The sequence below is a fragment of the Brevibacillus sp. 1238 genome (assembly GCF_029892995.1).
GTDB lineage: Bacteria > Bacillota > Bacilli > Brevibacillales > Brevibacillaceae > Brevibacillus > Brevibacillus parabrevis.
The window spans coordinates 112,456-160,576 of record NZ_JARXWC010000011.1; the positions used below are offsets into that span (position 1 = coordinate 112,456).

The following is a 48,121-nucleotide window of genomic DNA, read 5'->3' on the forward strand; positions in this document are numbered from 1 at the left end:
ATCTACGTTCTCCACCACTTCGTACAAAAATTTACTAGGTTTTCCGGAATCTTTCCCTGGATGCTTTTCGCGGAAAATAAGGTATAATGGGAACATTGACAGATAGGAGGTTACAAACCGATGAATCGTTATCAAATGGTAACACTGGCTTTGGCATTTTGCGTAACCGCCTGTCTCATCGGAGTTGGCATTTCCATCGGGGAAAAAAGCCCCCTCGGTATCCTTGGTTGTATCGTTGTTGCCTTCTCATTGATGGGATTTGGCTTTTCGTACAAGCGCAAGCATATGCGCTAACCTCTTCTCCGTTATCGCCGTACAAGCAGGCTGTTCACGTAAAACAGGACAGAAGGCAACCCTTTTGCCTGTTTCAGCAGCTGTCTAGCGATGGTATATATGTGTGGCTGGCTGCGGTTTACTTTGCGATCTGCCAGATAAAATGCGACCAACCCGTCCACGATCATACGGTGAAATGCAGGATTTGGCAAGCGTTTAACGCTTGCCTTTGCTTGTTTTATGAAAAACTGCAAGCGCTCCGTCGCTACCCGCTCGGATTCGTAATAGCTGACAAAATTCAAATCTCCGCCCAGTCTGTCTTCTTCCAGATCGATCAAGTAATCAAGCAAAATATGTAATCCGCAGAGCCAAGGAAAATACGCTTCGCTGACTGCCTCGATTGTTTCCTCGTTTACCTTTTCATCTGTCGCCAGGCAAAACAAAGCGAAAATCCCGATCGTCGAGCCAGTGACCGCCGCAAATTCTTGCCATTGCAAATAACTGAAGCGTTCCTTGTGATCGTCCCACCAATCGAGCAACGCCTTCTCACGCAAATGCTGCGCGATATGTTTGTGCACCTGCAAATCGCTGTACAGACAGGAGAAGGTCAGTACCTTGGATTGAATTTTGCTGTAAGCAGGCAGTTTGGCCGCATAACGTTGACAGGTTTGTACCAAGTCCGCCAAAAAGCCGCCATCATTCTTGTCTTCCCGATATAAATAGTAGTCCCGCAGAGGCGCGCCAGGCGTCAATGCATCCTGCATGGAATAATGCAGCTGACGAAAGTCCTCGGGGTCTAGTGACGTGCTTCGATCACACAAATTGTCCAAGTAGTCGCTGATCGTCTGATAAGCTACGATCAACGGCACAATCGTCTCCACGTAAGGAATGACCTGTGCGGCGTACACACATCCACCCTGACAGTGAAACTTTTTGGAGTTCATGCTGTCTTGCGCCTGTTTTCCCAGCTCAGGATTCGGAATGGCCTGCGCTTTTCGGTACCAAGCCGCAAACTCCCGCTCCAGAACAGGTTGAACGTGACGATAGACCCGGTATAGTAACTGCCATGGATTGCGTAGTTCGCTCACATGCTTCCCTCCCCAAACAACAATAGAAATATCTTACCACATTTGCATCCTCACTCCAAAAGTCACCCTTGCCATATCCTCGTCTTCTTTTTGCTTTTCTATGAAGGGAATGGATGAACTTTTTTTGTCTGAAAGCAAACGGAGGAAGCATGACAGCGCGAACTGACAATGCAGCAGCTTAACGCACAAAAGCACAGCGCTTTGAGCGACCCTCTTTTTCTAAATAGATAGACAATTGCGTCAGGCAATCCGCCTGCCTACTCTTCCACTCGCTTACGTTGCCTTTCCTATTTTACTATATTTTTCAATGGGAATTTGCAGTTTTTTTAGTCAAGTGTTACAATTCTTTCCATTCTCTCGCCACAATAACAAAAAACCCTCTCTGGCGCTTGGCTTCGGCTTGAAGCAGTGTGCGCACCTGAGAGGGTTTGCTTTATTAATCTTCCTCGTGACGAACGATTTTCGTCCACCCGTCTACTTGTTCCACCCGGCGCTCTTTCATGAGCTTGCCAAGCGCACGTTTGAAGCTGGATTTGCTCATCTGGAACTTTTCGCGGATGATATCCGGTTCGGTACTGTCTGTATAAGGCATGGCTCCGTCCCGATTGATCAAATAGCGCAGCAGCTTGTCGGCATCTTCGCCGTACTGCACTTCTTTGCGTTCCTTCATGGAACCGTTCAGCCTGCCGTCTTCGCGCACATAACTGATGCGGCTGGTCACAGTCTGGCCCAAACGGAGTCGGCCAACCATCTCATCGCGGTGAATGAACAAAATATGCTCGTCCTCCGTCAGCAAAAACGCGCCTGCCGCTATGACTTTGTAGACCGTGCCTTCCACCTGCTTGTTCAGCATCTCTGCTCCTGCCATGGCGGCAATTTTGGTTACTTCATTTTCTGTCACAGGCTTGGCAAGCAGACGTCCGAGCTTGTCCTGTTTCAACGTAACGAGAATCTGATCCCGCGGGCGCGGCCACTCATCGCTCAGCTTGGGCAGGTCGTCGACGAACAGAAGCAAATCTTTTTTGATCCCGTTATCGAGGAAAACTCCCATGCGCGGGGAAATGTCCACAACTTCCAGCCAGCCATACTCGCCCATGCCGACATACGGCATATCCATCGTCGCGGCCAATCGATTCTCGTGGTCGTGGTACAAAAACACTTCCACCTCATCGTCCAAATGCAACCGTTCGTGCGCTTCCTTTTCGTGCAGGAAAACTTCGTCGTCGCCCGCGCGAAGGAAATAGCCGATCTCGGTCTTTCGCGCCACCTTCATTTCCAGTGTCATGCCCGCCTGCAAATTGCCAGTAGCAGCAGCAGCAACCTTCTGCGGCTCGCGTTTTGTCTTTTTGTACATGCTTCTTTCTTCCTCACTCTCTTCCTATATGCACACTAACTATACCCATCCCGGCCAGGAAAATACCACTACTTTTTTCTCGCGAGAACAAAGCTTCCGCCTAAAAAAAGGCAAGTCTCGTCTTCGCGAACATACATATGACAGTAAGACCCGGCTTGTACCCCGGTTTCATTTTGCCAACAGACAGGAGTGACCGCTATCCATGCTCGTACTTCTTGAACATATTTTTCTCGGGATTGTTCAAGGCTTGACTGAATTTTTGCCGATCTCCAGCACAGGCCACCTCGTCTTGTTCCGAAAGCTGTTTGGCATGCAGGAGGTCGGGCTGCTTTTTGACACGATGCTCCATTTCGGCACGCTGATCGCTGTCGTCATCGTGTTTTGGCCGCAAATCCGCTATATCGTCTTGAACCCGTTGTCCAAGCTGACCAAGCTGCTCGTGGTCGGAACGATCCCGACTGCGGCGATTGGCCTGTTGTTCGAGGACTATTTTGAAGAAATTTCCCGCAGCGGAATCACCATCGGCTGGGAGTTTCTCGCGACAGGGGCGATTCTTTGGGCTGTAGAGTCCATGCGGCGCGGCCAGCGAAAGTTCGACGACATCAGCTATGCGGATGCCCTGATCATCGGCACTTTGCAAGGAGCGGCGATTCTTCCCGCCATCTCCCGTTCCGGACTGACGATAGCCGGAGCGCTCATGCGCGGGATTGATCGGGCTGACGCTGCCCGCTTTTCCTTTTTGATTTCCTTGCCAGCCATCCTCGGGGCATGTGTGCTGCAAACAGCCAAGCTGGCGGCGGCGCCACTCCATACCGCCCTCCTGATCCCGATGCTCGTCGGAACAATCTGCGCCGGACTAGCCGGGTACGTCGCCATTCGCTGGATGCTGAAAATCATCAGCACAGGCTCGATGAAAGGCTTTGCCGTTTACGTCTGGGTACTGGGAGCACTGATTTTGGCGATGCAATATCTCGGCTGGTGAAGCCAAAAGGAAAAAAGCCGGCTGCGCCATAGCCGGCTTTTTATCTGCTCTCTTCCTTGTCAGGATAACGACTGGCGATCAGTTTGCCTACCAAAAGAATAATCCCGTAAAAAGCGGTCGCCAAAAGGGAAGTTGCCAGCCACGTAGCTGTTCCCAAGGCGAGATAAAGCAGCGCATGAGCGATAAAAATACCCACAAGCCATACCAGGATGTTCATCCTGTTCAAAAACGTCATCAAGCCGCGCAAGTGTCTTTGCACCTCCACCAATCCATTTACTACTGTTATAGCCGATGGAGGGAGGTTTTATCCCCTGATCTCTGTACCAGATCAAGGAGCCGGCACGATCACGGCAAATCCGGCCCGTTCCAATATTTCCGCCAGAACAGGAAGTGGCGTGTCTGCCACTTCCCGGTACATTTTCGGAGTGTGCAGATGTCCGGCGTGCGGGAAGTCTTCGGATAAGCTCGCCCGCAATTTTTTTCCGCTGTCATCTTCATCTGTAAACAAATACACTTCTTCCGCCGATTCTGCCTGGGCCAGAAGCTGTTCGCCTTTCTCCTGACTGTAGGAGCCAAACGTGCAAAAGATGGTCACAGGCTCGGCCAGTACGCGAAGCAATCGCTCCTTGTCTGTCTTCCCCTCCACGATGATGACACACTTCCCCATGCCATCCCCTCCTTTATCACTCAAGCATTTTCTTTCTATAGTATACCTTGCGCCTTTAGGAAAGACAGTCGCCCTGCGGGAAAATGTGGGGCGAGTAGTTATGCCGCAAGCTAGACATCGTAAATAAAGAAGCCACGTTATAAAGGGGGAACACGCGATGTCCAAATTCAAAAGCGCGAAAAACTTGAACCAAAAAGGATTGGCTGTCAGCGGACTGACCAGCAGCACGGTGGCGGATGATACGCATACCGAAAGCAACCAAGGCTCTTCCCAGCAACACAATCAGCACAATCGCGAAGACAACACCACACAAGGGTAACGGTGTAACGGCTTCTTCCACAGAAGCCGTTTTTCCATGCGTCCACGTTTGCCAAAAAAAGCACACCCGCTGGCTCCTTTACTTTCCTGCTCCGCCTTGCTACGCTAAGATCAAAACTTTCTGATTACGGAGCGATTACTTGTGGACCCATCGGCATCATTATGGAAGAATCCGTCTTTTTTGAAGCTGTGGCTGGCGCAATTGACTGCGAACATCGGCGACCAATGCTACAGTTTTGCTTTGCTCTGGTACTTGCTGCAAGCGACCAAGTCAGGGACGGCGCTCAGCTTGCTGGCCATACCGGAAATGGTGGCCGGACTGCTTTTTTACCTGATCGGCGGCGTGCTGGCTGATCGGTACAATCCGCGCCTGCTGATGGTCGGGGCCGACGTCGCCCGTATTTTTGTGGCGATCGGAGTTGGCATCATGGCCGCCATGGGCATCGAGCAGTTTTCCTTTTTTCTGGTCGCGCAATTTTTACTCGGCTTGTTCTCCAGCCTGTTTCAACCAGCCCGCACTGTCGCGCTGAAAACCGTCGTGTCACTCGAACAGCTTGGACGCGCGAATGCCATCCTGGACACGACTTTTCGCACCGTTCGGATCGCAGCGCCGATGACAATCGGACTTATCGCTTCCATCGTTCCGCTTTCCGCTCTGTTTTTTGTCAACGCTACGAGCTACTTGCTGTCTGTCGTTTTCTTGTATGCGATTCGCGTCTCTTTGACCGATACGCGGAACGGTCCGGCTGCCAAAATGACTCCCGGACAGTATGTGCGCGATATTGCCACAGGCGTGCGAGAGTTGAAAAAAAGCCGGATGTTGTTCCTGATTTTGCTGTTTAGCAACATGGGCTTTCTCGTCTGGCAAGTTTGCTACAGCGTCGGCTTTCCTTTTCTGGCCGAGCGCATGCAACAAGGCAACGGCAGTACGCTCGCGATGCTGATGGGCTTTTACGGGGTGGGCAATCTGCTCGGCAGCCTCTACATGTCCCGTGCGTACTACACGAAGTACCTGCTTGTCATCATGATCGGCTGGACGTTGCAAGCTGGCGGGTTCATGCTGCTCGCCGCTGGCGGGGCGATGCACTGGGTCGCTTTTCTCGGAGCCGCAGTAGCCGGGGTCGGCGGACCGTTTATCGGCATCCCGACCGTCACGGCCATTCAGGTCAAGGCCGGAGCGAGTACAGGGAAAATTTTCTCGATCAACATGCTTTTCTTTACCTTTTTCTCCATGCTGTCCAGCAGTCTTGGGGCCATATGGCTTGGCAGCTGGCCCGTTGAGCAACTGTTTTTCGCGAGCAGCCTGTTCCTCGTCGTCATGTCTGCTGCAGGCTTTGCCATCATCAAACGAACATCCCGTGAGCAACACCAATCCGCTTCGCTATGAATGCGCGATTGGTGTTTTTCTTTGTGAAAAAACAATTGCATTTCCAATTTTCACGTCATATAATCTGACATAAATAAAAATGATGTTAGATTATCTAACACAAAAAAGGAGTGGAATGAATGGAACCGACTCTCACTGAACTCTCGTCCGCCATTGATGCCACATGGGTCATGATCTCAGCCATCCTCGTCATTCTCATGCAGGTAGGTTTCGCCCTGCTTGAGGCTGGCTCGACCCGGATGAAAAACGCAGGCCATGTGGCAGGCAAAACCGTCCTCACCTTCGGCATTTGCTCCCTTGCTTTTTGGGCATTCGGCTTTGGCCTGACTTTTGGAGACGGCAATTCTTTTATCGGTCTAACGGGCTTCTTCTTCGACGGCTTGCAAAAAGACGCCTTCTCCGCTTTTTCCGCCGCTTCGGTTCCCATTTCCATTCTCTTTCTGTTTCAACTAGCCTTCGCCGCGGTTTCGCTGGCAATCGCCTGGGGCGGTTTCGCCGAACGAGCCAAGCTGTCCGTTTACTTTATTTTCAGCGTCTTGTTTACCGTCCTCATCTATCCGGTCGTCGGTCACTGGGTATGGGGCGGAGGCTGGCTCGCACAGCTCGGGATGCAAGACTTCGCTGGCTCGACGGTTGTCCATCTGCAAGGAGCCATCGTCGCGCTCGTCGCTACCGTGCTGTTGAAGCCGCGCATCGGCAAGTACAATCGCGACGGCAGCTCCAATCTGATCCCCGGCCATAACCAGGTTTACTCCGTGCTCGGCGTCCTGTTTCTGTGGATCGGCTGGTTCGGCTTCAATGCCGGCTCCACGCTGGGCAGCACTTCCGGATTTTTCGGTTACATCGCCGTCACTACCAATCTCGCTACCGCCGCAGGTGCAGTAGCCGCGCTCGCCATCTCGTGGATCGTCATGGGCAAAGCCGACATCCCGAGCATGCTGAACGGCGTGCTGGCTGCTCTCGTCGCCATTACGGCTTCTTGCGCCTTCGTCGATCCTTGGGCTGCTGTTGTCATCGGAGCTGTGTCAGGTATTCTCACATTTTATACATCCATCTGGTTTGATCGCCTGGGCGTTGACGATCCGGTCTTTGCCTTCTCCGTTCACGGTGTGGCAGGGATTTGGGGAACTTTGTCCACTGGGTTGTTCGCGACGCCGGAGCTTGCAGAAAAAGTCGGCGTCGGCGGTGCCGGACTGTTTTACGGCGGAGGCTTGCACCAATTGGGCGTACAGGCGCTCGGCCTCGCCGGTTCCATGGCTTACGTCTTTGTGGTAGCTTATGTGATTTTGTCTGTTTTGAAAGCGACAATCGGGCTTCGAGTCACAGAAGAAGAAGAGGTGGTTGGTCTTGACCTTAGCGAACACGGGGGATACGGTTATCCCGAACTACTGCAACCTGAGCGCATGCGCCCGGCAGCATCCCACCAAAGCAGCACCTCTCACACTCTCACCTGAGCAAATCGAGCGGATTAGACAGGTCAATTCATTTGCTGAGCTTGCGCTGATTCGGCATGAATTGTTGGACCCGTCTCCTATGCGCGACTTGAACCGGGCTGGCGAGATGGCTCCCTTTTCCATTGTCGTCAATTTGATTCACGACAACCTGATTCGCCAAGGCGTTCTGCTCGCTGTCGATTCCTTGGCGAAAAGGGGGCTTGGCACCCCGCCTGTGCCGTTTGCCTTTTTGCAATTCGGCAGCGGCGGGCGGTTCGAGCAAGCCATCATCAGCGATCAGGACAACGGGCTTGTCTACGATCTTCCCGATCACCTCGACGAACAAGAGATTGAGGCCGTTCACGGCTATTTTCAACTGCTGGCAGCCGCTGTCGTCTCCGGTTTGGAGGAAGCGGGCTATCCGCCTTGCCAGGGCAACGTAACATGCCTTTCCCCCAGATGGCGCGGCAGTGTCGCTCAATGGGTCGACCAGCTGGACCGCTGGATCTCGCATCCCGTCTGGGAAAATGCCCGCTATCTGCTACTGGCAAGCGACGTGCGCGTGCTGTACGGGGAATCCGCTATTTTCACCCCGGTATTGGACCGATTCAGGCAGCTTTTGGCTGGCAATACGTTTTTGTTGGATCGGCTGGTCAGCAACACGTTGCACTACCGGGTGCCGCTTGGTCTGTTCGGGCGCGTCCTGCCTGAAGTCACTGGCCGTTTTCGCGGAGCCGTCAACATCAAATACGGCATCTATTTGCCGATCGTCAACTGCGTGCGGCATTTCGCCCTGGCGCACGGCATCTTCGCCAGCTCGACGCTGGAGAGGCTGGGCCAACTGGCGGAAAAAGGCGTGTGGAGCAAAAGCTTTTGCGACGAAGTAGCGGCACATTTTCGGCTGATCCAGGGACTGCGCCTGATCGCCTTTCTCCATTGGGAGGACGGTCTGTATACGAGCAACAGCTACATCAAGCTGAGCAAGCTTTCCCCCGATTCAGCCGTATCGATGCGCGAGGCGATGAAGCTGGCTATCCGCCTGCAAAAAATGACGGCCAAACTCCCGTCCAGCTTCAAAGGATAGGGGGGAGACGCGCTTGGCAAAATGGGATTTCATCGGCCGCCTGTGGAACATGAATCGCGGCATGACAGGCGTACCGGGCGACTGGAAGTGGGGGCTTGGCGAGGACGACAAGCAGCATCAAGCGTACTTGCGCTCCATCTCCAAGGAAGCCAGGCGTGTCGATTCCAGCGAAAACATACCGCTTGCCGATTTGGAGGTAGTGGTGGTCGATCTGGAAACGACGGGCTTTTACCCGGACCACGGAGACGCGATCATCTCGATTGGCGCGGTCGCCATGCGCGGCGAGAAGCTGCTGCTTGGAGATTCGTTTTACACGCTCGTCAATCCCGGGCGGACGATCCCGCCACACGTCAGCTCGCTGACCGGAATCTCCGACGAAATGACCGCAGACGCCCCGGAGCTTCTGGAGGCGTTGTCGCGGTTTTTCCGCTTCGTCGGAGATCGTCCGCTCGTCGCCCATCACTCCCGCCACGAACGCGAATTTTTCCGGTCGGCCCTGTGGAAAACGAGTCGGCGTCCGTTGACACACCGGATGCTGGACACGATGCTGCTCATTCGCCTGTTGAGCAACCCGATCGGCAACGGATCGCTGGATGCCCTCTGCGCCCTGCACGACATCCCGATCTCCCGCAGGCACCATGCCTATTGTGACGCCGTAGCTTGCGGGACGCTCTGGGCGACGTATTTGACAAAAGCACAAAAAGCCGGATACACGAGTCTCCGGGAGGTATATGAAGCTTTGCGCTAGAATGTGACTTTTATCGTTTGGATCTCAAAGGAGACGGTTCCCATGTTGCACATCAGAGACGCTGTTTTGGGCGATTTGCCTTCCATGCTACGCATCTACAATCATGCGATCACTCACCTGGTCGCGACATTCGACTTGGAGCCACAGACCATTGCCCAGCGCGAAGTCTGGTTTCACAAGCACAACAAAAACCATCCTTTGATCGTCGCCGAATGGGAGCAAGAAGTCGTCGGCTACTGCTGCCTTTCCACTTTTCGCGAAAAACCCGCTTACAACAAAACGGTCGAGCTGTCCGTCTACATCGATGCAGAACAGCGAGGACGCGGCATCGGAACGGCCCTGCTGAGTGAAATCTTGCAGCGGGCAGAACAACTGGGCTACCATACCGTCATTAGCGGAATTGTCGGCGGCAATGAAGCGAGCGTCAAACTGCATGAAAAATTCGGCTTCACGCTTGCCGGAAGGTTTCAAGAAGTAGGCTTCAAATTCGGCGAGTGGCACGATGTTTATTTTTACCAGCTGCTGCTTGGGCAAGAACATTCCTCGCTCAGTCGTTAACAGGCTCGAAACAAGAAAAAGGAAGCTTGCGAGAGCTTCCTTTTTTCACGCTTATCTACGCTACGGCTACGGAGCTTGCGGGGCCTGCGCCACATCTGCTTCGACGGCATTGGTCATCGCCAGCAACGCCTCATACGTGACTGGCAAAAGCGACTCGGCGATGCCAGCGGCGGTATAGACGACAGGGAAGCGCCGCAGCGAAGTGTCCACGATTACAGGCACTTCTTGCTCCAACGCAAAGGGACAGACAGCCCCGACACGATAGCCCGTCACCTTTTCGACTTCCTCCATGGAAGCCATTTTCGCTTTTCCCGAACCGAGCGCAGCTTTCACCTGCTTCGGGTGTATCTTGACATCGCCTGCCGCAACAAAAAGCGCAAACTGGTCGCCGGAGCGAAACAGGATCGACTTGGCGATTTGTCCTACCTCGCTGCCCAACGCTGCTGCGGCCGCTTCCGATGTAGGAAGAGGCTGTTCATACACAATCGGCTCCAGTTGCGGATCGTACCGTTTGACAAATGCGCGAACTCTCTCCAAGGGGCTTGTCTCTTGCATGCCTGCTCTCCTCCTTGCACACTACTCTTCCAGCACGTACACATCGTCACCGCAGGATACCGTGCCTGTCTCCACCACGGAAGCGTATACTCCGAAGTGATTGTCGTGGCGCTTCACGCATGCCTTCAATACTTCCGGGGTCCTCTGCAGCGTATCCGGGTCAATGTTTACGTACACACAACGCACGCAATGCATCGTTACTTGCAGCGTAACATCGTTGATTTTCAATTTTTTTCCTATCCATTTATCTTCTGCAAACGGCTCGTCGTCATCCAGCACAACGATCAGATTGCCGCGAAAGCGTCTCGGGTCAACCCATTCGCTGCCGATCTGGCGGGCAATCTCGCGCAAGGAAGCGTCTGTCACCAGCAAAATATGTTCTTCCCAGTCCTGCTTGCCCTCCGAAGGAATGCTGCGCAAAGGCGTAACGGGCCGTTTGGCGGTGTCCGCTACATGGGAAAAAAGCGATTCCCCCCACTCGTGAACGCTGCCGTCGCTCGCTACGACTCGCACCTGCGGATACTCTTCCTCGCTCTGTTTTGCCTCCATGGTTGCAGAATAGCCAATAAGAGCTGGAACTTTGTCTGCGCCCAAAAATTTTCCGGGCCGTGTATCATCCCAAAAGCGATACACGCGATCCCCGTACAGCCCAAAAGCATCGATCTCGGTTGATGTAAGTAGTTCCCCGCGCATTGCCTTCACAGGATGGCGATAGATGCTTTGCAATGCTCCTACCTTTTTCATGCAACCCTCTCCCTCTCTATCTAGCCTTTGATAAACGAGTTGCGTACCCTGCCCCAAAAGGTCAGGCGCTTGTAGCGCGCGAATTTCACTTTGCCCTGGCCCACGCGGCAAGTAATGGAACGAACGCCTGTCCACACGCCTTGTTCGCGATCCAGCCCGATCATGATCTCCGGGTTCATGACAATCAGCTCTACTTCATGATGCTTGGGCAAAACAAGCGAGCTGTTGATCGTCCGGTATGCCTGGTTGTTGATCGAGGCGATCTCCGAAAGCTGAATGGCCTCAATCGACGGATGCACAATCGCCCCGTCTACAGCCTTGTTGTATGCCGTGCTGCCTGACGGCGAAGAGACGATCAAGCCGTCTCCGCGAAACGTCTCCAGCTCATCGCCGTTAATGTAGACGCAAGCAACCAGCGTCGACAAAGACGCATTGCGCAAGACAACCTCATTCAGCGCCCATTTGTCGTATTGCTTGCCATCAGCGGTTTCAATCCGGCATTGGACGGTCGGATACTCCGAAATCGCCGGCTGGGCGTGCAGCAACCTGTCGACAAATTCGTCCAGCTCCTCCGGCCGCCAGTCTGCATAAAATCCGAGGTGGCCTGTATGAATCCCGACGTAAGCCGGCTCCATCCCGTATTGGTGAACGGCTTCCAGCAGTGTTCCATCTCCGCCGATCGAGAGCACCATATCCGGCTCCTCATCGGTTCCATTCACAAAAGTATACGAGCTGCCAGCCTCCTTCAGCTTTTCCTTCAGCAAATGCTCTACTTCCCGTGTATAATCGTCATTTCGCAGTACAGTCGCAATCTTCATGCTGGTCTGCCCTCACTTTTATCCTTCGAAGCGGTCAAGTACGCTTGTTTGTTGATCTCACTATACCACATGAAAAAAGGAGATGCATGGAAACCGAAATGGATTTTACCAGCGCTCTTCCTGGAACGATCCCGCGCGAAATTCCCCCGGAAAAGAAAAAGCGGGCCTCATGTAAGGCCCACCCGTCATCCAAGGCGATTTTCCAGTTCTTTCACGATTGCCTCCGCCTTGCGAATCCATCTCGGGTCAATGTCGGCATCCTTGTCGATCGGCTGCTGAAACTGGTTCATCACTGCCGAAGCGACAGGCGCGTAGTAGCCGATATCTTCTTCCACTCCTGTGTTGTACACATGACGCAAAACAAACGGCTCGCCAAGCTCCAGCCACGCATCCGGGCTGTCCAGCTCCCCTTGCAAAACTTTTACAGGCAAGCGAAGGTAGACCATGTTTTGATCATCCAGCGTCCGGTCAAAAAAGCCTTGCTCATAGTCCCAGTTAGCCAGCGTAAAATGCGGCTCAAGCGACTCGCGAAAGTAGCCGAACGTCGCCTTCGTTCCGGGGAGACTGCTCTGTATTTTTTTCATCTGGTAATCCTCCTGCCTTCGTCACATTTTATGGATAGTGTGCGACAAAAGGGCAGGTTGTACTCGCACAGCCGTGCTCTTCAAACGCACAACAAGCCCCGCTGCCAATCATCCGCTGGCAAAGAGGCTTGCATGCTCCCGATTTTAGAGCAGGGCGATCGTAAGCAATGTAAACAAAGCGAGTGGAATGATTCTTTTGCCTCTGCGGCAAGGACGACGGCGCCTTCTTTTCGGCACGACAACCGCAGCCGGAGGAACTGGCGGTGGCGGTGGTGGCGGCGGAAACGGATACCATGGCTGCGGCGGGAAAGGCGGATAAGGGCTCATGTACGGGTTGAATCCGCCGTACGGACTAAAGAATGGATTGCCGTCCGGGAACGGCTGCATCTGGCCATACGGAAAGCTCGGGCTGCCGAACGGGCTGACTTGACCAAACGGCTGACTCGGACTGCCAAACGGACTCACTTGGCCGTACGGTTGGCTCGGACTGCCAAATGGTCTCATCTGGCCGTACGGTTGACTCGGGCTGCCGAACGGACTCACTTGGCCAAACGGTTGACCCGGACTGCCAAACGGAGCCATTTGACCATACGGTTGACCCGGGCTGCCAAACGGACTCACCTGACCATACGGTTGACCTGGACTGCCAAACGGAGTCATCGGAGCGTAAGGATAGCAGTCATCGGCGTACGGACTGACTTGCCCCCCTGGAGGTCGCCGATTTGGCTGGCTGCTGCTGCTAAACGGACTGACATCGCCGTACGGCTGATAGCCGCCGTAGGGAAGATACCCTCCGTAAGGATTCCAATCTTGATGCATTCCCCAGTCGCCGGGCGATTTCCGGCTGGCTACCTCTTCGATTTCATATTCATAGTCGTTTTCTTCCGCATCCGGGTCGTCCACTTCAACGTATACATTCTGATCGTCAAAATCCACGATCACGCCTTCAAAAATCTGGCCGTCTATCGCTTCAATGCGCACTTTTTTCTCGACGTGTTCTTTGCATATGTTGTGCACATTTTCGCGCATATCCTTGATCAGACTGACCGTCTGGACGTCAGCCTGGTACAGGTTTTTTTCATCCTGCATGGAAACTCCTCCCCTTCTGGTGCTCTTTATTACCATATACATGTGCCCATGGGGAGGTGTTCCGGTTTGCAGGCAAGACTAGCCCATTTTATGTGCGCTGACGTTTTCTTCTGTTACGAAGCGCGCAGGCAAAAACGGGACGAGCTGCTCCCGCTCTCCTTTTTCCAGATAGTCCGCCATCCACTTCGCTGTGGCGGGCGAGAGCAAAATGCCGTTGCGGAAGTGCCCTCCGGCAATCGCCAGCCCTTCCCATCCTGGCACTGGTCCAAGCAATGGCTTGCCATCCGCCGTAGCTGGCCGCAATCCGCCCCACGCCTCCAGAAAAGCGGCTGAATGCAAGGCCGGAACGTACGGCATGACCCCGTTCAGGATGCTGGCTAACCCCGCCATCGTCACTTCGCGCTGAAAGCCGCTCTCGTCTTCTGTTGCGCCAAGCACGATTTTGCCGTCTTTTTTCGGCGTCACATATCCCGTCGTGCCAAAAATGACGGTGCGCAGCGGAATGCCGACAGAGGAAACAGCGGCAATCTGACCGCGAACCGGACGCACCGGAACCGACACACCCAGCAAGTCCAGCATGACACCTGCCCACGCTCCCGAAGTGATCACCGTATGCGCGGCGCGCAACGGCCCGAGCGAGCTGTCCACGCCAACTACTTTCCCGCCTTTTACCGCGATGCCGCTCACGACACAGCCGGAATGCAGCACAACTCCTTGCAGCTTGCACGCCGTCACCAAAGCGCGAAGCAACATGCGATTGTTGATGTGCCCCTCGTACGGGGAGTAAATCGCTGCCTGCGCTTTGTCTGTCAACAGCGGCTCCACTTCCGCCAATTGCTGCCTTTCCGTCAAAAAGTGCACGCTATGCCCCGCGTCCTTTTGCCAGCGAAATTTCTCTGCCAACTGTGCTTGCTCGCCATCATCGAGCGCGACTGTGAGCAGCCCCTCCAGGCTGAGCTGTACATCGCCCCCGGTAAACTCCTCCAACTCTTGCGCCCACTGCGGATAATAAGCCAGCGACGCCATGCCGAAATCGAGCATGGGACCGGGCGCTGTAAACTCCTTCAACGGCGCGAGCATGCCCGCTGCTGCCGAGGACGCCTGTCCGCCCCATTCTCCTTGCTCAACCAACGTGACGCCCATCCCTCTGCGCGACAATTCATACGCCAGACTTAAACCGATAACTCCTCCACCCACTATGAGACAATCGCCCACGTTTTTCTCTCCTCGCTGTTGTGATCTCTCTCCTGATCCAAGTTGAACAGGGCAACATACAAAAAGCCCACCCGTTCCCAAGCAGGAAAAGGTGGGCTTCATACGCCGTATAGCCAAAGAAAAAAGCGCTGTTCGCCGGCAACCGTATCCCTGCGCCGGCATGATCCGGATCAGGTGCAATGGGTCGACGGTCGTATGCTTCCATCCTCTCAGCCCCGCGTGAAGGACTCCCCAAGTTGCTTCTTTACATATTCATTTCACCAACCAAGTATAGTCCTCCTGGCCGCCAGTGACAAGATGCTATACGCTCAATCCTCGTCTTTTACATCGTAGCTCTCCGGAACCGTCTCATGCCGCGCTGCCTCCTCGAACTCGCGGAGCTTGCGCATTTCTTCCATATGATGGTTGAACTGTTCCTTGTTGATGACGTACTCGTAGCCGTCGTGCAGAGCGCGAATCTTGCCCTGGTGAATCTTTTCCAAAATAAACGTTTCCGGAAGCTCCAAGTACGCTGCTGTCTCTTCCACGGTCAAATATGTCTTGTTATCGCGCAATCTTGCCTCCAATTCCGCTTTCTGCTGCTCGAATCCAGGTTTGCCCAAAAGGGCGAACATGTTGGCCTTGTACGCCTCCACCCCGGGCTGGTCAAACGGATTGACGCCCAATAAATAGCCGCTGATTCCGCACGCCTTTTCAAAAAAGTAGATCAAGGCCCCGAGGTGATACGCTGTCGCCTCTGGCATCTCGACAAGCAGGTTCGGCACGCCGCCATCCACGTGGGCGAGCACCGTCCCTTCGAAAGCCTTTTTATTGACAAATCCCATCCGCTTGCCGGACAAAAAGTTCAGTCCGTCCACATCAAGCGGGTCTTCTTCTACCGTGACATCGATGGCTGGCTTGTTTACGGTTACCACTGTCTCGAACAAGTGTCGCATGCCGTCCTGTATGTACTGCCCCAAGGAATGCAAGTCTGTGGAAAATTCGGCAGCGGCGGGAAAAATTCCTTTTCCATCCTTGCCTTCCGACTCCCCGAAAAGCTGTTTCCACCATTCGGCGAAAAACCGGAACTGCGGCTCGTAGCTGACCAGAAGCTCCACCGTTTTGCCTTTGCGGTACAGGGCGTTGCGAATCGCCGCATACTGGTAGCACGGATTTTCGGCCAAATCCATGACCATGTACCGCTCGCTCGCATCTTGCGCTCCTTTCATCAGGGCATCCATGTCGGCGCCGCTCACGGCGATCGGCAATAGTCCGACTGCTGTCAGGACAGAAAAACGCCCGCCGATGTCATCGGGAATGACAAAGCTCTCGTAGCCCTCATCTTCCGCAAGCTTTTTCAAGGCCCCCCGCGCTTTGTCCGTCGTAATGTAAATTCGCTTCTTCGCCTGCTCGCGGCCGTACTTGTTTTCCAGCCAATTGCGCAACAGCCGAAAAGCTATAGCAGGCTCTGTCGTCGTGCCCGATTTGGAGATGACGTTGATGGAGACGTCTTTTCCTTCCAACACGTCCATCAGATGAGAGATATACACCGGACTGATATTGTTGCCGACAAAATAAATTTCCGGCGATCGCCGCTTCGACTTCGGCAGCAAGTTGTAAAAGCTGTGGCCCAATACGTCCAGTACAGCTTTCGCTCCTAAATATGAACCTCCGATTCCAATTACCAAAAGCACATCTGAGTCAGCCTGGATACGTGCCGCCGCCTGGCGAATCCGCTCATACTCGACGCGGTCGTATTTGTTCGGCCAATCTACCCAGCCAAGATAGTCTCTGCCTGGACCCGTTCTTTTGTGCAACATTTCATGCGCCTGCCCGATTGCTGGCGCAAGCTGCTCCCATTCATGCTGTCTCACAAAGCCGCGTGCATTGGAATAATCAAATCGAATCGCTTGGTTCATGGCTCCCCTCCCAAGGAACGTCATCTATTTTCTTATCTTATCACGCAAAAAAGCGAGAAAGTTACTTTCCGTCAAAACATCGCAAAATGTGAGCAAATCGTGAACGATTCGGCAAAAGTGTTACCTTTTTCCATGCCTTCCGTAAAACTACTTCGAGCAATGAAATAATGGTTTCTTTTTAGAACAACAAGGGGAAATGAAAATGAAAAAACGGTGGTGGATCATCGGTTCCGTTGTCATCCTGCTAGGAGCAGGGTTCGTTGGACTCAACATGATGGGTTCTCAGCAAGCCATGGGCATGCCCGTCAACATCGGAACACCGACCAAATCAGCTCTGGAAAGCAAAATCTTGACCTCCGGAATCGTCATCGTGGAGGACAAGCAGAAGCAGTATGCGAATGTGAACGGCACGTTGCGCGAGTTCGTCGTCAAAGAAGGCGACAAGGTCAAAAAAGGCCAAGTCATCGCCAAAATTGACACGACCGATGTGGACAGCAGACTGCTTGATCTCGAAGCGCAGATGGAAGTCGCAAAAGCCAATCTTGCCAAAGCCCAGATCGGCGTAGAGCCGGAAGAAGTAGCACAGGAGCGCGAGCGGGTCACGCAGGCACAGCGCGAGTACGATGCGGCCAAGCGAGAATACGACCGGATGAATCAATTGTTCTCCTCAGGCGCTTCGACGCAGCAGGAAGTCGACAAGGCGAAGTCTATCTTGGACAACGCGCTGTCCGCCCTCAATGTGGCGAAACAACAGTCCGCCCTGAAACAAAAAGGGCCGCGCAAAGAAGACATCGCCGCTCAGCAGGCACAAATCAACAAACTGGCCGTCGAACGGACTCAACTGGAAAAAGAACGCGTCCAGAGCGTTGTCGTCGCACCTGCGAATGGAACCGTTATTGGCGTCGCGGCGGACAACGGCCAATACGTCAACAAAGGCACGGAAATTTTGACACTGGCTAATCTCGACAACCTGCTCATTCAGGCTGACATCAACGAATCGGATGTCGGCAAGCTGAAACTCGGACAGACGGCGACCATCGAAGGCATTACGCTGGGCAAACAAATGCTGAATGCCCAGATCACCCGAATCGCCCCGATCGCAACCACCAGCCAAAGCAGTTCGGGCCAAAGTGAGAAGACCCGCGTCAAAGTCATCCTCAAGCCGCAAGGAGATTTGAGCGCGCTCAAGCCAGGCTTCCACGTGGACATCAACATCTTGGCGGAAAAAATCGATAACGCTCTGCAAGTTCCGATCGAAGCTATCCAGCAGGAAGCGGACGGCAGCACTTTCGTCTGGATATCCGAGAACGGAATCGCCAAGAAACAGAAAGTCGCCACAGGCACTGAAAATGAACTGTTCTCCCACATCAAGCAAGGTCTGAACGGAGACGAGCAAATCATTTTGGGACCTGTTGAAGCGCTGAGTGAAGGAGCGCCTGTCATGCCGATGAGCGGCGGTCCCGCACCAATGGGCATGTAACGACTGGATGTGTTCCACGTAAAAAGGAGGTCAGCCGACAATGCTTCAGGTAGAAGGCTTGACGAAATCATACAAGACTGGCGATAGCACCCTCCCTATTTTGAAAGGTGTATCCTTGCTGGTGGAACAAGGCGAGTTCGTCGCCATCATGGGACCATCAGGATCAGGGAAATCGACGTTCATGAACATGCTGGGCTGTCTGGATCGCCCGGACACGGGAAGCTACATTCTCGACGGGATTGAGGTAAGCAGCCTCAATGACAAGCAGCTCGCCTACGTACGCAATCAAAAAATCGGCTTTGTGTTTCAGTCGTTCAATCTGCTCGCCCGCTCCACTTCCCTGCACAACGTAGAGTTGCCGATGATGTACGCCAACGTCAGCCGTTCGGAAAGACGCAACAGGGCTACAGAAGCGCTGAAACGAGTAGGGCTGGGCGAACGCATGCACCACAAGCCTACTCAACTGTCCGGGGGTCAAAAGCAGCGCGTCGCCATCGCCAGAGCGCTGGTCAACCGTCCCGCCATCCTTTTGGCAGACGAACCGACAGGAAACCTCGATAGTCGCTCCGGTGTCGAGATCATGTCGATTTTTCAGGAACTGCACACTCAAGGCGTCACGATTATTCTCGTCACGCACGAGATGGACATCGCCCAGCACGCCGAGCGAATCGTCACGTTCAAAGACGGCATCATCATCCGCGATGAGCGGGTAGAGGAACGCGTTTTCTCTACCCCGAATGACGAGGTGATTGTCACGTGAATTTTATGGAAAGCTTTTACACCGCACTGGAGGGCATCTGGGCCAACAAAATGCGCTCGGCCCTGACCATGCTCGGCATCATCATCGGGATTACTTCCGTCATCGCCGTTACCGCGCTTGGGGAAGGCGGACAAAAAGCAATCAACGACGAGATGGAAAAATTCGGGCAAAACACCTTCAACGTCTTCATTAACTGGGAGACAAAAGAAAAAATCGAATCCGACGACCTGACTATCGATGACGCTGCTGTCCTGGGCAGAATCAGTCCGGCAATCGAGTACATCGTCCCTTACAGCGGAACGACAATCGAGTTGAAGGGGCCGAAAAAAGAAGAGCGGGCCAACCTGACCGCCACCACGGCGGATTATTTCAACATCCAGAAAAGAATGAAAGTAACAAAAGGCCGCCTGTTCAGCGATACCGATGACAAAGAACAGCGCGCTGTCGTCGTGTTGGAAGACAAGCTTGGCGAGAAGCTGTTCGGACAAATGAATCCGATCGGTCAGCGCGTTCGCTGGGGAAACAATTCCCTCGTCGTCATCGGCACGTACTCAGAGGAAAAATTCAAGTTTGACATGGGCCAGGAAACATTCGGCGCCGTAGTCCCCATCCAGTATTACAACTCCCTGCTGGAAGAACCGTCGATCCATTCGTTTATGGGTACGGCTGTCGACAAAGCTTCCGTCAACTCGGCCATGCAGCAGGCCAAGCAATATTTGACGCGCAAACACCAAAAGAACGACCATTACATGGTTCGCAGCATGCAAGAATCGGTTGACCAGTTCAATCAGCTGACTGGCACGCTCACCTTGATTTTCAGCATCATCGCCGGGATCTCGCTCGTAGTCGGCGGGGTCGGCGTCATGAACATCATGCTCGTCTCCGTCACCGAGCGCACGCGGGAAATCGGGATTCGCAAAGCGCTGGGGGCGAGGCGAAGCGATATTTTGATTCAGTTTCTCATTGAATCCATCATCGTCTGCCTGATCGGCGGATTGGTCGGCGTCCTGTGCGGACTTGGCATCGCCGCCTTGATCTCGCATTTTGCCAACCTTCCACCGCTGCTATCGTGGAACAGCGTATTTATCGCGTTTGGCTTCTCCAGCGCTATCGGCATCTTTTTCGGGCTTTATCCAGCCAACAAAGCTGCCAAGCTCGACCCGATCGAAGCGCTGCGTTACGAATAGACCGATACAAAAAACATGCACCTGTGCAACTTTCGCCACAGGTGCATGTTTATGTTGGAAACGTATCTGTCATCAGCTTCAAAAGAAAAAAAAGCGCAATCCCGACGCTCGCGACTGTCCACCAGAGCGTTTTGCTGTCAGTCTTGTCTGCCTTGTAGATACCGCTCAGCTTCCAGGTGCCTACAGCTACACAGAGGAGACTGATCAGGAGCAGGATTGTCCCCATGATCTCCCTCCTTTCCCCTCTCCTAGCTATATGGGGATGGAGGGAAAAAAATCACTCCTTGGGCTGCTTTTTCCCCAACCGGCCGAGCACCTGGCGACCGCGCTGCTTGAGCGCCTCGTCTTTAAGCGCAAGCTGTCGCTTTTTCATCAGGCCGTTTTTCGAAGTATCCGGACGATCCGGTTGTTTGTCGTCGCGCATCAGCTGAACTTGCCTCCGCCTTTTTTCTCATAGTCATCCAGCAGCTCGGCAAAGCTTTTGTTGCGCTCGCGTTCTTCCTGTTCGCGGCGTCTTTGTTCTTCAGCTTCCTTTGCCTTCCGCTCGTTTTCTGACTTCATGTCTTTTTCCAGCTGCTTCAGCTTCGATACCGCATCTGCGTTCAGCATGTCCTTCAAGCTGCCAAGCGAAGCCTTCGCTTCTGTTGCTGCTTCCTGCGTGTGACGCTGGTTTGGTTGCTGTTTTTGTTTTTTCTTTGCCATTTGAACTGCCATCCTTTCCCTATCGAACTAACGCCCTCATTCTCCGTCCCGTTTTGGGTCATACTACTTGTAAGCTTCGCATTGAGAGGAGGACGAAACATGGTGCGCAACAAAGCAAAAGACTTTGGAAAAACCGCAGAAATCCGCGGCCCGAAAGCTCAATCCGAGGCCATCCGTTCCAACGGTTCCATTAATAGTGAACCACAAGAAAGGTTAAAAGAAAACCGTTAGGCCAAAAGTTTAACCGCCGGGCTTGGTATCACGCCCGGCGGTTTTTATTGGGAGACATGCTCTTCGGACTGGCTCTTTTTTGCACCGACTCTTGCCTCAGGACGGTCAGCTTGTCATCCAGTTGAAAGCGGCAACCGTTTTTGACCAGCCTTTTGGCCAAATCCCGCTCCATGGCGATGCGCGGCAGCTCCTTGAACAACCCGGCCCGAAGCAAGTGTTCCTTGCGCAGCGAGACGTGGTGGGTATCAAACAGCGCCCATGGCGAGCGATAACGGGTAAGGTGCGGCCCGTATTTTTCCCGGATTGCCAGCCGCTTCTGCGCCATCGGACAAGGCAAGCCGATATGAAAAGGCAGTTCGTTTACGATCTGGCTTTCTTCCAGCAGCGGGATCGGTTTGACAAGCGTATGCGGCCGTTTGATGTGCGGGTATTGCTCCAGCCAAAGCTGGCACTCCGCGTGCTGGATCTCTGTAAACCCTGGCTCATACACGGAATATATCCGCTTACGATCCTGTCCGAGCAAGACAAGCTGACTGGCTTTCTCATGCGCCTGCTGATGGACGCCGATGAATGAACGCGGAACAAGCATGTGGCTGGCCAGAAACACAATCAGTTCGCCTCGCGCAAGCTTGATCCCCGAATTGAGCAAATAGGCGAGCGGCTTTTGTTTGCGAAGCCGCACATAGTTCAACGAAAAATGGGCGGTAAATCGGGACAGTTTTTCCGCCGTCTCGTCCGTTGAAGCGTTGTCAAGGACGATCACCTCAAACTGTTCAAACGCGCAAAATTGCAGGTTGAAGCCGAACAGGGTATACAAGAGCTGATCGTCTGCATCTTTGGCAGGAATGACGACACTTGTCAGCATCGAATCTCCCCCCTTTTTCTGTGAAAAACGTCAAGCCGCTTTTCATGAAAGTGGATGTTACCGTTTTGTTTTGTAGCATATGCGGCAGACCATCATTTGGGCTGGGCTTGGCTCACGACCCGACCGCCACCGTATAAGCAACGAAAGTGTGATGCATGCTAAAAATGATGGCTGCCTCTCTTGGCGAACCTTTCGGCTGTATGGATAAGTGGATAAAGGAGGTTCAACGAATGGACAACGACCAGAAGCATCGTGAAAAAACAAAGGATATTTCCCTCGACGGAACCTTGCCGCATCAGATCAGCGCCCCTGATTTCAAAAAATCGTCCCGCTCCATCCAGCGACCTTTTGTCAACGAATTTGGCGTCGTGATCGGAGACAGCTTGTACGAGTCCAAAGAATCCCCGTTGAACAACTGGAGCACGGACACGGACCCTTCCATCATGGCTGGCGACCAATGGGTGCATCCCACCAACGATATCGGCTGGAACTCCTACGAAAACAAGGAGCTGCTGGAAGACAAGCCCATAGGCAATGCCCGCTTTATGCATCCGACGAAAGATGTCAGCAAAGGCAAGGATTGATTGAGCTGTCTTGAAAAAAATCGCCCATTCGGAAAAGACACACTGACCGAATGGGTGTTTTTGGTTTGTATGTTACAATGGGCTTGAAGAGACAGAAAGGAGCTGGCCCATGAGCATCACACTTGCGATAGCGCCTGCATTTTCGCTCGCCTATCAACGATATTCCGAATTTCGTCCAGGTGACACGCTTCGCCTGTACGTGCGGACAAGCGGTCCTGGAACGGGCGGGCTTTTCTACGCGATTGAAAAAGATGAAGCCATGCCTGACGACGCCATTTTCGAAGTGGAGGGCTTGCGCTTTGTCATCCGCCCTGCCGATTTCTGGTACTTCGATGGCGGTCAGCTTGACTTTGACCCTACATACGGCGAATACGGCTTTCGCTTCTTCAACCCGCGTCTGGCGGACTAGCAGAAACTTTTCTGGGCGTCATCCGTATGAAAGAGAGACTGCCATGACGTATGGGAGGAGCGTTTCATGAAAAAGAGCGGTTCGATTCTTTTGGCCGTCGGCGCTTTTTTGCTGGCCAATTTCAAATGGTTAATCGGTATTTTGAAGTTCTCCAAATTCGGCGCAACCCTTTTGTCGATGATCGTCAGCCTCGGGGCGTACGCCATGATTTACGGCTGGAAGTTTGCCGTGGCGATCGTCTACCTGATTTTCGTCCATGAGATGGGGCATGTCATCGCTGCCAAGCGCAAGGGCATTGCGACTTCGCCAGCCGTCTTCATCCCGTTTGCGGGTGCTTTTATATCGATGAAAGACATGCCGCGCGATGCGAAAACAGAAGCGTATCTCGCTTATGGCGGACCGCTTGCCGGGATGATTGCCTTTTTGCCTGCCCTGCCGCTTTACTGGTGGACGCAGGACCCGTTCTGGGCATTGGTCATCTACCTCGGTGCCGTACTCAACCTGTTCAATCTGTTGCCCGTCTCCCCGCTGGATGGCGGACGGATTGTCTCTGTGCTTTCCACAAAAATCTGGTTCGTTGGACTGATCGGTCTGGGGATCATGCTGTTTACCAATCCAGGCCCGATTATGGGACTCATCTTCATCCTCGGTCTGATTACTTGGTGGAACCGCCTGCGTGAAAACTACCAGCATCAGGTGCTGCAATACGAACGGGAACAAATCGAAAAGTTCATGCACGATATCGCCAAATGGCCTGAACTGGAAACGACATGGGACATGCGCGTCAGCATGAACGAAGAAGTAAGCGCACTGAATCAGGCTGAGCCGGACAAACGCTTCCTCGTCCCGTTCCTGCATGACGAAAAGCGGCTGGCACGCGACCAGAAGCGGCTGGATAAAGTGTATATGAACAGAAAATGGGAACTGTTCAAGCAATGGGAGCGCGAGCCGATCATGTTCATCGAGTCGGACCCGCTGCGTCCCGCTCCGTCCCAGGCACTGCAAGAAGCCGAGCAGGCAGCTCGCCAGCGGCTGGCGGAAGTCGATGAGCAAATGCATCGGCTGACAACGTATTATGTCGCTCCGGCCTCGACCAAGTGGAAAGTGCTGGCTGCTTACCTCGGGCTGGCCGCTGTTTTGTCGGCGTTCTTCGTCTACGGACAGCAGCTTTTGCACCGCTAATCCAGGCTTTGCTCCGACCGTCCGGTTCGTTTGGACCGGACGTTTGACCTTCTGTGACCTTCTGTGGGCGCAAAAACGTGCGCTACGCATACCTGAGAGTCGCTCTTCCCCAGCAAGAGGTCAGAAACGCCCGCCATGGTGATTTATCGCTTTTGAGAGTTGGCGCCAAACAGAGTAAAATAGGAGTGTACTTTCATAAAATTCCAGAGAGGATGACTTTTTACTTGGACAACGTCCCGATAGTGCTCAACCTGCTGCTTGTGATATTTCTTGTTTTTCTGAACGGCTTCTTCGTCGCCGCAGAGTTCGCTCTCGTCAAAGTGCGGCAAACGCGCTTGACACAATTAGTGAATGAAGGAAACAAACGCGCTGTATACGCTCAAAAAGTAACGCAAAAACTGGATGGCTATCTGTCTGCCTGCCAGGTCGGGATTACTCTCGCCTCGCTCGGACTGGGTTGGGTCGGGGAACCGGCTATCGCCCATATGATCGTCGAACCGCTGCTTGGTTCAACAGGATTGCCTGCCTATGCGATTTCTGCGATATCTTTTGGTATAGCGTTCGCGATTATTACCTTCCTGCACATCGTCTTGGGTGAACTGGCTCCGAAATCATTGGCCATTCAAAAAGCAGAAGAAACTTCGCTGTGGGTTGCCGCGCCATTGATGTTTTTCTATAAAATGCTTTACCCGGCGATCTGGTTTTTGAACGGAACCGCCAACGCCCTGATGAAACGACTTGGATTCGAAGCGATCTCGGAACATGAAGCAGCTCATACCGAAGAAGAAATCCGCATCCTCGTCAACCAAAGCCACCAAAGCGGTCATATTGACCAGACTGAATTGTCGCTGGTGGAACACGTTTTCGACTTTTCCGAAACCTTGGCCCGGGAAACGATGATCCCGCGAATTGACATGGTTTGCTTATATAGCACGAATACATTTGAAGAAAACTTGGAGATCATCCGCACGCAGCGACACACCCGTTTCCCTGTAGCGGCTGAGGACAAAGACAACATCATCGGTTTTGTCCACGCCACCGATTTTTACCTGGCGGCCCTGCAAGACGGACGTGTCAAGCTGGATTCGTTGCTCCGCCCTGTTCTGACGGTTCCGGAAACCATGGAGATCAGCACAGTCCTGCGCCTGATGCAGAAAAAGCGCTCGCAGCTCGCGATCGTCATCGACGAGTACGGCGGTACAGCTGGTCTGGTAACGATGGAGGACATTCTGGAAGAAATCGTCGGAGATATCCAGGACGAGTTCGACGAGGAAAGACCGGAGATCGAAAAGCTGGATAACGGCCTCTCCGTTTCCGGCATGCTGACGCTCGCCGACTTGAACGATCATATCCCGTTCGAGCTGGAATCCGAGGATGTAGACACGATTGGCGGCTGGCTGTACAGTCAACTGGAAGAAGATATCGCGGTAGGCGCTACAGTCGAGTGGGAAAACTACTTGTTCACCGTCAAGCAAATGGATAATCACCGTGTCACCCGCGTGTTGATTACGCCGATTAAAAACGACGAATCGCCGCAGCAAGAAGAGCTTTTGACCGTTTCCTGATCAACGAAAAGCCACTCCCCTTAGCAACTAGGGTGAGTGGCTTTTTTTGTGTGAAAAACGCCTCGATGTTTTTCTAGATATTGGATGATTCTGTTTGCGGTCAACAAAACGGTCACAGCTGTATTGTTATGTGCATCTCCGTTTTGGTTTCGGCTGAGTCAAGTCGTTTCCAAGCCATCCGACTGCTTCCAGTCTTGCACGCCGTTGTCCTCCAGTATGCCCATCGTTACGTCACTAATATCAGGATCGGTCAGCAGACTGTCGCGAATGCGGTATTTAATGTCGTCCGCTACCGCAAGAGTCAGACCCGCTCGCAGCTCGACATAGCATTCTACGTGGTAAAAGCGGCCTTCCTGGACAATTCGCAGGCGATTGATATCCGTCACATCCGGATCAGCAAAAATAATCGCTGCCACCCGGTCTTCGACTTCTTTTGGAGCGGCGACCCCAATCAAGCCGACCATGTTGTCGTATCCTACCTTGAACGCCACCCCGACCATCAAAATGCCGATCATGATCGTAGCGATACCGTCGAGCAAGGCAAACGTCGTAAACTGTGTCACCACTACCGCGATCAGAGCCAGGAGCGCTCCCGTCGTCGCTACGATATCTTCGTAAAAGACAAGCCGTGTCGGCGGCGCCGCGCGTCCCACATGGCGAAACGCAGCAGGCACAATCCCCCAGCCTTTTGCCTCGACGCGAGTCTCGTGCACGATTTCTTTCATCGCCTTGACCAACACCAAGCCATCTACGACAATCGCCAGAAACAAGATGATAAAATTAAGCCAGAAGTGGCTGGCGTGCGCAGGCTCTTTGAGCAGATGAATGCCTTCCATGACCGTCTCGTACGCCATGATCGTTACGACAATGACTGCGATCATGCAAAACAGGTTGATGACCCGACCAAATCCGGTCGGAAAGCGCGGCGTCGGCTTCTTTTCCGCCAGTACGCTGCCGAAAAACACAAAGCCCTGGTTGACCGCGTCCGCAATCGAGTGCATAGCCGAAGCGAACATCGCCCCGCTGCCGCTGTAGGCTGCGGCAAAGCCCTTGACAATCGCCAGGCCGAGATTGCCCAAAGCTGCTGTCGCTGAAGATGTGTTTCCCTTTTTTAACGTTGTCCAAAAAGAACTCATCCTGCCCGTATCCTCCTCGGGAAAAATCCTGTTTCTTCGTTTATTATTCCCCGTGAAAGCACGTCGTTCCTTTTTCAATAAAAGGAAAAAGGCAGCGCCGACCGCTTTGGCAGCCTTTACGCCAACAATTTCAGCCCCGCCACGGACACGATGACCAGCCCAATGAAAACAAGCCGCAGCGCATCTTTTGGCTCCCCGTAAAACAGCATTCCGACCAAGGCGCTTCCTACCGTGCCGATTCCCGTCCATACGGCGTAGGCGGTACCCATCGGAATCCCGTTCATCGCGATCGACAACAAAATGAAGCTGAGCGAAAATCCGCCGAGCAGAACAGCCCATGAACGCAGCGACGGCCGCTGGTTCACCTGCGAAATCCCCATGACGCCTACCACTTCAAACAACCCGGCAAAAATCAACGATACCCATGTCATGCAACTTCCCCCTCCTTGTGCGAATCTCCTCCATGTTCATGCGTGACCACCTTCAAGCCGATGATGCCCGCCAGCAACAGAGCAATCAGCCCAACTTTCATCCAACTGAACGGCTCCCCGAAAAAAGCCATCTCAACAATCACTGTGCCCGCCGTGCCCAACCCGACAAAGACAGCGTACACCGTGCTCGTCGGCAGCCGTTTGCCTGAGTAGATCAACACAGCGAAGCTGATCATAATAGCAATCGCCGTCAGTGCCCACTCCCACAATTGGTCCGCGTATTTCAGCCCTGCTACCCACATCACCTCAAACACGGCGGCAAGCACGACCAGCAGCCAGTTTTTTTGCATCGTAACCCCTCCTTTTTATATCGTTCCCCAAGTGCAACTCGCAGGCTCACCCGGGCTTTTTCCCACATGCAAAAAAAGCCACGGGCGAATACCGTTACAGATATTCTCCCGGGCTTTTATCCCTCCGTGTACACGGCAAACGCCGTGGGTTTTCTCTCGGTCCAGTCCGGCCACTGTCTGGCTCGCGGAACCCTAGAAAACTCAACATATGCAATTTGACTCATGGGCAACTGGCTCCTATTGTAGCAAAAGCCAAACGATTTTTGCAAGATTTTCGCAAGGGCAGCTACTTGTGCTATTCTAACTTACGTAAAGCAAAAGCTCGTCCCAAACGAAAACAAGCAAGGAGAATAAGCCGATGACGAATGTATTGTTTGTGTGCCTGGGAAATATTTGCCGCTCCCCGATGGCAGAAGCTGTTTTTCGCCATCTTGTCGAACAGGAAGGGCTGAGCAAAGAAATCAGCATCGACTCTGCCGGGATCGGCGGCTGGCATGCCGGAGAGCGTCCGCACAAAGGCACCCAACAGGTTCTCGACGAAAAAGGGATCGCTCACGACACGTTGCGCGCCCGGCAAATCAAGCACCACGATTTTTCCGAGTACGACTATGTCGTCTGCATGGACGAAGAAAATTTGGCGGCGCTCACCCAAATGGCTCCGTCAGGCAAAAATGTGCACCGCCTGCTGGACTTCGCCAGCTCCGTACAGGAGCAAAACGTGGAAGACCCTTACTACACCGGGCGTTTCTCCTACGTATACGATCTGGTGGAAGCTGGCTGCCGCGGCCTTTTGGCAGAGATCAAAAGCAAAAAGGGATAGCCCTCCGTCTGGGGGCATCCCTTCTTTTTTTACACAGCTACGGTCTTTTCCTCCCACAGCCTGCCCAGCCAGCTTACCGTGCTGCCGATCAACTTGCTGTAGCTGTCTGCGGAAGAAAATGTATGATCGCCGCCGACAATCACTTCTTTTTCGCACGTTCCCCTTCTGCGCAAGTGCAGCTCCCGCTCGTAATGAAACATCGCATCGACTGCAATGACGTCATCGCGATTGCCGTGCAGGATCAGCACATCTCCTTCAAACTGCTTGACGTGGCGCAATGGCTGAGCACCGTTCAACGACTGGAAGTAGCGTCCGGAAAGCAAGTAGCCATTATGGTCGGTGCTCCCCAAAGAGAGTGCTTCCTGATACTCTTTTTCCCCGACGATCCGCACGATGTCTTCAAACGGCTGGGCTACCGCAGCCCACAGCACCATGGAATGAATCCGTCTGTCCTGACTTGCCGTCAAGGCCGAGACAGCCCCGCCAAGGCTGTGCCCGAGCAAAATAATCCGTTCCTGGTCTACCCGTTCCAGCGCAGCAGCGTAATCGAGCACATCGCGTGTCTGCTTGAGCAAAACGTCCAGCCCGCCTGCTCCGTAATCCCCGTCGCTTTCTCCGCATCCGCCATAATCAAAGCGCAAAACGCCAAACCCGTGAGCGGCAAGCTCTCTGGCGGCTTTTACAAACAAGCGGTTGACGCCGACTCGACTGCCGATAAAGCCATGGCAGATGACAACCAATGGGTATTTCGCAACCGTCCTGCCGTTTTGCTGCTCTGGCTCATGCAACGTTCCCGTCAACATAACTGTCTCGCTTGGAATATGTAATGTCCGTTCCAAAGAACTCACCTCTTTTATTTATAGTATTCCGAGTAGTTTACTTTGTTATTGACTATATTATCTCCTGTCCTGGCGAAACTGTCAAGAGTCGCCTGCGTTTTGGCACAGGCGACTCTTTTTATGGCTGAAGCGATTTGCCGATTCTTGCTTGCAGCACTTCAAGCAGCTGCATCCATTCCCGTCCTTGCTCGGATTCTTCGTTGCCAGCATACTGGTGCTCGCTTGGATAGAGCGAGTAAAAGACGCCCTCTTTGTTCTCCCCGATTTTCGTCAGGAAAGGATGCTCTTGATAATAAGGCAGCTTCGCCTGCTCCTTCGTCAAGCGGACAACCGTCGCCAACGGAACGTCCTTTTTGGCTACTGTGTCCTTGTAGTAAAACTGCACGCTAGACGGGTTGCCTTCTTCATTTGGCAATGTCGCTTCCGCGATTTTCAGCTTGCCCATCACTTTTTCCGGCAACAAAATCCGGTAGCCGAGCTTGCTGTCGTAAGCCTTCATCGCTTCGAAAGTCTTCTCGATGTTTTGATCGTTCAACGACTCAGGCGTATTCCAGATGCCTACCGATTTGTCCGATGCAGGTGCAACACTCTCGACGAACCATTGGTCACCCTGCTGGCTCACGACGAGAATCGCCCGATCCGTGCCGAATTTGCCTGTGGAAGTCACCAGGTCAAAATCGATCTGGTATTTCAGCTTTTGATTTTGCCCGCTGCCAACAGAATCATCCGTTATGCTTGCGACCGTAAAGCCTTCCACCCACGGACTGGATGCGCCTGTCACCCAATGGGCGTTCTCCAGAGGAGCTTTCAGCCCAGAACGCGCCTGCTCTGTCAAGAGCGCGTATTGCAGCGCACCGTTTCTCAGTTTGACAGCCTTTGCCCAAGTCTGGGCCGTATCGTATGCAGAAGTAGGAATAATCCCGCTCTCCAGCATTTTCAATTGCTCGCTCACTGAACTTTGAACAACTGCCGGTTTTTCCACTGCTGCGGCGCTGGATGGCTGCTGCACAATCGTCACGACGGAATAAGCCGTAACCCCGATTGCCAGTGCCGAACCTAACACGATGATTTTTTTCAACATTTCTGAACGCCTCCCAGTTGATCCCATGCCTGTATCGTACAGGCGAAAAATTGACTTGCACCTATTAGGACGCAACAACTGCCGTTTTGTAACGCAATTGCCTGGAAAATATTTGTGTTCACTAAAAATGAAAAAGCCGAAACCCGTCAGCTAACGGGAATCGGCTTTTCTCTTCGCTGTATGGTTACGCGTTGACCTGTTTGATAAACTCTTTCATCAAAGCAGGCAGATCGTTCCAGGCGTGCCCGGAAATCAAGTTGCGATCTACGTGGAAGCGCGTCTCGATGTACTTCGCTCCAGCCGCTTCAACCTCTGGACGGCAGGCAAAATATGCGGTCATCTCGCGTCCTTTGATTTCGTCTGCAATTACCGTAAGTGCCACACTCGCATGACACAAAATCATAATTGGTTTATCATGTTGGAAGAAATGACGGGCGATCCGGGCAAAATCTTTGTGCAGCCGGATATGCTCAGGGGCGCGTCCGCCGGGAATAATCAGGGCAGCGTACTCCTGCGGATCAATCTCTTCGAACGACGCATGTGCTTCGATCTGGTAGCCGCGTTTTTCCGTGAAAGTTTGCCAGTCTTCAAAATCGTGCACAACGGTATGAAGCACCTTCTTATCAGTTGGCGAGGCAATGGTCACTTCCAAGCCTTCCTCCAGGCAGCGATAATACGGATAGTAGGCTTCCAGCGCTTCCACTGCGTCGCCTGTCAGAATCAATACTTTTTTAGCCATGGCGGCTTCCACTCCTTTATTTATAAGCAATGAGGTTGTTGCGTATCAACAAGGCTTATTATACAGGCGTGCGCCAGCCAACATAAGAATGCACTTTTTTGTGCGGTAGTTACCAAAAGGATACTTATGGACAATGCTGTAGCAAAGGGAGAAAAACCATGCTTGATCTGAGAAAAGAAACGATGGAAAAAATCCGCAACGGCGATTTCACTTGCTCCAAGGAACTGACGCTGTCCATGTTCAGCGGGAAGTGGAAAGTCGTCATTTTATGGCACTTGGGCGTAGAAGGCCCGCATCGCTTCAGCGAGCTGCAACGCCTGTTTCCGAAAATTACGCATAAAATGCTGACGAGCCAGCTCAAGGAGCTGATCGAGGACGGGATCGTCCATCGCGAGGTTTATCCGGAAGTTCCGCCACGGGTGGAGTATTCCATGACCGAGCTGGGAATGACGCTGTTGCCGATCATCGAGCTAATGTACGAGTGGGGCGAAAAACGGATGGAGCAGCTGAAACTGGAATTGGGCGAGCAAACCACTCCTGCCTGCGAATGCCCGGTATCGCCCCAAAATAAAGAAGGATAGCACCCGACTGAGGCGCTATCCTTTTTGTTTACGGATTGACACTGTTTTTTGGCGGGGAAGCCAAATCTCGCAAAATGGCGACCTCTACCCGTCTGTTTTTTGCCCGGCCTTCCGCCGTCGTGTTCGGAGCTACCGGATGGTATTCGCCCATGCCAGTCGCGCTGAATTTCGTCGGGTTCAGGTTTTGGTTTTCGAGAAGCACCTTCAAAAAGTTGACGGAACGCTTGGCAGATAGATCCCAGTTGGACGGGAACTCCGCACGATGAATCGGCACGTTGTCCGTATGTCCGGTCACGGTCACTTTTTTCGGGTGAGGAACGAGCATCGCTGCCATTTCGGTAGCAAGCGTTCTCGCTTCCGGCTTCAGGACAGCGCTTCCCGAATCAAACAAGGCGTTGTCCAGGATCGTGATGAGAAGTCCTTCCTCGGTCAGCTTCGTCTGGAGCTTGTCCTGGAGTTTGTTTTGCTGAATGTAGCCTTCCAGCTGCGTTTGCAGCTTTTTCAAGTCCTCTGTTTCTTTGCGGACTGCTTCTTCCAGCTTTTTCTCTTCTTCCGTCTTCTGCTTTTCCGCTTCCTGTGCGCCTTTATGTACGGTTTGCTGCATCATGTTCGGATCGAGTGGAATCGGGCTAGGCTGATCCAAAACGCCCACGCCGCCGTTCAACGCAACGTTAAAGGAGCGAACCATCTGGTCGAACTTCTTGGCATCCATTTCGCTGGAGGCAAACAATACGATAAACAAAGCGAGCAGGAGGGTGAGCAAGTCCGCGTACGGAATCAGCCAAGACTCGTCCATATGCTCTTCGTGCTGAGCATGTCTCTTTGGTCGCTTAGCCATTTACCGCAGCTCCTTCCTCCCTCTTCTCTTCCTTCATTTCTTCTTTCATCTCGCTGCGCTCGTTGTACGGGATGTACACCAGAAGCTTCTGCTCGATGGCAGCCGGAGAAACACCTGCCTGAATGGACAGAAGTCCTTCCACCATGATTTTCTTGATTTCGATTTCTTGCTTGGATTTTCTTTTCAGCTTGGTGGCGAATGGGTGCCACAGCACGTAACCAGTAAAAATACCGAGCAGAGTCGCTACGAACGCAGCCGCGATCGATATACCGAGGGCGTCGATATCGCTCAGGTTACCCAGTGCCGCAATCAGACCAACTACCGCTCCCAATACCCCGAGGGTCGGAGCGTAGCTGCCCGCCTGGCTGAAGACGAGGGCGCCAGCCTGGTGGCGTTCTTCAATCGCGTGAATTTCCTCGTTGAGAACATCGCGGACGAAATCCGGCTCGCCACCGTCGATGATCATCTTCATGCCATTGCGCAGGAACGGGTCTTCGATCTCATCAGACGTGTTTTCCAGAGCAAGCAAGCCTTCACGACGGGCGATAGATGCCCAGTTCATGAATTGACCGATCAGTTCCCTTTTGGCAGGGAGTTTTTGCTCGCTAAAAATCACCTTGAAAAGGGCAGGAATCCTTTTGATTTCCGACATGGGAAATGCATTGAAAAGGGCGGCAATCGTACCTACGATGATAATCATGAACGCTGCTGGATTCAGCAGGGCCGAGGGACTCGCGTGCTTCAAGATCATCCCGACCACTACTGCGACAATACCTAGGACTATACCTATCAAGGTAGACTTTTCCATCGTGACACTCCCTATTACCATAATCGAAATTTATCTATATTATGGTTTCGGTATTTTTCGCCACTTTTGTGAGGGGTAGTTACATAAAATCCGTATCTTTTCGCAAGAAACTAATAGAGAGGACAAAATGATCGTAGATGTGGGCTTTGACCCGTTTAACCGAAGTGCTGCACCAGGCCGATCATGACCAGCAATCCTACGATAAACGAAAAAGTCGCGGAACGGGCATGGCCGTCTCCGTGGCTTTCCGGAATCAGCTCCTTGTACACGATAAACAGCATGGCGCCAGCGGCAAAAGCCAGCCCGTACGGCACCAGCCCTTTGACCACCGCCGTGAGATAATGGCCGCAAATCGCGGAAACGATTTCGACGGCTCCGGTCATCGTCGCAAGCAAAAAAGCTTTGAACCGGCTCACTTTTTGATTGATGAGAAACAGCGCCACCAAAAAGCCTTCGGGCGCATTTTGCAGGCCAATCGCAAACGCGATCAAGCCGCCAAGCTCCGACTGCTCGCTGGAATAACTAACCCCGACGGACAGTCCCTCGGGTATATTGTGCAAAGTAATCGCCATCAAAATCAGCAGCGCCTGGGAGTCCATCGAAATGTTGACCCTCGTATGCTCCAGATCAATATGCGGAATTACGCTTTCCAGGACAGTCAGAAAAAGCGTCCCGGTAAGCACGCCCAGACAGACGATAATGAACGGGGCGTTGGACATCGCCTGGGGAATCAGGCTGAACGTCGCTGCCGCCACCATGATGCCAGCGGTAAAGGCCAGGAGAATATCCCGCCAACGGTGTGTGACCGTACGGAAAAAGAGAATCGGCAAAGCCCCGACTCCCGTTGCCATCGCGGACAGAAAGCTCCCCATTAAAAGCTGCTCCATGCAAGGTTCCTCCACGAGTCGTTTGTTTGTCATCTGTTCTTGTCCACGTTTCGAAGGGGCGTGAGTATCCCTTTTGTTAGCTTATAATAAAATCAGGGGAAACATGTTAAAAATTTCACTTTGTCGCTGCAAAAAAACGCCAGGAGCACTGGCGTTTTTCTCAAAAAAGAATCTTATGTTTCCGAGCGGTACGTTTTGCCCAGCTCGTCTCCCAGCCCGAAGTAATGACGAAAATTGTAGATCAACGGATTCCACGCCGCAGGATCGATATGATTCGTACCGAGCACAATTCGTCTGTCCGCATGCACGCGCTTGACCTCTGTTTCCACGATGGCAAAAAAGTCGGCGTAGTCGGGAATGCGGATGTTTTTCACGACCGCCTCCAGCTGGAGCGGGCAATTGCCGACCCGCTTTGGCCGCACAAGCTCCGATTCCAGAGCGAACAGGTCGGCAGCATGGAACTTGTCCGCTTCGTGGCGAAAGCCCAGCTCCTGTTTGTACGCTGGCACCGGATTGCGGCCCGTCAGCGGGGCTAACGCTTCTACTTGCCGCCACATGGACGCTTCCGGCAAATTGATCACGCACTCTTTCGTGCGGCGCAAATTTTCCAGTCCTTGCGACCCGTATCCAAGCCCGAGAATCACATGATAGCCGAGCGCCCACGAGGAGGAGATGGGACTGATATTCGTCGTCCCGTCCTCGTTTTCGGTAGTTAACAAAACAACAGGTGTACCGTAGTACAAAATTTTTGGCTGGATCGCAACATGGCTCGTCATCGACGAAACCTCCTTCATACGAAAATAAACGCTTTATGCATTCATTTTAGTAGAAGAACATTTCGACGGTTCTCGAAGTATGCTTGCCAGTCTCTTATACTTTGAATCGGCTGATCATATGTTGCAACTCTTCTGCCATGTTCGAGAGCGCAGTCGCGGAAGACGTAATTTCCTCCATCGCGGCGAGCTGCTCTTCTGTAGCCGCCGAGACGTTTTGCGTACCGTCTGCCGCAATCTCGGACACTTCGCTGACCAGCTCGATTGCCTTGATGACTTGTTCGGAGTGCGCGGATACTTCCTGCGCTGCTGCGGACACATCCTGCATCTGATCCGCTACAGACGTGATCGACATCTGGATTTGCCCGAAAGTCTCGCCTGCGTGGTGCACGACGAGAATCCCTTGCTGCACTTCCTTCGTTCCTGATTCCATCGATTCTACTGCCAGCTTTGTATCTGTCTGGATCGTTTTGATCAGTTGCGCGATCTGCTGCGCCGATTGGGACGACTGCTCTGCCAGCTTCCGCACTTCATCGGCAACGACCGCAAAGCCGCGCCCATGCTCTCCTGCCCTGGCAGCCTCGATAGCGGCATTGAGCGCAAGCAAGTTGGTTTGCTCCGCGATGCCTGTAATCACTTCGATAATTTGACCGATGGCTTGCGAATGGCTGCCCAGTCCATCGACTACACCTGCCAATTCGCGAATCGAATCGTGAATGGCGTTCATTTGCAAGACGGCGGCCTGAATGGACTGATTTCCTTCTCCCGCCATTGTCGCAACCTGAATAACCATGTTGGATGCCTGTTGGGCGTTCCCCGCGATATGACGAATGCCCCGGGACATATCGTCGATCGCCCGCGCTCCCTGCTCCACGCTTTTCACCTGGCGATCCGTACCGGCAGCGACTTCCTGCACCGTCACTGCAATCTGCTCTGTCGCCCGGCTTGTTTGCTCAGAGCTTGCCGTCAGCTCCTCCGCCGATGCGGCTACCTGCTCCGATGTGACGCTAACCTGACGGATTACGCCTTTGAGGCTGTCGGTCATCTCGTTGAAGGAATTGGCCAGATCGAGGATTTCGTCGCGGCTTTTGACAACCATTGGCTTCACCAGCAGATTTCCTCCTGCTACTTCCTTCATTTCCGCAACCAGACGCAAAATCGGGCCACGAATGCTTCGCGTCAGCCAGAGGGCGAGAAGCAGACACCCTGCGACCGAGATGGCAAGCGTAATGAGATTATCCCGTTTGAGCGCCTCGTACAGTTCGGCGCTTTCTCTTCCCGCGCGCTCCGTCCCCATTCTGTTGAACTCGATCATCGCATCGATGTACTTCTTGCGCTCGCCGAACAGCTCGCTCGCCTTTTTGCGCACATTGCCCAGCTCGGCCAGCTCCTCCGGCGTCGCCCCGCGCTTGACGTCCATCTTCTTTCCGATCTCCACGTATTCCTTGTTGAAAATCTCGTACTTCTTCATGGTTTCTTTCAAACCATCGAAATTTTTCCGGTCTTCCTCGTTGTAAATCGTTTTTTCGTAACTGGTCAAAAGCCCGTCGATGTATACGAAGTGTTCATCAATTTGCCCAGCGTATTTGTTTTTTTCTGCAATCGTCTCCGCGTTGAGAATCGTCTGATCCAAGCCGTAGATCGTTTCCAGCGTGGAATTGATTTTCAAAATCTCTTCCATGCCCGGCTGCCAGACCGCTTTCATCTCTTCCACTTTGCTGTTCATTTGGCTCGTCTTGTATGTACTCATCGCTCCCATGTATGCGATTACAATGAGAATTAGTGCAAACGCGCTGCCGAGCTTTTTTCCGATCGTCCATCTCATAAAAACACCACTTTTCTTGACGTTGTATGATCTCGTTATGACCCTATTCCCGTTTGAATTTCGGGGTAAACATGTCCGTTCAAATTGTACCCGCTCTGACACAAAAACGGAACGCGAAATTTGGAAAAGAATATTGTCTGAATCGTCTTTTTATTGCCACTATGAAAACACAAGCTCTATATTATAATGGATGAAAAGCAAAAGCTCGTCGGTCAGATTCACAGAGGAGGAGAACTTTATGCAAACATACGAGGTGATTATCGTCGGAGCTGGCTCAATGGGAATGGCGGCCGGGTACTATTTGGCCAAACGCGGGGTCAGCACGCTGATGATTGACGCTTTTGACCCGCCGCACACGATGGGCAGCCACCATGGAGATACCCGCATCATTCGCCACGCTTATGGAGAAGGCAAGCAGTATGTCCCTTTCGCCTTGCGGGCACAGGAGCTTTGGAGAGAGCTTGAGGAAGCTTCCGGGATGAAGCTGTTTTCCCAGACAGGTGTGCTTAGTGCTGGTGCGAAAGACTGCGCTTTTTTACAGGAAGTGCGGGAAAGTGCGGAGCGCTACTCCTTGCCGCTCGAAGTGCTCTCTGCCCGGGAAGTCCGGGAACGGTGGGCCGGGATCAACCTGCCTGACGATTTTTACGCCTGTTTGGAACCTGCTTCCGGATATTTGTACTCGGAAAATTGCATTCGCGCCTACCGCGATCTCGCCGTAGCTTCCGGCGCCGAGCTGCTTGTCCACACCAAAGTGACCAGCTTGCAGACGGATCAAGAAGACGTGATCGTGCATACAGACTCGCAGAGCTACCGCGGGAAAAAGTTGCTCGTTTCCGCCGGAGCCTGGAACTCACCCTTGCTGCACTCGCTCGGCTTGTCTGTTCCGCTTGTGCCCACGCGCAAAACCGTGGCCTGGTTCGGAGCGGAAGAAAGCTTGTACAGCTCCGATCGCTTTCCTGCCTTTGTTTTTCAGCTCAGTGATTCTATCTACTACGGCTTCCCCAGCATCGATGGCAGCGGCGTCAAAATTGGCCGCCATGACGGCGGACAAGCTATCGACCCTGACACACTGGAGCGGACGTTCGGCAGCTTTTTGTCTGATGAAGGGGATGTCCGGGGGTTTCTGGAGACGTACATGCCGCAAGCGGCGGGGGCGCTGCGCCAAGGCAGGGTCTGCATCTACACGATGACGCCGGACGAGCATTTTGTCATCGATCGTCATCCAGAGCATCCAGGCATCGTCTTTGCCGCAGGCTTTTCCGGTCACGGATTCAAATTCGCCAGCGCTGTAGGGGAGGCGACGAGCCAGCTGCTCCTCGACGGAACTTCCACGCTCGATCTGTCCATCTTTTCGCTCAGCCGCTTTTCTTCCTGACGATCAACAAAAAGCCTCTCGCCATGTTAGCGGCCGGAGGCTTTTTCGTTCACCATTCCCAAAAGAGCGAACCGATGCGAGCTGTGATCCGACTGCTCATCTCCATGGCTTGCTGTTCGAAGCGAACCTGCGGGCGCTTGTTGTCATACGGGAACAAATAGGCAAAGCCCGGGCGCGTCGCTTGCGGCACCAAATAAGCCGACCTGGTAGCGCCATACCTGCGCTGTTCATTCAAAAACTCGATCATCGATTCCGCGTCGCGGATTCCCGCACCGTGTCCATAGTACATCCCTCGGCCGAGATCAACGGCGTTTTCTCCCTGCCACTGCGGCTTATCCGGATTGTGATCGGGATTGGCAAAATACAAAATATCGCCGGGCAAAAAGGTGGTCGTCCTCGTCGTTCGCAAGTCCAAATCCTGGTCATAGCGCCAGTCATAGAGCAGGATGTCTGCAAACATTCGCTCGAAGTCTTCCCGCCGGATCGACTGGAGCACGGCGTGATACAAAATGATGACCATCGCCGTCGCGCACTCTGTCGCGTATTTTCGCCCTTCCTGAAAAATGTTGATAATCCCTTGCGATGGCGGGACGCCCGTCCGCAGCCGGAATCCGCCAAGCTCGGTTCGATCCCAGTAGACGGGATTCGCCCGTGAATTTTCAAACGTGGAAAAGGCAATTCCGCTCTCGTACAGCGCGATGGCTGACCGCACCAAATGATCTCTCATCTTCAGCTCGAACTGAAGCAATTCCGGCGACGGGTAGACAAATTCCTCCCCGCTCGCAGCCATCCGCTGCACGACTTCTCTCTGTACCCGGTTCAATCCCCATTCGTCTGCCAAAACGGCAGGGTTGGCCTGTCTGCCGCTGATGATTAACATGGGCAACCTCCTCTACACACACTGTCCTTCGTATGTGTATGCAGTCGCCCATGTCCATGTGTCAGCCTCTTGCCTGCTCCAGCACTCCTGCCGCTTTGGCCGGGACATGCTTGAGCTTGGAAAACAGGTAACACCCGACGATGACAATGACGCTGCCCAGAAGCTGGAGCAAGCTCATCGTCTCGCCCAGCAACAGAAAAGCGAGGATCGCGGTGAACACCGGATTAAAGTTGAGGAACATGCCTGCCGAGGTCGCCCCGACTTTTTGCACCCCGACATTCCACATGACCATGCTGACGACTGTCGCCAGTACCCCGACGTAAAACAGCGACAGCCAAAATGTCCAGTCCGTACGCTCGACAGTGAATGTCGTTGCGTTAAAGGGCAGCATCAGCATAACGCCAAATAGCCCCGAATACAGGGTAGACATCATCGGCGAAACGGTTTTCATCGCCCAGCGTCCGCAGACGGAGTAAATCCCCCACATCGCAACGGCAGCGAGCATCCACAAATCGCCTGTGTTGAAATGCAGTTGCGACAAATGGGCAAAGTCGCCTTTGCACAGGACGACGAGCACCCCCGCGAAAGAAATCAGCATGGCGACGATTTGCAACGGACGAATTTTTTCTTTCACCAGCAAAAAGGAAAAAATGGCGATCGAAACCGGATTGAGCGTGGACAAAAGCCCGACGTTGGTCGCATCCGTCCGCTCCAGTGCCCAGAACATGAACAAGTTGAACAGAGCTACACCCGTAACGCCCATCAAAATCAATGGGATAAGCGACTGACGCGAGGGCAGAATCCGCTTTTCGCGAATCCAGACCACTGGCAGCAAACAGGCTACGGCGATCAGCCAGCGCAAGTTGGTCAAGGTCAAGGATGACGCATGTCCCACCAAAAATTTACCGACGACAAAATTGCCTCCCCAAAGGAAGCTGGTACAAAGTAACAATCCGACGTATAAAGGTCTCATGATTCATGCTGCCTCCTGCCTAGCTGTCTAAACCCGCCCTCTATCATACACCTTTCTCGTCAGATTTGGGGGCATCGATCCATTTTTCCATGAAAATCAGCTCGTCAGCGGTAAAGCCCAGCTGTCTGTAAAAAGCTTGCACACCGCTGTTTTCCGGCTCGATCAACAGGTTGATTTTCTCACAGCCTACGTTCGCCAGCCGCCGTTCCAGCTCTTGCATAAGGCGGCTGCCCAGTGCCTGGCCCTGATAAGCCGGATCGACTGCCAGGTGATTGACCCAGCCGCGCCGCCCGTCGTAGCTGCCCATTACCGCCCCCGCGAGCTGTCCTGCCTCGTTGATGGCTACCAGAAACAGCTCCGGGTCGCGCTCCAGCTTGTGTCGCAATCCCTCCAGCGAATCCGAGCGGGACAGCGCCAGCCCTGCCCGCTGCCAAAGCTCGACGACCTCTTCATACTGCTCCAAGGAAAATGGCTGTAGTTTCATAGCGCGTCACCTTTTGTATTTTTATAAATTTATATTAATATTTATACGATTATACGCGTGAAAAAGGAGCTTGCCAAGAAGCTCCTCATTCTCCATGCCGTTATACCGCAAACCACGACATGATCAAAGGCATCAATGTAAATGCCCACACGACGGTAATCATCGCCCCGGCTATGACGGCCAAAGTAGCGCTGCTGCCTTCCGTGTCGCCGCGTTCGAACGCTTTGACCATCCCCAGCATGTGTGCTCCCATGCCGTACATCAAGCCAATCGAGACGGGATGGCGCAGCTTCATTCTTTTAATGACCCACGGTGCCAGAAACACTCCGGCAAAGCTCGTCAGCATCCCGAACACGGCTGTCATCGCCGGCATGCCGCCAATCGCTTCCGATACACTGAGCGCAATCGGCAACGTAATCGAGCGGGGAATGACGCTGATCGCTGCCGATTGGCCCAATCCGACCAGCATGGCGGTAGACACGCCCGCGAGAATCGCGATCAGCGAGCCAGTCGCCAAGCTCAGCAAGATCATTCTTCTGTGAGCCATCAAAATCGCCCAGTTCCGGTAGAGCGGCACTGCGAAAGCGACTGTCACCACGCCCATCATCTCGCTAATCCAGGAAGTCGCCTGGCTGTACTCGACGTAAGGCACGCCTGCCACGAGCAGAAACACAATCATCGCCGCCGGAGCGAGCACGGCTGGTGAAAACAGCAAGCTCGGCCGCTTTTTGTTCAGCCGCTTCGCTGCGTAAAAAAACAGGATGGTCAGCAGGACGCTACACGTTTTCAACAGGATCAAGCTGCTTCACCTCACCACGTTTGAACAACCGCTCAGCAACAACGCCTGTCGAAACCATCACCAGCGCGCATCCGCTGACGACGACGATCAACACGAGCAATCCTTTTCCTCCGAGCAGCCAAGGATACTGCATCATGCCGACGAGCGAAGGAACGAAAAACAAGATCATTTGCGAAAACAAAAGGGTGGCTCCCGCCTCGACCCACTTCAGACGCACCCAGCCATTATGCAGACAAATGAACAAAAGCAAAAGCCCGATCAAGCTGCCGGGCACAGGAATAGGCAAAAACGAAGCGATTCCTTTTCCCACCCAGGTAAATCCAAACAACAGCAAAACTTGCCCAAAGAGCAAGAACCATTTTTTCATCGAGACCACTCCGGTTCCTTCATGTTGGTACCTTCATTCTAAAGCGTCCCGATTCCATTCGTACAATACATATATATCATGATTTCTATTCCATTTGGTTATGGTGATAAATGCTGCTTCACGAAGTCGATAAAAGCCCGTGTCGCATGGGACAAATAGCTGTCTTTCCGATAGATCAAGGCGTATTGCCAATCAATCACGGGCGAAGCGATGTTCACTGTATGCAGCTGGCTATTGTTCAGGCGTCTCACAATCGAACGCGGCAGCAAGGAAATCCCCAGCTGTGTCGCTACCATTTCCCCGACAAAATCCCACAGGGAACTCATATACGCCACTTTCGGTTCAAAGCCGCTCTTCATGCACGCCTGGCGAACCACATCATGAATGGCGTACTCTTCGGTGAACAAAATAAAGTCCTCGTCTTTCAACTGCGCCAAATTCACCTCATCCATCCCCGCCAGCCAATGCTTTTGATGAGCAATCGCGACGACGTCTTCGGACACTAATGGGACAGCGGCAAATTTCTCCGCATCTGTCGGCAAAACGGTCAGTCCGAGATCGACACTTCCCTGCTCCACCTGAACTTCCAGCAGCTTCGCACTGTACTCCTTCATTTCGATATCGATGCCCGGATATTGTTTTTTGAACAGGGCGATGACATTTGGCAGCAAAAAGGAGCCTACCGTCGGCATCATGCCCATTTTTACCCGCCCACGCTCGACATTGCGAATCTCGGCTATGGACGAGGACATGCCTTCCATCAGTTGAAGCACTTTTGTCGCATAGCCGTACACCAGCTCTCCCGCCTCGGTCAGCTCCATTTTCCGCTCCGAGCGATCCAGCAAAACGACGCCAAGCTCCTCCTCCAGCGCCTTCATCATCTTGCTGATAGATGGCTGAGAGACGTGAAGGGCATTGGCTGCTTTTGTAAAATTTCTTTGTTTGGCTACTTCCACAAAGTATTGCAGTTGTCGAATATCCATCCGCTGCCTCCACGCGATCCGTTCGTTCGATCCTTGTTTATGTACAGCTTACCACAGGTGGCGAATCCATGAAAAAAACCAGGACGCGCTTGGCGCCCTGGCTGCTTTGCCTGCTTTATTTTACAGTGACCTGAACCGTCAGCATCTTGCCGCCGTATGTAGCGACAATCGTCGTGCGGCCTGCTGCAAGAGCTGTAAGCTTGCCTCCTGCCACAGTTACCACGCGCTTGTCTGCGCTCATCCATTCCGCTTCAGCCGTTACATTGGCCTTCGTCTTGTCCGAGTAGATGGCAGCCACTTGCACATCCTTGGATTCGTTGACTTTCAGTTGAAGCTGTTTTGCGCTAAGCTCCAGTCGGGAGATAACCGCAGCCTCGACCGGAATCGCGATGGTCTTCCCGCCGTAAGTAGCGGTAATTTTGGCTTTGCCTGATCCGGTAACAGTGACCACACCGTTTTCGACCGTTGCTACCTTCACGTTGTCAGACGCCCACTTCGCTTTGCTTGTGACGTCTGTCTTTTCTTTGTTGCTCATTACAGCCGTGAGTTTGACCGCCTGCGAGAAGCCAGGGCGTGTATACAGCTTTTTCTGATCGGCTTCCAGCGTGGAAACGATGTCTACCTCTACCGGAATGACCACGTTTTTGCCGCCGTATACTACTTTGATTTTCGTTTTGCCGGAGGAGATAGCCGTCACCAGTCCGTTGGCCACTGTCGCGATCTGTGGATCGGCGCTCGTCCATTCTGCCCCTGTCGTTATATTCGCTGTCGACTTGTCCGAATACGTAGCGGTTGCCGCGATTTGCTTGGCAGCTCCCGATTTTAACACAAGCTTTTTCTGGTCGGCAACGAGCTTCGTGATCACTTCTACTTCTGTCGTCACAGTTACGAATTTGCCGCCGTAGCTGGCTTTTACTTTTGCCGTTCCGCTGCCTGTCGCTCGCAAAAGTCCCGCTTCTACCGCCACGATGCTGCTATTGGACGTGGACCACTCCGCTTTGTGCGTCACATCTTCCGTCGTCTTGTCCGCATACTGCGCGATCACGCTCAACTGCTGTATACCGTCTTTTTTCAACCGGACCGTCTTGTCCTTGATCGTCAGCTTCGACAGTTTCTTGGTCTGATTGGCTGTTGTCTCTGCTTTTGCCATTTCTGTCGCAGGAGTTACGCCGGAAAGAATCGTTCCGACTGTCAGGGCAAACGTCAGCAAAACCTTTTGCCAGCCGCGCATGTACGTGCTTTTCTTCGCCACGGTTTTCTCTCCTTCTTCTCTATATCTATTTTCCACTATTTACTATATCGGCATATTAGAGAGGGTTGATAAATGTTTTTTGCCAAATGTGCTCTAGTCTTCGCTCCACGTTCCTGCGAGTGGCGCAAAGTGCTGCATCGCCAGAGCACCTGCTCCCATGACGATCGCCGTTCCTCTCAGTTCGGATGGAATCACCCGGAATTTCCCGCGAAATGGCTCCCAGATGACTTGGTCGCTATGCTCCTCGACCAGCTCGACAATCTCGCGGTAATTTTCCACCAGGTCGCCGCTGAGAATGACCGTATCGGGATTGTACATGCAGACGATATTGTTGATCGTGATCCCGATGTACAGCGCTGTGCGGGAAACGATCTCCTTCGCCCAGCGCTCCCCGTCTCTCGCAGCGGCAAATACCTCGCGGACGTCTGCCACTTCCTTGACCCGCCGCGCTTCGAGAATCAGCGCGTTTTCATCGATATACGTTTGCAGGCAGCCTCGCTTGCCGCACTCGCACAAGTTGCCGTTCGGATCGAGCGTTGTATGTCCCAGTTCGCCCGCACTGTTCGAGCCGCCGCGAAACACTTCGCCGTTGATGATCAAAGAAGAACCGATGCCTGTCCCGATGCCGATCAGGGCTGTCTTGTTCGAGCCTTTTGCCGAGCCGTACAAATATTCGGCGAGGATTTTGACCTTCAAGTCATTGTCAATTACCGTCTTAATGCCCAGCTCTTTTTCGATCAAGCCAGCAAAAGCTACGTCCTTCCAGCCCAACGTAGAGGAAAGCTCGACGACTCCCCGCTCATAGTTGATCACGCCAGGCACGCCGATGCCTACTCCGATTACTTTTTCCGCTGGTACGCCTTGCTGCTCAATCATCCCGCGAATTTCCTGGCAAATCAGGGCTGCCGTCTCTTCCGGCGTCCCTGCCAACGCCTTGTGTTCTACGCGGTGATGGGCGATGATCGTCTCGCTGAAGTCCATCATGCCGAAGCTGATCCGCTTTTTCTCGATGTCGACCCCAATCGTATAGATCGCGCCTGGCTCAATGTCGAGCATGATCGCCTTCCTGCCGACGCCGGACGATGTCAGCTCCGTCTCCCGAATTACGCCCTCCTCGCACAGCTCGCTGACAAAACGGCCGATCGAGGTAGCGCTCATTCTCGTAATTTTCGTGATCTCGGCCCGGGAGATCGGCCGCTGCTTTTTGATAATATCGAGAATCATCAGCTTGTTGTGCTGCTTGATAACATCCTGGTCCTGTTTCACGATTTTTTTCATCACAGAAACTCCCACCTTGCTTGTATATGAGATGCCGCTGGCTTTTCCTTGATTATTACCCTCACACTACCTGTCAGTCACTACTACGTCAACTGATAAAAAACCACCCGATTTCTCGGATGGTTGTGCGTGTGTCACTTGTTGTTCAGGTCGTACGGAGTCTCCTGGTAGACGTAATAGTTCAGCCAGTTGGAGAACATCAGATTGGCATGGGCACGCCAGGTAACGATCGGCTCCTGACTCGGATCATCTCCGGGATAGTAATTGCGCGGAACAGTGATGTCCAGCCCCTTGTTCACATCCCGCTGGTACTCGTCCTGCAACGTGGTAGGATCGTACTCGGAATGACCCGTCACGAAAATTTGTTTGCCGTCCTTCGTCGCGACAGCATACACTCCCGCTTCCCTGGACTCGGACAAAATCTCCAGCTCGGCCACCTTCTCGATGTCCTCCCGGCGGTTTTCCGTATGACGCGAATGGGGAATGTAAAAGTAATTGTCAAAGCCGCGGAACAGCTTCACATTTTTCTTGTTCAAGGTATGAGGGAAAATCCCGAACATTTTTTCCGGCAAAGGATGCTTCGGTACGCCAAAGTGGTGATAAAGTCCAGCCTGCGCTCCCCAACAAATATGCAAGGTCGAAGTCACGTTTGTCAGCTTCCAGTCGAGGATGGTCTTCATTTCCTCCCAATACGTCACTTCCGTAAAGTCGAGCTGCTCGACAGGCGCGCCTGTAATCACCATGCCGTCAAAGTATTGGTCCTTGATCTCCTCAAACGTTTTATAAAACATCGACAGATGCTCTTCCGATGTGTTTTTGGATGTATGGCTGGACATGTGCAGCAGAACGATTTCCACCTGTAGGGGAGTATTCCCCAGGAGGCGAAGCAACTGTGTTTCCGTTGTTTCCTTCACGGGCATCAGGTTCAGGATGACGATTCGCAGCGGCCGAATGTCTTGTGTAAACGCACGGCTCTCCTTCATCACAAAAATATTTTCGCGGGCCAGCACTTCCACCGCTGGAAGCTCGTCGGGCAGTTTGATTGGCATAAAGATCCCCCTTTCCATTCTTTGCAAAACAGGTAGAAAAACAATAATCCGACTAATTCGCCAAAAATACTTGGCTTCCTGCTTGAACCAGAAGCGACATGGAAAAATCGCGCGTGGGAAACACAGGAAAGCGGCACATGTAACGAGCTTATATATGTTTTAATATTGCGCAACTTTTTCGTCAAATCATTATACCTTTATTCCAGGAAAAATAGCAGGTCTTTTTCTGCAACGGGATGGAACGAAAAAACCTCCCGCCAAAAAACATGCGAGAGGCTGCTTCGGTTCCGTATGCCCACTTGTCAAATCCAGCCGCGTGCCTCCATCGCTTCCGTAATGCGCAAAAGCGAGATCATGTACGCTCCTGTGCGCAGGTCGACTTTGTACTGGTCCGCCAGCTCCGCCACCGCGCGATAAGCGTTGACCATGGCCGTTTGCAGCTTGTCGTTTACTTCCTGCTCGGACCAGTAGTAATTCATCAAGTTTTGCACCCACTCGAAGTAGGAAACCGTCACACCGCCTGCATTCGCCAAAATATCGGGAATGACCACGACTCCTTTTTCGCGCAAAATCGCATCGGCATCAGGGGTCGTTGGGCCGTTGGCTGCTTCTGCAATCCACTTGGCCCGAATCTGACTCGCATTTGCCGCTGTAATCACATTTTCCAGGGCGGCAGGGATCAAAATGTCCACTTCCAGCTCCAGCAGCTGTTCATTGCTGATCACGGTAGCGCCCGGATAATCCAAAATCGTGGACGCATCTTTGCATTGTCCGACTTTCGGGATATCCAGTCCTTTTTCGCGGTAGATGCCACCGCGCGAATCGCTCACGGCGACGATCCGGAAGCCAAGCTCAGTCAACAGCCTTGCCGCGATCCTGCCTGCGTTTCCGTACCCTTGAATGGCTACGGTCGTCTCCTGTGGCTTGCGGCCAGAGTCTTTCAACGCCTCCAAAATCGTGAAGACGCAACCGCGGGCCGTCGCTTCGTTTCTGCCTTTTGACCCGCCCACTGCAAGCGGCTTGCCCGTAATGACGCCCGGCGAATAAGCGCCCTTCAATCGGCTGTATGTATCCATCATCCAGCCCATGATTTGCGGTGTCGTATACACATCCGGCGCAGGGATATCTGTATCCGGTCCGACGATGTCTGCGATTGCTTCCATGAAACCGCGGCTCACTCTCTCCAGCTCGCCTCGGCTCAGTTCGTGCGGATCGCAGATAACGCCGCCTTTTCCGCCTCCATAGGGCAGACCGACCACTCCACATTTGAACGACATCCACATGGAGAGCGCTTTTACTTCATCCATCGTGACGTCAGGATGAAAACGGATGCCCCCTTTGGTTGGCCCCACCGAATCGTTGTGCTGGGAACGGTACCCTTCAAAAACGCGGACGCTGCCATCGTCCATTTTGACGGGAAAATGGACGGCAAGCACTCGCTTGGGTCTTTTCAAGATTTCGACGGCTTCGCGCGGCAAACGAAGCAACGCCGCGGCTGCATCGATTTGCTTCTGAACAATCTCGTATGGATTCAGACTCTCTTTTTCTACTGTCTTTTGCATGCTTGATCCTCCCCACCTATCGTGCATCACCCTGGCACAGAGCTAAAGGATGAATGGAGTCATTATATACGAAAGGACCAAATTCAGACAATTTATTTTTTGTGTTTTCACATTATTGTGTTATTTTCGTCAAAAATAAAAAAAGCCCGATGCATGTGGGACTGACCCCGTAATGTGAGACAAATCAAAACACCTTCAAGAGAACCTGACCATGTCGTAAGATATGGGGACAACCTTGGAGGTGTTTTTGC

General features: G+C 53.0%; 56 protein-coding genes, 1 pseudogene and 2 riboswitches (1 of these 59 cut by a window edge). Of the genes and pseudogenes, 19 read left to right on the forward strand and 38 right to left on the reverse strand.

The window, feature by feature from the left end:
- On the reverse strand, nt 1-2 hold a 2-nt sliver of the coding sequence (locus M2298_RS21685) for a PilZ domain-containing protein (RefSeq protein ID WP_063230480.1). It extends 619 nt beyond the left edge of the window; just 2 of its 621 coding nucleotides fall inside the window; the start codon is cut by the window's left edge — 2 of its three bases fall inside, at nt 1-2; its stop codon lies beyond the left edge, outside the window.
- 118 nt (nt 3-120) lie between these two features.
- Between M2298_RS21685 and M2298_RS21690 the strand changes: the two genes are divergently transcribed.
- Complete coding sequence (locus M2298_RS21690; protein ID WP_005830013.1) at nt 121-294, forward strand: DUF5325 family protein; 174 nt, start codon at nt 121-123, stop codon at nt 292-294.
- 11 nt (nt 295-305) lie between these two features.
- Here M2298_RS21690 and M2298_RS21695 read toward each other — a convergent pair whose 3' ends face one another.
- Together M2298_RS21695 and M2298_RS21700 are read right to left on the reverse strand one after the other, a co-directional pair.
- Nucleotides 306-1,361: a tetraprenyl-beta-curcumene synthase family protein gene (locus M2298_RS21695; protein WP_173598661.1), complete on the reverse strand. Its 1,056-nt coding sequence runs from the start codon at nt 1,359-1,361 to the stop codon at nt 306-308.
- Between the two features lie 436 nt (nt 1,362-1,797).
- Entirely contained in the window at nt 1,798-2,715 is a 918-nt protein-coding gene (locus M2298_RS21700; protein ID WP_280649095.1) for a CvfB family protein, read from the reverse strand.
- 202 nt (nt 2,716-2,917) lie between these two features.
- Between M2298_RS21700 and M2298_RS21705 the strand changes: the two genes are divergently transcribed.
- Nucleotides 2,918-3,697, forward strand: a complete 780-nt coding sequence (locus M2298_RS21705; protein ID WP_063230485.1) for an undecaprenyl-diphosphate phosphatase — start codon at nt 2,918-2,920, stop codon at nt 3,695-3,697.
- A 40-nt stretch (nt 3,698-3,737) separates the two neighbouring features.
- Here the strand turns inward: M2298_RS21705 and M2298_RS21710 are convergent, their stop codons facing one another.
- Both M2298_RS21710 and M2298_RS21715 read right to left on the reverse strand, forming a co-directional pair.
- Complete coding sequence (locus M2298_RS21710; RefSeq protein WP_229049826.1) at nt 3,738-3,956, reverse strand: hypothetical protein; 219 nt, start codon at nt 3,954-3,956, stop codon at nt 3,738-3,740.
- A 69-nt stretch (nt 3,957-4,025) separates the two neighbouring features.
- Complete coding sequence (locus M2298_RS21715) at nt 4,026-4,364, reverse strand: toprim domain-containing protein (RefSeq protein WP_122966229.1); 339 nt, start codon at nt 4,362-4,364, stop codon at nt 4,026-4,028.
- A 157-nt stretch (nt 4,365-4,521) separates the two neighbouring features.
- Between M2298_RS21715 and M2298_RS21720 the strand changes: the two genes are divergently transcribed.
- The 6 genes from M2298_RS21720 to M2298_RS21745 all read left to right on the forward strand — a co-directional run bounded on the left by M2298_RS21720 (nt 4,522) and on the right by M2298_RS21745 (nt 9,892).
- The gene (locus M2298_RS21720) at nt 4,522-4,683 is read left to right on the forward strand and encodes a hypothetical protein (RefSeq protein WP_167470374.1); all 162 of its coding nucleotides are present in this window, start codon (nt 4,522-4,524) and stop codon (nt 4,681-4,683) included.
- Nucleotides 4,684-4,824: 141 nt separating this feature from the next.
- Nucleotides 4,825-6,069, forward strand: a complete 1,245-nt coding sequence (locus M2298_RS21725) for an MFS transporter (protein WP_122966230.1) — start codon at nt 4,825-4,827, stop codon at nt 6,067-6,069.
- A 119-nt stretch (nt 6,070-6,188) separates the two neighbouring features.
- The gene (locus M2298_RS21730; RefSeq protein ID WP_122966231.1) at nt 6,189-7,523 is read left to right on the forward strand and encodes an ammonium transporter; all 1,335 of its coding nucleotides are present in this window, start codon (nt 6,189-6,191) and stop codon (nt 7,521-7,523) included.
- A gap of 79 nt (nt 7,524-7,602) precedes the next feature.
- Nucleotides 7,603-8,586: a DUF294 nucleotidyltransferase-like domain-containing protein gene (locus M2298_RS21735; protein ID WP_173597189.1), complete on the forward strand. Its 984-nt coding sequence runs from the start codon at nt 7,603-7,605 to the stop codon at nt 8,584-8,586.
- Nucleotides 8,587-8,599: 13 nt separating this feature from the next.
- Nucleotides 8,600-9,334 (forward strand): exonuclease domain-containing protein, encoded by a 735-nt coding sequence (locus M2298_RS21740; protein ID WP_122966233.1) that lies wholly within the window; start codon nt 8,600-8,602, stop codon nt 9,332-9,334.
- Between the two features lie 42 nt (nt 9,335-9,376).
- Entirely contained in the window at nt 9,377-9,892 is a 516-nt protein-coding gene (locus M2298_RS21745; protein WP_242772614.1) for a GNAT family N-acetyltransferase, read from the forward strand.
- A 66-nt stretch (nt 9,893-9,958) separates the two neighbouring features.
- Here M2298_RS21745 and M2298_RS21750 read toward each other — a convergent pair whose 3' ends face one another.
- The 8 genes and pseudogenes from M2298_RS21750 to M2298_RS21780 form a co-directional block, all read right to left on the reverse strand.
- Nucleotides 9,959-10,447, reverse strand: a complete 489-nt coding sequence (locus M2298_RS21750; protein ID WP_173597118.1) for a YbaK/EbsC family protein — start codon at nt 10,445-10,447, stop codon at nt 9,959-9,961.
- A gap of 21 nt (nt 10,448-10,468) precedes the next feature.
- Nucleotides 10,469-11,191 (reverse strand): MOSC domain-containing protein, encoded by a 723-nt coding sequence (locus tag M2298_RS21755; RefSeq protein ID WP_122966236.1) that lies wholly within the window; start codon nt 11,189-11,191, stop codon nt 10,469-10,471.
- A gap of 20 nt (nt 11,192-11,211) precedes the next feature.
- Nucleotides 11,212-12,009, reverse strand: a complete 798-nt coding sequence (locus M2298_RS21760) for an NAD kinase (protein ID WP_173598663.1) — start codon at nt 12,007-12,009, stop codon at nt 11,212-11,214.
- A gap of 185 nt (nt 12,010-12,194) precedes the next feature.
- Nucleotides 12,195-12,593, reverse strand: coding sequence for a YugN family protein (locus M2298_RS21765; protein WP_173597119.1), 399 nt, complete (start codon nt 12,591-12,593; stop codon nt 12,195-12,197).
- A 144-nt stretch (nt 12,594-12,737) separates the two neighbouring features.
- Entirely contained in the window at nt 12,738-13,682 is a 945-nt protein-coding gene (locus M2298_RS21770) for an LSm family protein (protein WP_173598664.1), read from the reverse strand.
- A 78-nt stretch (nt 13,683-13,760) separates the two neighbouring features.
- Nucleotides 13,761-14,897, reverse strand: coding sequence for a glycine oxidase ThiO (gene thiO / locus M2298_RS21775; protein ID WP_173598665.1), 1,137 nt, complete (start codon nt 14,895-14,897; stop codon nt 13,761-13,763).
- Between the two features lie 127 nt (nt 14,898-15,024).
- Nucleotides 15,025-15,141, reverse strand: a riboswitch (TPP riboswitch).
- 64 nt (nt 15,142-15,205) lie between these two features.
- On the reverse strand, nt 15,206-15,424 hold the full coding sequence (locus M2298_RS28200) for an excisionase family DNA-binding protein (RefSeq protein ID WP_307723370.1): 219 nt from the start codon (nt 15,422-15,424) through the stop codon (nt 15,206-15,208).
- 21 nt (nt 15,425-15,445) lie between these two features.
- Nucleotides 15,446-16,795, reverse strand: a pseudogene (locus tag M2298_RS21780) (glucose-6-phosphate isomerase); the annotation flags it as partial.
- A 202-nt stretch (nt 16,796-16,997) separates the two neighbouring features.
- Here M2298_RS21780 and M2298_RS21785 point away from each other — a divergent pair.
- From M2298_RS21785 to M2298_RS21795, 3 genes are read left to right on the forward strand one after another with little or no spacing between them, the layout of a single operon-like run.
- Nucleotides 16,998-18,275, forward strand: coding sequence for an efflux RND transporter periplasmic adaptor subunit (locus M2298_RS21785; protein WP_173597122.1), 1,278 nt, complete (start codon nt 16,998-17,000; stop codon nt 18,273-18,275).
- A gap of 40 nt (nt 18,276-18,315) precedes the next feature.
- Entirely contained in the window at nt 18,316-19,035 is a 720-nt protein-coding gene (locus M2298_RS21790) for an ABC transporter ATP-binding protein (protein ID WP_280649096.1), read from the forward strand.
- On the forward strand, nt 19,032-20,222 hold the full coding sequence (locus M2298_RS21795) for an ABC transporter permease (RefSeq protein ID WP_122966243.1): 1,191 nt from the start codon (nt 19,032-19,034) through the stop codon (nt 20,220-20,222). The genes M2298_RS21790 and M2298_RS21795 overlap by 4 nt, the downstream gene beginning before the upstream one ends.
- Nucleotides 20,223-20,271: 49 nt before the next feature.
- Here the strand turns inward: M2298_RS21795 and M2298_RS21800 are convergent, their stop codons facing one another.
- The 3 genes from M2298_RS21800 to M2298_RS21810 are packed head-to-tail and all read right to left on the reverse strand — an operon-like array spanning nt 20,272 to nt 20,924.
- Nucleotides 20,272-20,448: a hypothetical protein gene (locus M2298_RS21800; protein WP_167470375.1), complete on the reverse strand. Its 177-nt coding sequence runs from the start codon at nt 20,446-20,448 to the stop codon at nt 20,272-20,274.
- 51 nt (nt 20,449-20,499) lie between these two features.
- Nucleotides 20,500-20,646, reverse strand: coding sequence for a hypothetical protein (locus M2298_RS21805; protein WP_167470376.1), 147 nt, complete (start codon nt 20,644-20,646; stop codon nt 20,500-20,502).
- Nucleotides 20,646-20,924, reverse strand: coding sequence for a DUF3886 domain-containing protein (locus M2298_RS21810; RefSeq protein WP_173597123.1), 279 nt, complete (start codon nt 20,922-20,924; stop codon nt 20,646-20,648). Before M2298_RS21810 ends, M2298_RS21805 begins: the two co-directional genes overlap by 1 nt.
- 99 nt (nt 20,925-21,023) lie before the next feature.
- On the opposite strand from M2298_RS21810, the gene sspK reads away from it, so the two are divergent.
- On the forward strand, nt 21,024-21,155 hold the full coding sequence (sspK, locus tag M2298_RS21815; protein WP_063230518.1) for a small acid-soluble spore protein K: 132 nt from the start codon (nt 21,024-21,026) through the stop codon (nt 21,153-21,155).
- Between the two features lie 28 nt (nt 21,156-21,183).
- Here sspK and M2298_RS21820 read toward each other — a convergent pair whose 3' ends face one another.
- The gene (locus M2298_RS21820; RefSeq protein ID WP_122966245.1) at nt 21,184-22,020 is read right to left on the reverse strand and encodes a glycosyltransferase family A protein; all 837 of its coding nucleotides are present in this window, start codon (nt 22,018-22,020) and stop codon (nt 21,184-21,186) included.
- A 230-nt stretch (nt 22,021-22,250) separates the two neighbouring features.
- Here M2298_RS21820 and M2298_RS21825 point away from each other — a divergent pair, with 230 nt between their 5' ends.
- The 4 genes from M2298_RS21825 (at nt 22,251) to M2298_RS21840 (ending at nt 25,760) form a co-directional block, all read left to right on the forward strand.
- Entirely contained in the window at nt 22,251-22,604 is a 354-nt protein-coding gene (locus M2298_RS21825) for a DUF3905 domain-containing protein (protein WP_122966246.1), read from the forward strand.
- A 109-nt stretch (nt 22,605-22,713) separates the two neighbouring features.
- Nucleotides 22,714-23,013 (forward strand): iron-sulfur cluster biosynthesis family protein, encoded by a 300-nt coding sequence (locus M2298_RS21830; RefSeq protein WP_063230523.1) that lies wholly within the window; start codon nt 22,714-22,716, stop codon nt 23,011-23,013.
- A gap of 66 nt (nt 23,014-23,079) precedes the next feature.
- Nucleotides 23,080-24,195 carry a site-2 protease family protein gene (locus M2298_RS21835; protein ID WP_122966247.1) on the forward strand — a complete coding sequence of 372 codons (1,116 nt, stop codon included), beginning with the start codon at nt 23,080-23,082 and terminating at the stop codon, nt 24,193-24,195.
- A gap of 224 nt (nt 24,196-24,419) precedes the next feature.
- The gene (locus M2298_RS21840) at nt 24,420-25,760 is read left to right on the forward strand and encodes a hemolysin family protein (RefSeq protein WP_122966365.1); all 1,341 of its coding nucleotides are present in this window, start codon (nt 24,420-24,422) and stop codon (nt 25,758-25,760) included.
- Nucleotides 25,761-25,918: 158 nt separating this feature from the next.
- Here M2298_RS21840 and M2298_RS21845 read toward each other — a convergent pair whose 3' ends face one another.
- The 3 genes from M2298_RS21845 to M2298_RS21855 all read right to left on the reverse strand — a co-directional run bounded on the left by M2298_RS21845 (nt 25,919) and on the right by M2298_RS21855 (nt 27,677).
- Nucleotides 25,919-26,896: a cation diffusion facilitator family transporter gene (locus M2298_RS21845; RefSeq protein WP_122966248.1), complete on the reverse strand. Its 978-nt coding sequence runs from the start codon at nt 26,894-26,896 to the stop codon at nt 25,919-25,921.
- 116 nt (nt 26,897-27,012) lie between these two features.
- Nucleotides 27,013-27,327: a DMT family transporter gene (locus tag M2298_RS21850; RefSeq protein WP_122966249.1), complete on the reverse strand. Its 315-nt coding sequence runs from the start codon at nt 27,325-27,327 to the stop codon at nt 27,013-27,015.
- The gene (locus M2298_RS21855) at nt 27,324-27,677 is read right to left on the reverse strand and encodes a DMT family transporter (protein WP_122966250.1); all 354 of its coding nucleotides are present in this window, start codon (nt 27,675-27,677) and stop codon (nt 27,324-27,326) included. Before M2298_RS21855 ends, M2298_RS21850 begins: the two co-directional genes overlap by 4 nt.
- A 103-nt stretch (nt 27,678-27,780) precedes the next feature.
- Nucleotides 27,781-27,884, reverse strand: a riboswitch (guanidine-I (ykkC/yxkD leader).
- A 151-nt stretch (nt 27,885-28,035) separates the two neighbouring features.
- Between M2298_RS21855 and M2298_RS21860 the strand changes: the two genes are divergently transcribed.
- Nucleotides 28,036-28,497 carry a low molecular weight protein-tyrosine-phosphatase gene (locus tag M2298_RS21860; protein ID WP_173597124.1) on the forward strand — a complete coding sequence of 154 codons (462 nt, stop codon included), beginning with the start codon at nt 28,036-28,038 and terminating at the stop codon, nt 28,495-28,497.
- 29 nt (nt 28,498-28,526) lie between these two features.
- Here the strand turns inward: M2298_RS21860 and M2298_RS21865 are convergent, their stop codons facing one another.
- From M2298_RS21865 to M2298_RS21875, 3 genes are all read right to left on the reverse strand, one after another.
- Nucleotides 28,527-29,336: an alpha/beta hydrolase family protein gene (locus tag M2298_RS21865; protein ID WP_173597125.1), complete on the reverse strand. Its 810-nt coding sequence runs from the start codon at nt 29,334-29,336 to the stop codon at nt 28,527-28,529.
- A 118-nt stretch (nt 29,337-29,454) separates the two neighbouring features.
- Nucleotides 29,455-30,417, reverse strand: coding sequence for a hypothetical protein (locus tag M2298_RS21870; protein ID WP_173597126.1), 963 nt, complete (start codon nt 30,415-30,417; stop codon nt 29,455-29,457).
- Nucleotides 30,418-30,601: 184 nt separating this feature from the next.
- Nucleotides 30,602-31,156 (reverse strand): DJ-1/PfpI family protein, encoded by a 555-nt coding sequence (locus M2298_RS21875; protein ID WP_173598667.1) that lies wholly within the window; start codon nt 31,154-31,156, stop codon nt 30,602-30,604.
- 158 nt (nt 31,157-31,314) lie between these two features.
- Between M2298_RS21875 and M2298_RS21880 the strand changes: the two genes are divergently transcribed.
- Nucleotides 31,315-31,737, forward strand: coding sequence for a winged helix-turn-helix transcriptional regulator (locus M2298_RS21880; protein ID WP_122966255.1), 423 nt, complete (start codon nt 31,315-31,317; stop codon nt 31,735-31,737).
- Nucleotides 31,738-31,765: 28 nt separating this feature from the next.
- Here the strand turns inward: M2298_RS21880 and motB are convergent, their stop codons facing one another.
- The 5 genes from motB to M2298_RS21905 all read right to left on the reverse strand — a co-directional run bounded on the left by motB (nt 31,766) and on the right by M2298_RS21905 (nt 36,868).
- Entirely contained in the window at nt 31,766-32,575 is an 810-nt protein-coding gene (gene motB, locus M2298_RS21885) for a flagellar motor protein MotB (protein WP_063230540.1), read from the reverse strand.
- A complete protein-coding gene (gene motA / locus M2298_RS21890; RefSeq protein WP_122966256.1) occupies nt 32,568-33,383 on the reverse strand; it encodes a flagellar motor stator protein MotA in 816 nt (271 codons plus the stop codon). Before motA ends, motB begins: the two co-directional genes overlap by 8 nt.
- Nucleotides 33,384-33,538: 155 nt before the next feature.
- Entirely contained in the window at nt 33,539-34,270 is a 732-nt protein-coding gene (locus M2298_RS21895; protein WP_063230543.1) for a ZIP family metal transporter, read from the reverse strand.
- Nucleotides 34,271-34,443: 173 nt separating this feature from the next.
- On the reverse strand, nt 34,444-35,046 hold the full coding sequence (locus tag M2298_RS21900; RefSeq protein WP_173598668.1) for a flavin reductase family protein: 603 nt from the start codon (nt 35,044-35,046) through the stop codon (nt 34,444-34,446).
- Nucleotides 35,047-35,140: 94 nt separating this feature from the next.
- Nucleotides 35,141-36,868 (reverse strand): methyl-accepting chemotaxis protein, encoded by a 1,728-nt coding sequence (locus tag M2298_RS21905; RefSeq protein ID WP_122966258.1) that lies wholly within the window; start codon nt 36,866-36,868, stop codon nt 35,141-35,143.
- A gap of 238 nt (nt 36,869-37,106) precedes the next feature.
- Between M2298_RS21905 and solA the strand changes: the two genes are divergently transcribed.
- Nucleotides 37,107-38,243, forward strand: a complete 1,137-nt coding sequence (solA, locus tag M2298_RS21910) for an N-methyl-L-tryptophan oxidase (protein WP_122966259.1) — start codon at nt 37,107-37,109, stop codon at nt 38,241-38,243.
- Between the two features lie 49 nt (nt 38,244-38,292).
- Here the strand turns inward: solA and M2298_RS21915 are convergent, their stop codons facing one another.
- The 10 genes from M2298_RS21915 to M2298_RS21960 all read right to left on the reverse strand — a co-directional run bounded on the left by M2298_RS21915 (nt 38,293) and on the right by M2298_RS21960 (nt 47,870).
- A complete protein-coding gene (locus M2298_RS21915; RefSeq protein WP_122966260.1) occupies nt 38,293-39,123 on the reverse strand; it encodes a protein-glutamine gamma-glutamyltransferase in 831 nt (276 codons plus the stop codon).
- A 61-nt stretch (nt 39,124-39,184) separates the two neighbouring features.
- The gene (locus tag M2298_RS21920) at nt 39,185-40,096 is read right to left on the reverse strand and encodes a DMT family transporter (RefSeq protein ID WP_173597127.1); all 912 of its coding nucleotides are present in this window, start codon (nt 40,094-40,096) and stop codon (nt 39,185-39,187) included.
- A gap of 43 nt (nt 40,097-40,139) precedes the next feature.
- Nucleotides 40,140-40,580, reverse strand: coding sequence for a GNAT family acetyltransferase (locus M2298_RS21925; protein WP_173597128.1), 441 nt, complete (start codon nt 40,578-40,580; stop codon nt 40,140-40,142).
- 100 nt (nt 40,581-40,680) lie between these two features.
- The gene (locus tag M2298_RS21930; protein ID WP_173597129.1) at nt 40,681-41,379 is read right to left on the reverse strand and encodes an LrgB family protein; all 699 of its coding nucleotides are present in this window, start codon (nt 41,377-41,379) and stop codon (nt 40,681-40,683) included.
- Complete coding sequence (locus M2298_RS21935; RefSeq protein ID WP_122966264.1) at nt 41,357-41,746, reverse strand: CidA/LrgA family protein; 390 nt, start codon at nt 41,744-41,746, stop codon at nt 41,357-41,359. Before M2298_RS21935 ends, M2298_RS21930 begins: the two co-directional genes overlap by 23 nt.
- A gap of 98 nt (nt 41,747-41,844) precedes the next feature.
- Nucleotides 41,845-42,729 (reverse strand): LysR family transcriptional regulator, encoded by an 885-nt coding sequence (locus M2298_RS21940; RefSeq protein ID WP_122966265.1) that lies wholly within the window; start codon nt 42,727-42,729, stop codon nt 41,845-41,847.
- Nucleotides 42,730-42,844: 115 nt separating this feature from the next.
- Entirely contained in the window at nt 42,845-43,981 is a 1,137-nt protein-coding gene (locus M2298_RS21945) for an Ig-like domain-containing protein (protein ID WP_229049823.1), read from the reverse strand.
- A 93-nt stretch (nt 43,982-44,074) separates the two neighbouring features.
- Nucleotides 44,075-45,259, reverse strand: a complete 1,185-nt coding sequence (locus M2298_RS21950; RefSeq protein WP_280649097.1) for an ROK family transcriptional regulator — start codon at nt 45,257-45,259, stop codon at nt 44,075-44,077.
- Between the two features lie 134 nt (nt 45,260-45,393).
- Nucleotides 45,394-46,308 carry a homoserine O-acetyltransferase MetA gene (metA, locus tag M2298_RS21955; protein ID WP_063230562.1) on the reverse strand — a complete coding sequence of 305 codons (915 nt, stop codon included), beginning with the start codon at nt 46,306-46,308 and terminating at the stop codon, nt 45,394-45,396.
- Between the two features lie 302 nt (nt 46,309-46,610).
- Nucleotides 46,611-47,870 (reverse strand): Glu/Leu/Phe/Val family dehydrogenase, encoded by a 1,260-nt coding sequence (locus M2298_RS21960; protein ID WP_280649098.1) that lies wholly within the window; start codon nt 47,868-47,870, stop codon nt 46,611-46,613.
- Nucleotides 47,871-48,121: the final 251 nt, after the last annotated feature.

What these genes read in the sequence shown, in the direction of transcription:
- M2298_RS21690 (WP_005830013.1), top strand. Translation starts at nt 121, where the DNA reads ATGAATCGTTATCAAATGGTAACACTGGCTTTGGCATTTTGCGTAACC.
- M2298_RS21700 (WP_280649095.1), bottom strand. Translation starts at nt 2,715, where the DNA reads ATGTACAAAAAGACAAAACGCGAGCCGCAGAAGGTTGCTGCTGCTGCT.
- M2298_RS21705 (WP_063230485.1), top strand. Translation starts at nt 2,918, where the DNA reads ATGCTCGTACTTCTTGAACATATTTTTCTCGGGATTGTTCAAGGCTTG.
- M2298_RS21715 (WP_122966229.1), bottom strand. Translation starts at nt 4,364, where the DNA reads ATGGGGAAGTGTGTCATCATCGTGGAGGGGAAGACAGACAAGGAGCGA.
- M2298_RS21720 (WP_167470374.1), top strand. Translation starts at nt 4,522, where the DNA reads ATGTCCAAATTCAAAAGCGCGAAAAACTTGAACCAAAAAGGATTGGCT.
- M2298_RS21730 (WP_122966231.1), top strand. Translation starts at nt 6,189, where the DNA reads ATGGAACCGACTCTCACTGAACTCTCGTCCGCCATTGATGCCACATGG.
- M2298_RS21735 (WP_173597189.1), top strand. Translation starts at nt 7,603, where the DNA reads ATGCGCGACTTGAACCGGGCTGGCGAGATGGCTCCCTTTTCCATTGTC.
- M2298_RS21745 (WP_242772614.1), top strand. Translation starts at nt 9,377, where the DNA reads ATGTTGCACATCAGAGACGCTGTTTTGGGCGATTTGCCTTCCATGCTA.
- M2298_RS21750 (WP_173597118.1), bottom strand. Translation starts at nt 10,447, where the DNA reads ATGCAAGAGACAAGCCCCTTGGAGAGAGTTCGCGCATTTGTCAAACGG.
- M2298_RS21755 (WP_122966236.1), bottom strand. Translation starts at nt 11,191, where the DNA reads ATGAAAAAGGTAGGAGCATTGCAAAGCATCTATCGCCATCCTGTGAAG.
- M2298_RS21760 (WP_173598663.1), bottom strand. Translation starts at nt 12,009, where the DNA reads ATGAAGATTGCGACTGTACTGCGAAATGACGATTATACACGGGAAGTA.
- M2298_RS21765 (WP_173597119.1), bottom strand. Translation starts at nt 12,593, where the DNA reads ATGAAAAAAATACAGAGCAGTCTCCCCGGAACGAAGGCGACGTTCGGC.
- M2298_RS21770 (WP_173598664.1), bottom strand. Translation starts at nt 13,682, where the DNA reads ATGCAGGATGAAAAAAACCTGTACCAGGCTGACGTCCAGACGGTCAGT.
- M2298_RS21785 (WP_173597122.1), top strand. Translation starts at nt 16,998, where the DNA reads ATGAAAAAACGGTGGTGGATCATCGGTTCCGTTGTCATCCTGCTAGGA.
- M2298_RS21790 (WP_280649096.1), top strand. Translation starts at nt 18,316, where the DNA reads ATGCTTCAGGTAGAAGGCTTGACGAAATCATACAAGACTGGCGATAGC.
- M2298_RS21800 (WP_167470375.1), bottom strand. Translation starts at nt 20,448, where the DNA reads ATGGGGACAATCCTGCTCCTGATCAGTCTCCTCTGTGTAGCTGTAGGC.
- M2298_RS21805 (WP_167470376.1), bottom strand. Translation starts at nt 20,646, where the DNA reads ATGCGCGACGACAAACAACCGGATCGTCCGGATACTTCGAAAAACGGC.
- M2298_RS21810 (WP_173597123.1), bottom strand. Translation starts at nt 20,924, where the DNA reads ATGGCAAAGAAAAAACAAAAACAGCAACCAAACCAGCGTCACACGCAG.
- sspK (WP_063230518.1), top strand. Translation starts at nt 21,024, where the DNA reads ATGGTGCGCAACAAAGCAAAAGACTTTGGAAAAACCGCAGAAATCCGC.
- M2298_RS21820 (WP_122966245.1), bottom strand. Translation starts at nt 22,020, where the DNA reads ATGCTGACAAGTGTCGTCATTCCTGCCAAAGATGCAGACGATCAGCTC.
- M2298_RS21825 (WP_122966246.1), top strand. Translation starts at nt 22,251, where the DNA reads ATGGACAACGACCAGAAGCATCGTGAAAAAACAAAGGATATTTCCCTC.
- M2298_RS21830 (WP_063230523.1), top strand. Translation starts at nt 22,714, where the DNA reads ATGAGCATCACACTTGCGATAGCGCCTGCATTTTCGCTCGCCTATCAA.
- M2298_RS21835 (WP_122966247.1), top strand. Translation starts at nt 23,080, where the DNA reads ATGAAAAAGAGCGGTTCGATTCTTTTGGCCGTCGGCGCTTTTTTGCTG.
- M2298_RS21845 (WP_122966248.1), bottom strand. Translation starts at nt 26,896, where the DNA reads ATGAGTTCTTTTTGGACAACGTTAAAAAAGGGAAACACATCTTCAGCG.
- M2298_RS21850 (WP_122966249.1), bottom strand. Translation starts at nt 27,327, where the DNA reads ATGACATGGGTATCGTTGATTTTTGCCGGGTTGTTTGAAGTGGTAGGC.
- M2298_RS21855 (WP_122966250.1), bottom strand. Translation starts at nt 27,677, where the DNA reads ATGCAAAAAAACTGGCTGCTGGTCGTGCTTGCCGCCGTGTTTGAGGTG.
- M2298_RS21860 (WP_173597124.1), top strand. Translation starts at nt 28,036, where the DNA reads ATGACGAATGTATTGTTTGTGTGCCTGGGAAATATTTGCCGCTCCCCG.
- M2298_RS21870 (WP_173597126.1), bottom strand. Translation starts at nt 30,417, where the DNA reads ATGTTGAAAAAAATCATCGTGTTAGGTTCGGCACTGGCAATCGGGGTT.
- M2298_RS21875 (WP_173598667.1), bottom strand. Translation starts at nt 31,156, where the DNA reads ATGGCTAAAAAAGTATTGATTCTGACAGGCGACGCAGTGGAAGCGCTG.
- M2298_RS21880 (WP_122966255.1), top strand. Translation starts at nt 31,315, where the DNA reads ATGCTTGATCTGAGAAAAGAAACGATGGAAAAAATCCGCAACGGCGAT.
- motB (WP_063230540.1), bottom strand. Translation starts at nt 32,575, where the DNA reads ATGGCTAAGCGACCAAAGAGACATGCTCAGCACGAAGAGCATATGGAC.
- motA (WP_122966256.1), bottom strand. Translation starts at nt 33,383, where the DNA reads ATGGAAAAGTCTACCTTGATAGGTATAGTCCTAGGTATTGTCGCAGTA.
- M2298_RS21895 (WP_063230543.1), bottom strand. Translation starts at nt 34,270, where the DNA reads ATGGAGCAGCTTTTAATGGGGAGCTTTCTGTCCGCGATGGCAACGGGA.
- M2298_RS21900 (WP_173598668.1), bottom strand. Translation starts at nt 35,046, where the DNA reads ATGACGAGCCATGTTGCGATCCAGCCAAAAATTTTGTACTACGGTACA.
- M2298_RS21905 (WP_122966258.1), bottom strand. Translation starts at nt 36,868, where the DNA reads ATGAGATGGACGATCGGAAAAAAGCTCGGCAGCGCGTTTGCACTAATT.
- solA (WP_122966259.1), top strand. Translation starts at nt 37,107, where the DNA reads ATGCAAACATACGAGGTGATTATCGTCGGAGCTGGCTCAATGGGAATG.
- M2298_RS21915 (WP_122966260.1), bottom strand. Translation starts at nt 39,123, where the DNA reads ATGTTAATCATCAGCGGCAGACAGGCCAACCCTGCCGTTTTGGCAGAC.
- M2298_RS21920 (WP_173597127.1), bottom strand. Translation starts at nt 40,096, where the DNA reads ATGAGACCTTTATACGTCGGATTGTTACTTTGTACCAGCTTCCTTTGG.
- M2298_RS21925 (WP_173597128.1), bottom strand. Translation starts at nt 40,580, where the DNA reads ATGAAACTACAGCCATTTTCCTTGGAGCAGTATGAAGAGGTCGTCGAG.
- M2298_RS21935 (WP_122966264.1), bottom strand. Translation starts at nt 41,746, where the DNA reads ATGAAAAAATGGTTCTTGCTCTTTGGGCAAGTTTTGCTGTTGTTTGGA.
- M2298_RS21940 (WP_122966265.1), bottom strand. Translation starts at nt 42,729, where the DNA reads ATGGATATTCGACAACTGCAATACTTTGTGGAAGTAGCCAAACAAAGA.
- M2298_RS21950 (WP_280649097.1), bottom strand. Translation starts at nt 45,259, where the DNA reads ATGAAAAAAATCGTGAAACAGGACCAGGATGTTATCAAGCAGCACAAC.
- metA (WP_063230562.1), bottom strand. Translation starts at nt 46,308, where the DNA reads ATGCCAATCAAACTGCCCGACGAGCTTCCAGCGGTGGAAGTGCTGGCC.
- M2298_RS21960 (WP_280649098.1), bottom strand. Translation starts at nt 47,870, where the DNA reads ATGCAAAAGACAGTAGAAAAAGAGAGTCTGAATCCATACGAGATTGTT.